The organism is Metapseudomonas boanensis (genome assembly GCF_018704125.1).
In the GTDB taxonomy this organism is placed as follows: domain Bacteria; phylum Pseudomonadota; class Gammaproteobacteria; order Pseudomonadales; family Pseudomonadaceae; genus Metapseudomonas; species Metapseudomonas boanensis.
Window position 1 is genome coordinate 229,100 of sequence record NZ_JAGTIS010000006.1, and the last position, 55,934, is coordinate 285,033.

The window sequence follows — 55,934 nt, forward strand, 5'->3', positions numbered from 1 at the left end:
CTGGATGGGATTCGATGCGGACTTCAGTCGCAAGCTCGGTAGTCGGGGCTGGGTCGGCATGGCATTGCCGAAGCAGTATGGCGGCAGCGAGGCCGGACCCTTCTCGCGCTACGTGGTCATCGAGGAGCTGCTTGCCGTGGGTGCGCCGGTGTCGGCGCACTGGATCGCCGACCGGCAGAGTGGGCCGCTGATCAACCGCTTCGGCAGTGCCGCGCAGAAAGACCGCTATCTGCCGCCGATCTGCCGTGGCGAAAGCTACTTCTGCATTGGCATGAGCGAGCCGAACTCCGGCTCCGACCTGGCGTCGATCAAGACCACTGCCCGGCGCAACGAGGCCGGCTGGCTGCTCAATGGGCAGAAGGTGTGGACCACCAACGCCCAGCACTCGCATTTCATGATCGCCCTGGTGCGTACTGGCGAAAAGCAGGCGGCCCGCCATGAGGGCATGTCGCAGTTCATCGTCGACCTCAGCCTGCCGGGGATCAGCATCCGCCCGATCCGCGACTTGGCCGGCGGCGAGCATTTCAACGAAGTGTTCTTCGACAATGTCCAGCTCGACGCGGACGCGCTGATCGGTACCGAGGGCAAGGGCTGGGAGCAGGTGACCGCCGAGTTGGCTTTCGAGCGCAGCGGTCCGGAGCGTTTCCTGAGCTGCATGGCGTTGCTGAAAACACTTGTCGACGCGTTGGGCAGTACCCCGGACGCCCTGCAACGCCGCGAAATCGGCCGCCTCACGGCGAAGCTGGTGACTCTGCGCAACATGTCGCTGGCGGTCACCGCGCAATTGGCCGCCGGCGAGCACCCTACTTGGGCCGCTTCCTGCGTCAAGGACCTGGGCAACCTGTTCGAGCAGGAGATTCCCGAGGTCGCTCAATTGCTGGTCGAGGCCGAGCCGCGCCTGAGTGGCGGCAGCGAGCATGCCCGGGTCCTGGCCTATCTGATGCAGATGGCGCCGTCCTTCTCACTGCGCGGAGGCACCCGCGAAATCCTGCGCGGCATCATCGCGCGCGGTCTGGGGTTGCGATAATCATGCGAGAACTATTCGAATCGACCATCGAGCGTCTGCTCGGCGACCTGGCCACGCCGGAATACGTGCTCGGCTGTGAAGGCGGCGTGTGGCCTGCCGAACTCTGGACCGCCGTGGAGGAGTCCGGGTTTACTCTGGCCGGTGTGCCGGAGCTCCTGGGGGGCGCCGAGGCGGGTTGGGCCGACCTCCATGTGCTGGTCCGCGCCGCCGGACGTTTTGCCGCGCCAATACCCTTGGGCGAGGCGCTGCTGGCCAACTGGCTGCTCGGCCAGGCCGGCCTCAAGGGGCAGAGCGGCGTCCTCAGCTTTGCCGCGGATGCCCGGCTCGATCTGTGTGATGGCAAGGTGGACGGTGCAGTGCATGACGTGCCCTGGGGCCGGCATGCCGAAGCCGTGGTGGCCATTGCCGACGATGCCGGCACGCCTTGCGTAGTGCTGCTTGCCCGCGCCGAGGCAGCCGAACAGAGTCTGGGCCTGAACGTGGCCGGCGAGCCGCGCGACGGCCTGCGCTTCAGGACGGCCCCGGTGCTCGCCAGTGCGCCCTTGCCGCCAGGAATCCCTGCTGATGTCCTGCTGCTGGGTGGTGCGTTGCTGCGCTCCGCACAGATCGCCGGCGCCTCGCGGGCGCTGCTGGAGATGACTTCCACATACGCCGGCGAGCGCTCCCAGTTCGGTCGCCCGATCGGCGCCTTTCAGGCCATCCAGCAGCAACTCGCGGTGTTCGCCGAGCAGGCGGCCGCTGCCGGCATCGCCGCGGAGGCGGCTTTCGTCGAGTCGGACACGGCGCTGGCCGCTCTCACCATCGCCGCTGCCAAGGTCAGCACCGCAGAGGCGGCCAGTAGCGCTGCCGGCATCGCCCATTCGGTACATGGCGCCATAGGCTTCACCCAGGAATATTCGCTGCACCTGCTATCGCGGCGCCTGTGGGCCTGGCGCAGCGAGTTCGGCTCGGCCAGTCTGTGGAGCCAGCGTATTGGCCAACTGGTCTGTGCCAGTGGTGGCGAAGGCTACTGGCCGTTGCTCACCGAGCATGCGAAACAACCTCTACCAGGACTCGAGGGGCATACGCTATGAATCCCTTTCTGCAGATCGAGCGGGATGGCGGCATCGTCACCGTGCGCATGAACCATCCGGAAACCCGTAACGCGCTGACCTCGCCGGAGCAGATCCAGGAGTTCGTCGACCTTTGCGCTGAACTGCGCAGGGACCGCTCGGCACGGGTCATGGTGCTGACCGGCAACGGCAGCGCTTTCTGCGCCGGTGGTAATGTCAAGGATATGCGTAGCCGCGAGGGGATCTTCGCCGGCTCACCCTTTGAGTTGCGCAATACCTATCGCGACGGCATCCAGCGTATCCCGCTGGCGTTGTATGAGCTGGACATCCCGGTGATCGCCGCGGTCAACGGTCCGGCGATTGGCGCCGGCTTGGATCTGGCCTGCATGTGCGACATCCGCCTGGCTTCCAGTTCGGCGCTGTTCGCCGAAAGCTTCGTGCGCCTGGGCATAGTTCCTGGCGATGGTGGCGCCTGGCTGCTGCCGCGCATCATTGGCATCCCCAAGGCCAGCCTGATGGCTTTCACCGGTGACACCATCAACGCCGCCAAGGCGCTGGAGTGGGGGCTGGTGGAGCAGGTTTGCACCCATGAAACCCTGCAGGCCGAAGCGCACTCCCTGGCTCAGCGTATCGCCAGCAACCCAGGCCATGCCCTACGCCTGTGCAAACGCCTGCTGCGTGAAGGCCAGCACATGCGCCTCGATTCTCTGCTGGAGCTGTCTGCCGCCTACCAGTCCCTGGCCCATCACACGGAAGATCACCAGGAGGCGGTCGCTGCCTTCATGGACAAGCGCAAGCCGGGTTATCTGGATCGTTGAGAAACCGACTGAATTGGAGTAAGTGCAATGCGTGGCGTTTTCCGTGAAGACCACAATATGTTCCGCGAGCTGGCACGACGTTTCGTCGACCGTGAGATCGTGCCCCACCTGCATGAATGGGAAAAGAACGGCATCGTGCCCAAGGACGTCTGGCTGAAGGCCGGCGAGCTTGGCTTGCTGTGCTCCACAGTGCCGGAGGAATATGGCGGTTCCGGTGGCGATTTCGGCCACTCCGCAGTGATGATCGAGGAACTGGCGCGGGCCAATGCCACCGCCGTGGGTTTCACCACCCACTCGGAGATCGTTGCGCCCTACATTGTCGCCTATGGCTCCGAGGAGCAGAAGCAGAAGTGGCTGCCGCGCATGGTCAGCGGCGAGCTGATCGGCGTGATCGCCATGAGCGAGCCGGGCATCGGCAGCGACTTGCGCTCGATGCGCACCCTGGCGCGCCGCGATGGCGAAGATTACATCGTTTCCGGGCAGAAGACCTTCATCACCAATGGCGGCAACGCCGGGTTGATGGTGACCGCCACCAAGCTCGATCCAGCGGCCAAGGAGCTGACGCTGATCTGCATCGAAGAGGAGCGAAAGGGTTTCTCCAAGGGGCGTCTGTTGGAGAAGATCGGTCTCAAGGGCCAGGACACCGCAGAGCTGTTCTTCGACGAGGTGCGTGTGCCGGCCAGTAACCGCCTGGGCGAGGAGGGGCAGGGCTTCAAGTACCTGACTCACCAGTTGGCCTGGGAGCGCCTGATCATCGCTATCCGTGCGGCGCAGTCGATCCATACCCTGCTCGAGGAAACCATTGAGTACACCCGCGAACGCAAGGTGTTCGGCAAGCCGGTGCTGGACTTCCAGAACACCCGCTTCAAGCTGGCCGAGGCCAAGGCGCAGGCAACCATGCTGCGAGTGTTCGTCGACGATTGCCTGGCCAAGGTGATGCGTGGCGAACTGCCGGCGGATGTCGCCGCCATGGCCAAGCTGCTCGGCTCGGAGATGCAGGGCAAGTTACTCGACGAGTTCCTCCAGTTGCACGGCGGCTACGGTTTCATGAGCGAGTACAAGATCAGTCGGGCTTGGGTCGATGCTCGTGTCGCACGTATCTATGGAGGTACGTCTGAAATCATGAAGGAGATCATTGGCCGTAACCTTTGAGCAAACAGGCTCCCATTGTCGAAGAACCGCAGTTGAAGGGTGGGGACACACATGTGGTCAATCTTCCGTGACGTCTTGCTACTGCTGTTTGGGCTGGCTTCCTTGTCCAGCGCATTTGCGCAGATCGACGAAGACTATGCGCAAGAAACTGAACGCGCGACTCGGCTCCTGAACAAGGCCGTTGCCTTGTACAGAATCAAAGGGCCGGCCGCATTGGCTGACTTCAGTCGCCAAGGCGGGTTCGTCGACGGTGAGATGTATGTCTATGTCGTGGATACCAATGGGGTGATGTTGGCCAGCGGAGGGCCTTCGGTCATTTTGGTTGGGCGGAACGTCAGCAGCGTTCTCGACGGTGAGTTAGATAGGGCCTTCAAGGAAGCCCTGTCTGTTCCGGAGGATGGGAAGGTGCGTAGTGCCGAGTATCGCTGGCTGAACTGGAACGATGGCAAGACGGAGCGCAAGAGGGTGTTCTATCAGCGCGTCGGCGAGCAAATATTCGCTGCGGGTTACTACATGCCTCGTTCCAGTAAGTCCGCGGCAGTCGACCTTCTTGGGCGTGCCAGCGCGGCGATCGCTGCCGACGCACAGAAAACCATCGAGCGTATCAATGCCTTGGATGCTGATTTCATCCGCGACGATCTCTATGTATTTGTCGTTGATCTGGATACGCAGAAGTTCAGTGCCCATGGCTTCAACTTGCGCCTTGTGGGTACTGATTTCCGCGCTCTGCAGTCTGCCGACGAGCAGCCTATTGGCATACAGATGCTGGACGTACTGAAGAGCAACGAGGTGGGCGAGGTTGTCTACACATGGCGTAATCCCGCGAACGGCCGCATCGAACAGAAGAGCACACTGCTACGCAAGGTAGGCAAGTACGCCGTTGCGGTTGGGTACTATCTGGGTCCGTCGACTTAAGGGGTTCCCAGGGCCGGCGTTTGGCCAATCTGCGCCTGTCTTGCTGATGGCGTGATTGCGACGGGGTGAGCCTCTGATGATCCTTCTGCTTCCCATTTTTGCCGCGTTGATTTGGGCGGGAAGCACTGTAGTCAACCGCCTTGCCGTTGGCTCCATTGTAAGCGTCCGGTCAACACACCTTTCATGATTACAGCAGGCCAGACTCATGATTGATCGCGAACCGCCAGCTGGGCGCGCTCCAGCGCAGGGCGCATTTTAATCCCATATTGTTGCGGCAGTATCAGCCTAACAACTACTCAGCGCAGAAGGATTCATCGGTCAGATGCAAATCGCTCGTACTGTTTCTTGCTTGAGAGCAGCAATTGCAGATCTTCGTCGCACAGGTGGTCGTGTGGTTTTGGTACCTACCATGGGTGCACTGCATGACGGCCACTTGGCATTGGTAAACGCGGCCGCCATGCGAGCAGAGCACGTTGTTGTGTCTATTTTTGTAAACCCCCGTCAGTTTGGTCCCAATGAGGATTATGCGGACTACCCACGCCAGGAACAGACCGATTTAAGGCTGCTTGAAGACGCTGGTGTTAGCTTGGTTTGGGCACCGAGTGTCGAAACGATGTACCCGGCGGGTTACGCAACCAGCGTTTCAGTATCAGGCGTTACTCGCGACTTAGACGGTGCCACAAGACCGGGGCATTTTGAGGGAGTCGCAACCGTAGTACTTAAGCTCTTCAACCAGGTTCGTCCGGATGTGGCGATTTTTGGAGAAAAAGACTTCCAGCAACTCGCAATGGTTCGACGCTTGGCCCATGACCTGGACACAGGCGTTGAAGTCGTAGGTTGCCCAACTGATCGCGCGGAGGATGGGCTAGCGCTTTCTTCACGCAACGCCTATCTCAGCCCCGATCAACGCATTAACGCAGCGACAATTCCCAGAGTCTTAGGTGCTGCGGCCGAGTCACTTAGGATGGGAGAACCCGTCTCCCAAACTCTTCTCACAGCCAAGAGTCGGTTGGAACAGGCTGGTTTCTCTCCAATTGACTATCTAGACCTTCGTGATGCAGCCACCCTCGAGCCAGTTGATATTCTGCTATCTCCTGCCCGCCTCATGGTTGCGGCGTGGCTAGGTACCACTCGCCTGATCGACAATATGGCGGTTTGAGCGAAATCGTTTACCCCGAAAACTTGTGTTTCTGCGCGGAATTTGCGCGAACGCCCACCTAAGGGTCGCTGTAGGGATGGCAGTTACCTGCCACCCCCTGGACGTAGGCGTCTGCCACTTGGCGGCGGGTGGATTTTGATTGGAGTCGCGGTTGTGCAAGGAGCGCCCAAGACCACTCCGAACGGTGATCGAGCAGAGTTGGTGATTCAGCGCCTCGATGCTTAAGGAAGCGTGGCCCACGACATCGCGGGCCGCAGCTTTTACTGGTCGGAATCAGATTGCGCCAGGTACATCAAGTTTGAGCAGTTGGATGGCATTGCCGCTGCGAATCTTCTCCCGGTCTTCATCGGACAGATCCAGGTTCGCGGTGAGATCGCCATGCGCATAGGCACCCCCGAAGTTTGTCCCATAGACCAGACGGTCCACTCCGACCACTTCGACTACGCCGCGGCGTAAGCCGGGCGCATGTACATCGAGATCAAAGTAGAAGTTCGGCAGGTACTCCATCAACGGCCTTTGGTTGCGCGCGTCCGGCGCCATGGCGTTGTTCAACTCGCATAGCCGGCCGAGCTGGAATACCGCCATGCCTCCGGCATGAGTGATGTAAGCCTTGAGGTTGGGGAATGCGTCCAGCGCACCGCCGCAGATCAGGTACCAGAAAAACAGCGTTTCGTCGACGCAGTCGCCAATGATCGACGTGGTCTCGAACTTGTCGTCGGTGTGCTTCTCGCCCCAGTAAATGGACTGGTTGAAGCCGTGCACCATGACCGGCACGTCCAGTTGCTCGATCTTCTCCCAGACCGGGAACAGGCGTTCGTCATGGGTCTCGATGCCGTTGAAGTTAGTGCCGCCGACGCAGACGCCCTTGGCGCCCAGTTGGGTAACGGCGCGTTCAATTTCCCGCACCGCCGCATCCGGCTCGGCCAAGTTGGCATGGCACCAGAAGTCGAAGTGCTGTGGGTCCTGGCGGCAATAGGCGGACATCTCGTCATTGCAGATGCGCGCGTACTCGGTTCCGAATTCTCCGGCCCAGTACATGAAAGCATGCGAGGGCGCGGAAACCACCAGCTTGTCCACGCCGCGCTCGGCCATCAGCCGGCGACGGCTTTCGTGGGTCATACGTGCCAGCAAGTTGGCCTCGGCTTCAGCGTCGTTCCGTGCCTTGGACGGCTGCTTGGTGCCCAGGGAGAAGTGCCCGACGGTGAAGCCGGTGGTTTTCATGAACGGGCCCCAGAACTCATGGCGATTCAGCATTCCCTTCGTCACAAGGTGGGCATGGATATCGATCAGCACGGCGTACTCCTCAGGGTGGGTTGCAAGGCGGTGGCGTCGACTTCGCGCCAGATTCTTGTGAATACTATTTGAACATAAATAAAAAATTTGTTCATATGCTTCGAATGCACCTGCCATTGCGATGTGGGTGACGGCAGGTTGCGTAGTCCACCGAACCAGGAGAACAACAATGAACAAGACATGGTTCGTCACGGGGGCTTCCCGTGGCATCGGCGCAGAAATCGCCAAGGCGGCGCTGGAGGCCGGAGCCAACGTAGTGGCGACGGGGCGCGATCTCGCTCAACTCGAGGTGCTGTATGCGCGCTACGGAGACCGTGTGCTGCCGCTGCAACTAGACGTGACTGATGAAGGCCAAGCTGCTGCGGTGGTTGAGGAGGCGGTGCGGCATTTCGGACGTGTCGATGTGGTGGTGAACAACGCCGGCTATGGTCAATTGGGACCATTCGAGGAGAACGACGCTGAGGCGGCCGAGCGGCAGTTCGCAACCAACGTCTTCGGCATTTTTCACGTGTGCCGCGCTGTGTTGCCTGTGATGCGTCGGCAGCGGGCCGGGCACATCTTCAATGTCTCGTCGATCGCCGGCCTGGCTGGCATGGGCGGCGCCGCGTTGTACTGCTCGGCGAAGTTTGCAGTGGAGGGCTTCTCCGAAGCGCTCGTGCAGGAAGTGGCGCAGTTCGGCATCCGCGTCACTATCGTCGAGCCGGGGGCGTTTCGCACCGATTTCCTCGATGGCACCTCGGCTGTCCTGGGCGGAAAGGGTCTGGAGGACTACGCCGAGTTCAGCAGGAAGATCAGGGCTTCGTCGGAGACCAATAACCATAGGCAGAAAGGCGACCCGGCCAAGCTGGGAGCTGTTCTGGTGCGGTTGGCTGCCGAAGAAAGTCCGCCATTGCGCTATCTGGCAGGTTCCGACGCCCTGCAGGTGGTGACAGGAAAGCTTGCGGCGGTGGCTAGGGAGATTGAACAGTGGCGCGATTGGTCGGTATTGACCGATGGGGATTTCAGCTGATGCCCAGAGTAGCTCGACGATACTCTCTTCAAGTCTGAGTAGGGACTTGAGTCGTCGCTCGCGGGATAGGTACCGACAAAGCTGGTGAAGGATGAGCGTCTTGAAACGCGACAATAACGATAAAAGCCGTTTGCTGAACTACTTGCTGATACTGATGCTGCTGGCTTGCGCCAGGGGCGAGGCGCTGGGGGCCCCGGACCGCCAAGCGCTTCAGGAGATGCGCACGATGGCGACGATGGCGACGGCCAACGTGCTGCTCTACTACAACCTCAACGGCATGCCCTACGAGACCGAGAACCTCGAGGCCTTCACCCAAAACTTGAAACGGCTGCGCGAGTTGTCCGAGCAAGCCGACGATGCCTCGCTCTCCGAACAAGTTCGCCGGCTCGATGATGCGGTTGCCCACCTCAAGAACTTGCCGCAGAGCGTCGCAGACTTGCGTTCGGTGTGGCCCGCCTACGCACGCTGGTTGCCGGGCCTCATAGAGGCACATGTTCACCTGGAAAAATCGCTATCCGAACGCTACGGCGCTGCGCCCGAGGTGGCGCAGGCGCAAAGCGGGCTGCATGTGCTCAGCCACGATATCGGACGGATGCTGCTGTCATACCAGATGGCCTCCTTCCCTAACTTCGGGGGCGATATCTGGATTCTCGACGAGCAGGCGCTCACCGCACTGGATACTGACATCGAGCGACGCTTCGCCGAACTGGCCGAGCGCGACGGTGGCATTGCGGAGGCGCTGAAGGCTCCACTCCGGGACTATCGTTTCGTGCGCCGGCGCCTGCTTGAACCGGCCGGAAACTGGGCACCAAATGCAGTGGCGCTGTACCTGGCGAAAACCCTACGCACCCTCGATGGCGAGGGGAGACGCCTGGGAAGTAGCTCGCCTGGATAAGATGAGCCATCTGCCAGTAAGTTGATTGCGCGCCCTTTAGGCCGGCCGCATCCATCAAATGGGCGCAAGGATTCGCAGTCAAAAGCGGAGGTCGGCGTCGTTATTTGGATGTGCGCGCAATGAGGTCGGCGATGTGCTGGGCTGACAGTTCCGGGTACTGGTGTTGCAGGCTATCCCCGATGGTGGATATAAAACGAACGGCGCGTTGAGAAGCTGGCCAATTAGCGGGAACCAGTTCTGGACGGCAGTGCTGGTGTCGTTATCGCCACTGATGACCATCGACGTGCACGTCTGGGCCAGCCTGATGCGGCGTCCCGACTTATCCCGGCCAAAGGCTTCGGCCGCCCTAAGGTGCTAGTGTCCTTAATAGTGGCAGCAAGCGAACCACATACCAATGAAAAAGGGCCGGTGAGCGTTGCTCACCGGCCCTTTTTCTTACTCCTTTCTACCCCAACTCCTTTGGGGCTAATGGCCTTGCCCTGTTACTACAGCCGCCCGTGGATGGCTGTCGCCGCTGCCTCCCCAGGCAGCGGCTGTGCACCGCCTCGGTGCATTCGTTTCAACATTCAGTGAAAAAGTTTCAGTGTTTGTTGAAAAACTACGCGACCCCAAATCAATCCCAGCTCAGCGCACCGCCAGTCTGGTACTCAATGACACGGGTCTCGAAGAAGTTCTTTTCCTTCTTCAGGTCCATGATTTCGGACATCCACGGGAACGGGTTGGTGGTGCCCGGGTATTCCTCTTTCAGGCCGATCTGGGTCAGGCGGCGGTTGGCGATGAACTTGAGGTAGTCCTCCATCATTGCGGCGTTCATGCCCAGTACGCCGCGCGGCATGGTGTCGCGTGCGTATTCGATCTCGAGCTGGGTGCCCTGGAGGATCATCTGGGTAGCTTCGTCCTTCATCTGGGCATCCCACAGGTGCGGGTTTTCGATCTTGATCTGGTTGATCACGTCGATGCCAAAGTTCAGGTGCATGGATTCGTCGCGCAGGATGTATTGGAACTGCTCGGCGGTGCCGGTCATCTTGTTGCGACGGCCCATGGAGAGAATCTGGGTGAAGCCGCAGTAGAAGAAGATGCCTTCCAGTACGCAGTAGTAGGCGATGAGGTTACGCAGGAACTGGCGGTCAGTCTCCGGGGTGCCGGTGTTGAACTTCGGATCGGAGATCGAGCGGGTGTACTTGAGGCCCCAGGATGCCTTTTTAGCGACCGAGGGGATCTCATGGTACATGTTGAAAATTTCGCCCTCGTCCATGCCCAGCGATTCGATGCAGTACTGGTAGGCGTGGGTGTGGATCGCTTCTTCGAAGGCCTGGCGCAGGATGTACTGGCGGCACTCGGGGTTGGTGATCAGGCGGTAGACGGCCAGCACCAGGTTGTTGGCCACCAGGGAGTCGGCGGTGGAGAAGAAGCCGAGATTGCGCATGACGATGCGGCGCTCATCCTCGCTGAGACCGTCTTTGCTCTTCCACAGGGCAATGTCGGCGTTCATGTTCACTTCTTGCGGCATCCAGTGGTTGGCGCAGCCATCCAGGTACTTCTGCCAGGCCCAGTCGTACTTGAAGGGTACGAGCTGGTTGAGGTCGGCGCGGGCGTTGATCATTTGCTTGTCGCCAACCTGTACGCGCGCGGAGGCGCCTTCGAGGTCGTCCAGGCCTTCCTGGATGTCGAGGTCGTCCAGGGCCTTCTTGGCGCGGGCAACCGCATCGGAGTCGCTGGCGGAAACGGCGCGGGCGTCGCTGACGGAGCCGGCGGCTTCGTTGTCGAGCTTGTCGAGGTTGGCCCCTGCGGCGGCGGCAGTGGCGGCGTTAGCCGGTTTGGCGGCTACGGGTGCGCTGTCTTCTTTGTCGAATTCGTCCCAGCTCAGCATGGCGGTTGCTCTCCTGCTTGAGGGCCGGTCAGTTACCGGCCTGTATGGATATACAGTAAAAATCTTAGTTCGTTGCGCGGTGCATGCAAGGCAACGGTCCGCTCATGGCGGAGGGCGGGGCGATGGTTTGCCCTGGCCTGTGCCCGCCCGGTTTGTGAGCGGGGCTGTTGGATCGGTGGTGCTTGGAGCGTGCGCTCTGAAACGTCCCTCATCCGAGCGCGGCCCGCTCCCACACCCTCTCTCAGGGGGGGGGAGGGGAGGGAGCGGCCCCGTCGTGGGGCCGCTCCGGGGACCGCGTTATTGGCAGGCTTCGCAGTCCGGGTTGTCGATGGAGCAGGCTTGCGGGACCGGTGCCGGAGCGGCTTGCAGGCTTTCGTCGATTACCGAGGACACGGCGTTGAGCTTGCCGGTGTTGATGGTCGACTTCTCGGTGCTGGTGGCGGCCAGGGCACGGAGGTAGTAGGTGGTTTTCAGGCCACGGTACCAAGCCATGCGGTAGGTCACGTCCAGCTTCTTGCCCGAGGCGCCGGCAATGTAGAGGTTCAGGGACTGGGCCTGATCGATCCACTTCTGACGGCGGCTGGCGGCGTCGACGATCCACTTGGTTTCGACTTCGAAGGCGGTGGCGTACAGGTCTTTCAGGTCTTGCGGGATGCGCTCGATCTGCTGCACGGAGCCGTCGTAGTACTTCAGGTCGTTGACCATGACCGGGTCCCACAGGCCGCGGGCTTTCAGGTCGCGTACCAGGTAGGGGTTGATCACGGTGAACTCGCCGGAGAGGTTCGACTTCACGTAGAGGTTCTGGTAGGTCGGCTCGATGGACTGCGATACGCCGGTGATGTTGGCGATGGTCGCGGTCGGCGCGATGGCCATGATGTTCGAGTTACGAATACCTTTCTGTACGCGCTCGCGCACCGGCGCCCAATCCAGGCTTTCGCTCTGGTCGACTTCGATGTACTTCGCGCCACGGGCCTCGATCAGCAGCTTCTGCGAGTCGATCGGCAGGATGCCTTGGGACCACAGGGAGCCTTCGAAGGTCTGGTAGGCACCGCGCTCGTCAGCCAGGTCACAGGAGGCCTGGATGGCGAAGTAGCTGATGGCCTCCATGGACTTGTCGGCGAACTCGATGGCAGCGTCCGAGCCGTAGGCGATGTGCTGCAGGTACAGAGCGTCCTGGAAGCCCATGATGCCGAGGCCGACCGGGCGGTGCTTGAAGTTGGAATTCTGCGCCTGCGGAACCGAGTAGTAGTTGATGTCGATAACGTTATCGAGCATGCGAACTGCGGTTTTCACGGTGCGGCCGAGTTTCTCGACGTCCAGCTTGCCATCGACGATGTGGTTGACCAGGTTCACCGAACCCAGGTTGCAGACCGCGATCTCGTCCTTGTTGGTGTTCAGGGTGATCTCGGTGCACAGGTTCGAGCTGTGGACCACGCCCACGTGCTGTTGCGGGCTGCGCAGGTTGCACGGGTCCTTGAAGGTCAGCCACGGGTGGCCGGTCTCGAACAGCATGGAGAGCATCTTGCGCCACAGGTCTTTGGCCTGGACGACTTTGTGCAGCTTCAGCTTGCCGTACTGGGTCAGGGCTTCGTAGTACTCGTAGCGCTCCTCGAAGGCCTTGCCGTAGAGGTCGTGCAGGTCGGGGACGTCAGCCGGGGAGAAGAGGGTCCAGGTGCCGTCTTCGAATACGCGTTTCATGAACAGGTCCGGAATCCAGTTCGCGGTGTTCATGTCGTGGGTACGGCGGCGGTCGTCACCGGTGTTCTTGCGCAGCTCGAGGAATTCCTCGATGTCCAGGTGCCAGGTTTCCAGGTAGGCGCAGACGGCGCCTTTGCGCTTGCCACCCTGGTTCACGGCGACCGCGGTGTCGTTGACCACTTTCAGGAAGGGGACGACGCCCTGGGATTTGCCGTTGGTGCCCTTGATGTAGGAGCCCAGTGCGCGCACCGGAGTCCAGTCGTTGCCCAGGCCGCCGGCGAATTTCGACAGCATGGCGTTGTCGTGGATGGCGTTGTAGATGCCCGACAGGTCGTCTGGAACGGTGGTCAGGTAGCAGCTGGAGAGCTGTGGGCGCAGGGTGCCGGCGTTGAACAGGGTCGGGGTCGACGACATGTAGTCGAAGGACGACAGCAGGTTGTAGAACTCGATGGCGCGTTCTTCTTTCTGCGGCTCTTCGATGGCGAGGCCCATGGCGACGCGCATGAAGAAGACCTGCGGCAGTTCGAAGCGGATGCCGTCCTTGTGCAGGAAGTAGCGGTCGTACAGGGTCTGCAGGCCGAGATAGGTGAACTGCTGGTCACGCTCGTGGTTCAGCGCGCGGCCCAGTTTTTCCAGGTCGAAGGATTTCAGTTTCGGATCGAGCAGTTCGAACTCGACGCCTTTCTCGACGTACACGGCCAGGGCCTTGGCGTAGATGTCGGCCATTTCGTGGTGGGTGGCGCTGTCGACCACGCCGAGGAAGCTCAGGGCTTCGGCGCGCAGGGTGTCCATCAGCAGGCGGGCGGTGACGTAGGAGTAGTTCGGCTCACGCTCGACCAGGGTACGGGCAGTCATCACCAGGGCGGTGTTGACGTCCTTCTCGGCAACGCCGTCGTACAGGTTCTTCAGCGTTTCACGCTCGATCAGCGAGCCGTCGACTTCGGCCAGGGCTTCGCAGGCTTCGCTGATGATGGTGTTAAGGCGGCCCATGTCCAGCGGGATGCGGCTGCCGTCGGCACGGGTGATGCGGATGCTCGGGTGCGGCTGGGCCACATCGCTTTCGGCGCTGCGCTTGGCGCGTTCCTGGGCACGGGCATCGCGGTAGAGTACGTAGTCGCGGGCGACTTTCTGCTCACCGGCACGCATCAGGGCCAGTTCGACCTGGTCCTGGATTTCTTCGATGTGAATGGTGCCGCCCGAGGGCATGCGACGCTTGAAGGTCGCGGTGACCTGCTCGGTCAGGCGCGCGACGGTTTCATGGATACGCGAAGAAGCTGCGGCAGTACCGCCTTCCACGGCGAGGAACGCCTTGGTGATGGCAACGGTGATCTTGTCGTCGGTGTAGGCGACGACGGTGCCGTTGCGTTTGATCACGCGCAGCTGGCCGGGCGCAGTGGCTGCCAGATCCTGGTTGGATTCGGCGGCCTGCGGCGCTACAGCCTGCGGGTTCTCGCGAGTGGTGTCGGTCTGCATGGGGTTCTCCATGTTCTCAATTTATTGATGGGCGCCTGAGCTGCTCTTCATTTCCTTTCCGCAACGCAATACGCACGGCAAGGCGCCGGGCGCGAAAGTCGATGCTTCGAGGCTGTGAGGGGCGGGACTCAAGTGCCTCCCTGGCCCTACAAGTCAAACGTCTCGGTGTCAAACCACCGTGACAACACAATACCTAGTGGTGCGCACGTTCAGCGCGACACCTCATTCCAGCTCCCAGTCACGTTCTTTGTGTCCTGGGCCGGCACCGCTCGCCGGTGGCGGGTGGTGGGTCGATCAACGCTTGTGGCTCACCGGTGGTTGGGCTCTGAAAAAGCCTGTTGCGCTTGATTCTAATTGTGTCCGGTGGCCTGCCCTGACCCCAATATGTAGGGGCTGGGCTCGATGGGGGTACAAGATAATGCGCTATTGGGGGTATTGCAAGGCGACCCACAACATCTAGCCTGTGGATAAGTTGTGGGTGATTTGTGGGTGACTCTTGGGTAACAAGAGCTAAGCCCCGCTGGCTCTAGGCTCTGCCGTTCGTCGCCGCTAAATGGCGTATTTTTTCGGGGGGGCGACTCTGTAGAGCGCGTCGCAAGCTAACACAATATGTTGTGTTTTCATGCCGAGTTGGTCCGCGCTGTGCTAAACCATTGGCATTGCTACAATGCTGGCCATTTTCTATGGCCCGATGTCTGTTTGTGGGAGTGCGTGGTGGAGCAAGAAGCCTGGCGAATCCTCATTGTCGAAGACGATCAACGTCTGGCCGAGCTGACGAGGGAATACTTGGAAGGTAACGGCCTGGAGGTGTCGATCGAGTCCGATGGTGGCCTGGCCGTGGCGCGCATTCTCAAGGACCGCCCGGACCTGGTGGTCCTGGACCTGATGCTGCCGGGCGAGGATGGCCTGTCGATCTGTCGCAAGCTGCGCGGCCAGTACGACGGCCGCATCCTGATGCTCACCGCGCGTACCGACGATATGGATCAGGTGCTGGGTCTGGAACTGGGCGCCGATGACTATGTATGCAAGCCGGTGCGCCCGCGCGTGCTGCTGGCGCGCATCCGTGCGCTGTTGCGCCGCAGTGAGGCGGCAATCGAGCCACCCGCGCCCGAGAGCCTGCGACGGTTGGAATTCGGCCCGCTGGTTATCGATAACGCCATGCGTGAGGCCTGGTTGAGCGAGCGCAGCATTGAGCTGACCAGCGCCGAGTTCGACTTGCTCTGGCTGCTGGCGGTGAATGCCGGGCGCATTCTCTCCCGCGAGGAGATTTTCAATTCCCTGCGCGGAATCGAATACGACGGTCAGGACCGTTCAATCGACGTGCGCATTTCGCGCATTCGCCCGAAGATCGGGGACGACCCCATGCACCCGCGCCTGATCAAGACGGTGCGTAGCAAGGGCTACCTGTTTGTCCGGGAAGCCGCTGAAGGGTTGGTCTGAGGTGGCGAGAGTGCATGGTTTCTACCTTGTAGGTGCGAGCTTGTTTACGAAAAATCTCGCGTGGACCCTTTCGCGAGCAAGCTCGCTCCTACGGGCAGGGCTGCGATGAACTCGATCTTCCTGCGCATCTATGGCGGCATGTTGGTGGCTTTGGTGCTGGTCGCGCTGCTCGGCGTGTTCACCATTCACCAGGTCAACCAGGTACGCGCCGACCAGTACCGCGAGAGTCTGGCCCGCGGCACGTTTCGCCTCATGGCAGACAACCTGCAGCCGATGGATGAGGTGGAGCGGCGCCGGGCCGTGGTGCTCTGGGCGCGTTTGCTCGGCATCCCGCTGGAGCTCCTGCCGATGGAGCAGGCGCGCCTGGATAGCAGTGCCCGCGGACGTTTGAACCGTGGCCAGGTTCTGGTGCAGGAGACCGGCCCCCACGCGGCTCGGGTCTATAGCCTGCTCAGCGTTGCCGAAGGGGTGTTGCTGTCGGGCGAGGTGCAGCAGATCAGCGAACAGTTGGCGCGCGCTACGGTGTACCTGCTGATGGACGAACTGGTGCGCTTCCCGGTCAACGAGCAACCGCAGCGCCTGGCTTCATTGAAGGAGCGTAAGCAGTTCGGTTTCGACCTTCGCCTGATTCCGCTGAAGGAGGCTGACCTCGATGCTGACCAGCGCCGCCGCGTGGATGAAGGCGATACGGTGATGGCCCTGGGCAAGGACGGCGACTCGATCCGGGTCTTCGCCGGAATGGTGGATACGCCCTGGGTTCTGGAGATGGGTCCGATATACCAGATGAACCCCTATCCGCCTCAGTTGCTGGTGTTGATCGGCGCGCTGGGGTTGACGCTGATCGGCCTGACGGTCTATTTCCTGGTGCGGCAGCTGGAGCACCGCCTGATGACGGTGGAGAGCACAGCCACGAGCATTGCCCAAGGCAAGCTGGATGCTCGTGTGCCAGCCCGCGGCGCTGATTCGGTAGGACGCCTCGCCGCTGCCTTCAATGGCATGGCCGAGCAGTTGCAGCGGCTGGTGTCGGTCCAGCGCGAGTTGGTGCGCGCAGTGTCCCACGAATTGCGCACCCCCGTGGCGCGGTTGCGCTTCGGATTGGAAATGATTGCCGATGCCGAGACCGAAGAGGCCCGGCGCAAGTACATGGATGGCATGGACGGTGACATCCAAGAACTCGACAAGTTGGTCGACGAGATGCTCACCTACGCGCGCCTGGAGCAGGGTACGCCAGCCCTGCACTTCCAGCGCGTGGACCTGGACGCGCTGTTCGATCAGGTGATCGCCGAGCTCTCGCCCTTGCGTGCCACCGTGCATGTCGAACGCGGGCTGTGCCTGAACGTGGATGCCGAGGGGGCCTGGGTGGAAGCGGAACCCCGCTATCTGCACCGGGCCCTGCAGAACCTCGTGAGCAACGCCATGCGCCACGCCGAGGCACGGGTGACGCTGAACTACCAGATCGGCCACCGGCGCTGCCGTATCGATGTCGAGGACGACGGTCCCGGCGTGCCTGAGAGCCAGTGGGAGCGAATCTTCACGCCCTTCATGCGCCTGGACGACAGCCGCACCCGCGCTTCTGGCGGGCATGGCTTGGGGCTTTCCATCGTCAGGCGGATCATCTATTGGCACGCCGGTCGCGCACAGGTTGGTCACAGTGATGCACTGGGCGGCGCGCGCTTCAGCCTTGTCTGGCCAAGGCGGCAATCCGAAGCGGAAACCTTGTAGGGAGCATCTTGTTGGTCTGCCTGGCGAGTGAATTCGCGCGGCGCCGTTGGCGCTGGCTGATGGGTCTCGCGCTGCTCAATGAAGCCCACCCTGAATGGCTGGCTGCATTCACTGTAGGAGCGAGCTTGCTCGCGAAGGCGCGCGTGCCGATTTCTTCGCGAGCAAGAACTCGGTGTCCCCCCTCACTTCTACATGGTTCTCTTCTGCCCACCGGCGTGCCTGGCCTTAAGCCTTACGCCGGAATCGCCACCAGGCTCAGCAGCCTTTCCTGGAAATAGCAGAAGTTCCCGCCAAGCTCGCGGCCTGCATGCCATTCTCTGGAGAGATCCAGCAGCAGGCGAAGACGTGCGCGGCCATTTGAGTCGACGTTCAGCAGCTCCGCATCCTGAAAGTAGAAGCGTTGGCCAACCAGCGGGTAGAGCGCCTTGAACAGGCTTTCCTTGATCGAGAAGGTGAGGGTGATCCGCTCGGCGTATTGACTTGGGTCGAGGCTACCCAGACGGTTTAGCTCGGCTGGCGTGAGGATTTCCTTGGCCAGGCGTTGGGCGCGGCTTGCGGGCAGCAGGGTTTCAAGGTCGAGGCCCAGGCCGCGCCAGTGTGTATGGCTGGCTACCAGTGCCGAGGCCAGGCCGTGGCTGTGGCTGATCGAACCGCAAATGCCTTCGGGCCAGATGGGCGCCCTGTCTTCATGCAATCCGGGCACGTTGGGAATGCCGGTGAGGGTCTGCAGGGCCTCGCGAGCGCAGAGGCGGCCGGCCAGGAATTCGGTCTGCCGCTTGGCTACGGAACGCTGAATGCTCGAAGGCGCTGCAATGGCGGTAAGGGCGAAGTCGTTCGGTGTAAGCCGCGAGGGATCAAATTGGCACGAGCGCATGACGATACCCGGCAGCGCATCATTGAATGGCCAGGCGGGTTCGATAGCACTGCAGCAGGCGGGATGGTTCGAGGTCATGGCGGCATTTTGCATGGCCCGTTGGCAATCGACCAGCCAGGTAAGCAGTTACATATGTTTGCAAATGGCCAACAAAGCGAAACGGATTGCCGGGCAGTCTTTTGCAAAACTGCAGGTGCGTTTCTTCTGGAACGCAGGTGAGGTTGTAGTTTGGAATCCTGGCGAATGCCGATTCCGGACATTTTCTCTGAATTGAGTGCGGGAGCCCGATTGGGCTCCCGTTTTTTTTTGCTCGCATCAACGTGCGACCCGTAGGTTGACGCAGAGCGCAGCGAAGCCCGGCTGCCGCGTAGTCGGCTAATTCGACCAGACGGCGTGCTAGGCTTGCAACGCGGTTCACTGGGGCCGTTTGTGTGAGCTCAGCAATGGCGTCGAATGCTTCAGATACCCATCTCACCCGAGGTTCCGCCGCGTATCGGCGCGCGACGCTGGCGTTGTTCTGCGCCGGTTTCGCCACTTTCGCCTTGCTCTATTGTGTGCAGCCACTCCTGCCTTTGCTGGCTGCGCATTTCCGTGTTTCCGCAGCCAGCAGTAGTCTGGTTTTGTCCCTCAGCACCCTGAGCCTTGCCCTGTGCCTGCTGTTGGCCGGCGCGCTCAGCGAGAGTTGGGGGCGAAAAGCGGTCATGGCGGCGGCGCTGGGGCTGGCCAGCCTGCTTGGCATTGCGTGTGCGCTGGTGGATTCCTGGCAGGTGCTGCTTATTCTGCGGACACTGCTGGGGTTGGCTCTGAGCGGGCTTCCGGCGCTGGCGATGGCGTATGTCGGTGAGGAGTTCGATCCCGATTCTTTGCCGGCGGCCATGGGGCTCTATATAAGCGGAACCGCGCTCGGTGGTCTGCTCGGCCGTTTGCTGGCCGGCCTGCTCAGTGACCTGGGCGGTTGGCCGCTGGCTCTTGGCGGAATCGGCCTGCTGGGATTGCTGGCCCTGGGATTGTTCCTCTGGTGGCTGCCCCCGTCGCGGCATTTCAAAGCACATCCGTTGTCGCTGTCGGGCTTGTTGGGCAATTTCTCCGGGCATCTGGCCAACCCTGAGCTGCGTGGCCTGTTTCTCATGGCATTCCTGCTGATGGGCGGCTTCGTGGCGCTGTTCAACTACATTGGTTTCCGCTTGGCGGCGCCACCATTCGGGCTGTCGAACAGTCTGATTGGTTTGTTGTTCCTGGTTTACCTGGTGGGCATCTTCAGTGCCGGTTGGAGCGGACGGCTGGTTCCGCGACTCGGGGCGCGGCGAGTCGTGCAAGGTGGTGTGGGCACCATCGTCATTGGTGCTGGCCTGTGCGCCCTGCCGTTGCTGGTGACCTCGGTAGTCGGGCTCGCATTGGTGACACTGGGCTTTTTTGCTGCTCATGCCGTGGCAAGCGGCCAGGTGGGGCAGCGTGCAAAGGAAGCCAAGGCGCAGGCTTCGGCGCTGTACCTCTGCGCCTATTACCTGGGCTCGAGCCTGGTCGGCTATGCCGGCGGCTACGTATGGGAACATGCCGGCTGGCTGCCACTGCTGGCCGTGCTGGTTTCGTTGTTCCTGCTGGCCGGGTGGCGTGCGCGTAAACTTTGAAGGAGTGGGCCGGTTGTTCAGGGAAGGTTCAGGTGCGGTTCAGTAATCAGCTGGCAAGCTATTCCCCACTCTCGCCGTCACCGTTGCCTGGAGGGCATCCAGATGTATGAAGTCCTGTTCGGACATGGCCTTTGGGCCTGTCGACCTCCTGTTGGAGTCCTCTCTTTGGGGGCTTGCCGATGAAGTTGCTGGTTGTTGAGGACGAGGCGCTGTTGCGCCACCATCTCTTCACTCGTCTGGGCGAGCATGACCATGTGGTGGATGCTGTTGCCGATGCCGAGGAAGCGCTGTACCGGGTTGCTGAGTTCAGCCATGATCTGGCCATCATCGATCTCGGCCTGCCGGGCATGAGTGGCCTGGAGCTGATCCGACAGTTGCGTAGCCAGGGAAAGAGCTTTCCGATCCTGATCCTGACGGCCCGTGGCAACTGGCAGGACAAGGTCGAGGGGCTGGCGGCCGGTGCTGACGATTACGTGGTCAAGCCGTTCCAGTTCGAAGAGCTGGAGGCTCGGCTGAACGCCTTGCTGCGGCGCTCATCGGGTTTCACCCAGCCCACGATCGAGGCGGGCCCGCTGCTGCTGGATCTCAATCGAAAGCAGGCGCAGATCGACGGCGAGGCGCTGCAACTGACTGCCTTCGAGTACCGCATTCTCGAGTACCTTATGCGCCATCATCAGCAGGTCGTGGCCAAGGAGCGCCTGATGGAGCAGCTCTATCCAGATGACGAAGAACGTGACCCGAACGTGATCGAGGTGCTGGTCGGACGCTTGCGCCGCAAGCTTGAAGGCAACGGTGGTTTCAAACCGATCGAGACGGTTCGCGGCTTGGGTTACCTGTTTACCGAGCGGTGCCGATGAGCGTGAAAGTACTGGTGACGCACTGTTTACGAGGTGTGGCCAACTCCCTGCGGCTGCGTTTGATGCTGGGGGCAGCCGCGATTTCGGTGTTGTTCATGCTAGCGCTGCTACCCGCCTTGCGCGGGGCATTCGTCATTGCGTTAGAGGAATCCATCCATATGCGCCTGGAGTCCGATGCCAGCGCGCTGATCGCAAGTGCATACATCACTGATGGCCGACTGGATATGCCTGACGATCTGCCGTCCTCGGAGTACGACGACCTCGATGCCAGCCAACTGGCTTACATCTATGACGGCGAAGGCAAGCTGGTCTGGTGGTCCCGGTCATCAGAGAACGAGAGCGTCCCTTACCGGCCGCAACTCGGTCGGCATGATCATGAACTCATGCAGTTGAAGGACGTCAATGGGCGGGAGTTTTTCGCTCACCAGATGGAGGTCGATCAGCTACGTGGCCAGAAGGTTTCCTTCTATGTCGTTTCCATGCAGCCGGCCAGTGACTACCAGGGTTTGTACGACGATTTCATCGAGCAGCTATACATCTGGCTGAGTGGTGCCGCGGTGGTGCTGCTGGCCCTGCTTTGGTTCGGCCTGACCTGGGGTTTTCGCAGCCTGCGCGGGCTCAGCTCCGAGCTGGATGAGGTCGAGGCCGGGAGTCGCGATAGCCTGAGTGAAAAGCACCCGCGAGAGTTGCTACGCCTGACTCGCTCGCTGAACCGTCTGTTGGATGGCGAACGCCGCCAACGCGAGCGCTACCGCCATTCCCTGGATGACCTGGCCCACAGTCTGAAAACCCCACTGTCAGTCCTGCAGGGTGTCAGCGAGGTGCTGGCCGACAAGTCCGGCGAGGGTGAGCAGGCGCGGGTGCTGCAGAACCAGGTCGAGCGGATGAGCCAGCAGATCGGCTATCAGTTGCAGCGTGCAAGCTTGCGCAAGAGTGGCCTGGTGCGCCACCGCGTACGCCTGGCGCCCTTGATCGATACCCTCTGCGATGCTCTGGACAAGGTCTACCGCGACAAGCGCGTTCAGATCGAACGCAAGTTTGATCCGGGGCTGATGGTTCCGATGGAGCAGGGGGCGTTGCTGGAAATGCTTGGCAACCTGCTGGAGAACGCCTATCGACTTTGCCTGAGGCATATCCGCATCAGCGCCGACGTGCGAGACGGATTCTGCGAGGTGCGTGTGGCAGACGATGGCCCCGGGGTGCCGGCCAATCAGCGTGCCCGCATCCTCAAACGTGGCGAGCGGCTGGACAGCCAGCACCCAGGGCAGGGTATTGGCACGGCGGTAGTGAAGGACATTGTCGAGAGCTACGAGGGCGAGCTGTTCCTCGAAGATTCGGACCTGGGTGGCGCCGATTTTCGGATTCGTTTTCCACTGCTTTGATCCGGAAGTCCGGTGGGGAGTGAATTCTCCCCTACAGGTCAGATAAGTCTCTGCGGTCAGCTTTTCTGCGCCCGATAGGCGCCTGGCGTCAGTCCGGTCCACTTCTTGAAGGCCCGGTGAAAGGCCGAGGGCTCGGAAAAGCCGAGTTGCTCGGCGATATCCTGGATCGACAGTTCGTCCCGACCGAGATGGTAGATGGCCAGGTCACGGCGCAGGTGGTCTTTCAGCTCCTGAAAGCTCGGTCCTTCTTCACGCAGGTGGCGACGCAAGGTCTGTGGGCTCATGTGCAATTGCTGCGCCACCGTTTCCAGGTCTGGCCAGTTGCGGCAGTCGCGGCCGAGCAGGCGGCGGATCTGGCTGGTCAGGCTGTCGCCGCCATCCGGGCGGGCCAGCAGATCTGCGGGCGAGTGTTCGAGGAAGTGCTTGAGGGTGCGTTCGTCTTGCAGCAGCGGCATTGCCAGGTAGCGCGCCTGGAACACCAGGCTGGTGCGTTCCGCCCCAAAGCACCGGGTGGTTGGGAAGAGCAGTTCGTACTCGCCGGCGTGGGACGGTTCAGCGTAGGAGAAGGTGGCTTCTGTCAGGCGGATACGCTGGCCTATGAGCCAGCTTGCCAGGCGATGCCAGATGACCAGCAGGCTTTCTACCAGGAAATGGTCCGGGTCCCAGAGCGCCGAGTCGTCCACGGACAGTCGTGCCAGGTCGCCTACGCGCTCCAGCCGGATGCCCGGCCCATCGGGGAAAAGACTGTAGAAGAGGGTGCCTCGATTGAGCGCCTTGTCCAGAGTCCGGCAGTGGATGATCGCGTGGCACATCATGGCGAAGGTGCCGCGCTTGCTGCGCTGCTGGCCAACGCCCATGTATTCGTCGTCCAGGGCTGCCCAGAGCACCTGCATCAACCGACTGAACTGCTCCGGCGCGACCCGTGCCCGGGGTTCCATGAGCAGTGCAGGCTGGATGCCGGCAGAGCGCAGCAGTAGTTCGCAGTCAAGGCCGTGGCGTTTCGGCCCTCTGAGGGCGGCGCGGACGAAATGGCTGGCGATGGTGCGCTCGCGCATCGATGACTTCCTGGGGCGGGAGAGGGGCGATGGTAGGTCGCCTGCTCGGGCGGCGACAAGGGCGAAAGTGGCGGATTTCCCCCTGGGGCGCAGGCGGAAACCCGCCATTCGGTTGGATTGGTGTTTTGTTTGTGCTCTATCAAGGCATTGATTTATAAGGGTTTTATATTTTTTTAGGATTGGCACAGGGCTTGCGATAGGGAAATCGCCGTCCATTCGACTGGACCGCACAACAACAAAGTCTCCCAGCCAGGGAGATGTGTCGAACATGGTGACGCCGGGGTGTACGGAACACGCTTGGTGCCACACGAAAGGAACACTGCCATGTCCCGCCAACCGTTCTACAAGAGCTTGTATGTCCAGGTCATCGTTGCCATTGCTGTCGGCATCCTCCTGGGCCATTTCTATCCGGAAACCGGCGTCGCGCTGAAGCCCCTGGGCGACGGCTTCGTCAAGCTGATCAAGATGGCCATCGCGCCCATCATCTTCTGTACCGTGGTCAGCGGCATCGCCGGTATGCAGGACATGAAGGCAGTAGGCAAGACCGGCGGCTATGCGCTGCTGTATTTCGAGATCGTTTCTACCGTTGCGCTGCTCATCGGCCTGGTGGTGGTGAACGTTGTGCAGCCGGGCGTTGGCATGCACGTCGATCCGAGCACCCTGGATACGAAGGGCATCGCTGCCTTCGCCGCTGCCGGCGAGCAGCAGAGCACCGTGGCTTTCCTGCTCAATGTGATTCCGAGCACTGTCGTCGGCGCCTTCGCCAATGGTGACATCCTCCAGGTGCTGTTCTTCTCCGTGATCTTCGCCTTCGCCCTGCAGCGCATGGGTGACTACGGCAAGCCGATTCTGGAGTTCATCGACCGTATCGCTCATGTCATGTTCGGCATCATCAACATGATCATGAAGGTCGCCCCCATCGGTGCTTTCGGCGCCATGGCCTTCACTATCGGCCAGTACGGTGTGGGCTCGTTGGTGCAACTCGGCCAACTGATGCTGTGCTTCTACATCACCTGCGTGTTCTTCATCCTGGTGGTCCTGGGTGGCATCGCCCGCGCCCATGGTTTCAGCGTCCTGCGCTTCATCAAGTACATCCGCGAAGAACTGCTGATCGTGCTGGGCACCTCGTCCTCCGAATCGGCTCTGCCGCGCATGCTGAAAAAGATGGAGAAGCTGGGTGCGAACAAGTCCGTAGTCGGTCTGGTAATCCCCACTGGCTACTCGTTCAACCTCGACGGCACGTCCATCTACCTGACCATGGCTGCGGTGTTCATCGCCCAGGCCACTGACACGCCGATGGATATCACTCACCAGATCACCCTGCTGCTGGTGCTGCTGGTGGCCTCCAAGGGCGCTGCTGGCGTGACCGGATCCGGGTTCATCGTGTTGGCCGCCACCCTGTCCGCCGTTGGCCATCTGCCGGTTGCTGGCCTGGCATTGATCCTCGGTATCGACCGTTTCATGTCCGAAGCCCGTGCCCTGACCAACCTGATCGGCAATGGCGTGGCCACCATCGTCGTCGCCAAGTGGTGCAAGCAGCTCGATGAAACCATCCTGCAGAGCGAACTGGCCAGCGGCGGCAAGGTCGCCGAGCCGAGCGCCGCCCCGCAGACGGCTGCCTGATCGGCTAAAGAAACAGCGTTCTCCTCCTGGTGGGGAGGCATTTCAAGCCCGGCGTTGTGCCGGGCTTTTTTGTGGATCAACGGTAAGCGTAAAACCCTCTCCCCCGGCGCCTCTCCACTCCGGGGAGAGGGGCTGATCGATTGCGTCAATTCGCTCTGAGCGCTTGCGTCATTGAGAGCGTTGGCGGCTGGCGCCTAACCTGCGGCACGACTTCAGCCCAGAGAGCTCCCTATGCAGCGCATTCATTTCGAGACCGAACACAACATGTTCCGCGAGTCCTTCCGCAGCTTTCTGCAGAAAGAGGTGGTGCCGCATCAGGAGGCCTGGGAGGCCGCCGGCGTGGTCGACCGCAATGTGTGGAAAAAGGCGGGGGAGATGGGGTTTCTCCTGCCATGGGCTGATGAGGAGTATGGCGGCGCCGGACTGAAGGACTTCCGCTACGAGCAGATCATGGCGGAGGAGCTGGCCTACATCAACGAGCCGGGCTTCATGATCCCTCTGCATTCGGCGCTCTGTGGTCCTTACATTGCCGAGTACGGCAATGCCGAGCAGAAAGCGCGGTTCCTGCCGGGGATCATTCGCGGCGAAACCATTCTCGCGGTGGCCATGACCGAGCCGAGCGCCGGCTCCGACCTTGCCGGCATGCGAACCACGGCCGTCGACAAGGGCGACCATTACCTGCTCAACGGCTCCAAGGTATTCATCTCCAATGGCCTGCTGGCCGATGTGGTGATCGTTGCTGCCAAGACCGATCCGGCGAACAAGCACGCGATGGGACTGTTTCTGGTCGAGCGTGACATGGAGGGCTTCGAGCGTGGACGTAACCTCAAGAAACTCGGCATGAAGAGCCAGGACACCGCCGAGCTGTTCTTCAACAACGTTAGGGTGCCCAAGGAAAACCTGCTGGGCGATGCCAAGGCAGGCTTCTTCTATCTGATGAACATGCTCGCCCAGGAGCGTCTGACCAACGCTTGCGGTGCGGTGGCCGGAGCCGAGGCGGCGTTGCTCACCACCATCGACTATGTGAAGGAGCGCAAGGCGTTCGACCGGACCGTGGCGAGTTTCCAGAATACCCGTTTCAAGCTGGCCGAGATGCGAACCCAGATCGACGTTGCGCAGGTGTTCACCGACCGCTGCGTGATGGATCACAACTTGATGAAGCTGACGCCGGAAGTGGCGGCCGAGGCCAAGCTCTTCACCACCGAGCTGCTGTGCAAGGTGGTCGACGAAGGTGTGCAATTGCACGGCGGCTGGGGCTACATGTGGGAGTACCCGATCTGCAAGATGTATGCGAATGCGCGCATCCAGCGCATCTTCGCCGGCACCTCGGAAATCATGAAAGAGATCATCAGTCGTGGGATGAAGATCTAAGTCAGGCGAGCTCTCCGCATGGCGCACCCAACGATCTAACTTTCGCCTACCGTAGCCCGGACATCAGTCCGGGGTTCCCCGCGTACCAGGGAGGTAACAGTCATGTCCAACGCACAAGGCGCCATAGACGCCTGGGCCCAGCTGGCCACCGGCCGTACCCGCGAGCTCATTCCCGAAGCGGTGCGCCTGTTCGAGAAATCCGGCACCACGGCGCTGCTCGACAAGGGCCTCAGCCCCGAGGAAACCGTGGCCGAGATGGACAAGGCTGGCATCAACAAGCTGATGATCAGCGCCTGGTGCCGGCCCGAACGCTGGGTCAGCAGTAATGACGAGGTGGCTGAATACACCCGCGCCTATCCTGGGCGATTCGTCGGCGTTGCCGCGGTTGATATGAGCCGGCCCATGGCCGCCGTGCACGAGTTGGAGCGCGCTGTTACCGAGCTGGGCTGCAAAGCCCTGCGCGTGGTGCCATGGCTTTGGAAGCTGCCGCCAAACCACCGTCTCTATTACCCGCTCTACGTAAAGTGCATCGAGCTGGACATCCCGTTCTGCACCCAGGTCGGTCACACTGGCCCGTTGATGCCCTCGGAAACCGGTCGCCCAGTGCCCTACCTCGATGAGGTGGCACTGGATTTCCCCGAGCTGCGCGTCGTCGCCGGGCACATCGGCCATCCCTGGACCGACGAGATGATCGGCGTCGCCTGGAAGCACGACAACGTTTATATCGACACCTCGGCCTACCTGCCGCGCTATTACCCGCAGGCCTTGCTGCAGTACATGCAGAGCTATGGTCAGGACAAGGTACTGTTTGGCAGCAACTTCCCCCAGCTTTCGCTTTCGCGCTGTATGGAACAGGTAGCCGAACTGGAGTTGTCGGAGGAGGTGCGGAACAAGTTTCTCCACGGCAATGCGCGCCGAGTGTTCAAACTGTGAAGGGCCAATGCCCTGTCCCATGAATCCAGGAGTCGCCATGAAAGGCCCGCTTTCCTCACTGAAGATCCTTGATTTCTCAACCCTGCTGCCGGGGCCGTTCGCTTCGTTGCTGCTCGCCGACATGGGCGCCGAGGTGTTGCGTGTGGAGTCGCCCAGCCGCATGGATCTGGTGCGCGCGCTGCCGCCTCATGACGGCGGGACGTCCACCAGCCACGCTTATCTCAATCGTAACAAGCGCAGCATCGCGCTGGACCTCAAGCGGCCCGAGGCGGTGGAGGTGGTCAAGCAGCTGGTGCGTGAATACGACATCGTGCTGGAGCAGTTCCGGCCTGGGGTCATGGACAAGCTGGGCCTCGGCTATGAAGCGCTCAAAGCGGTGAATCCCAGGCTGATCTATGTCTCCATCACTGGCTACGGCCAGACGGGGCCTTACCGCGACCGCGCAGGCCACGACATCAACTACCTGGCCATCTCCGGCATCGCCAGCTACACCGGGCGTCGCGACGGCGGTCCGTTGCCATTGGGCGTGCAGCTCGCGGACATTGCCGGAGGCTCGCTGCATGGGGTGATGGGTTTGCTGGCCGCGGTGATCCAGCGCCAGGCAACGGGGGAGGGGCAGCAGGTGGACGTGAGCATGACTGACTGCGCCTTCAGCCTGCACGCGATGGCCGGCGCCGGCTATCTGGGCGCGGGGGTGGAGCCGGGTATGGAGAGTCAGGTGCTTAACGGCGGTAGCTTCTATGACTATTACCGCACCCGCGATGGCCGCTGGATCTCAGTCGGCAGCCTGGAGCCGCAGTTCATGCAGTCATTTTGCGCCGCAATTGGCCGTCCTGAACTGGCTGCACGGGGCCTGTCTCCCAAGCCGGAAGATCAGCGTGAACTGAAGCGCGCCATCGAAGTCGAGTTCGAGAAGCGCGATTTCGCCGATTGGTGCGAGGTATTCGCCACCCTTGATGCCTGCGTCGAGCCTATGTTGCCGCTGTCCGAAGCTGTCGAGCACCCGCAGATCAAGGCACGCGGCCTTGTGGTGGAAGTCCCTCGCGAAGGCCTGCCCGCGCAGAAGCAGATCGCCTGCCCGATCAAGTTCTCCTCCGGCCTGCCAGAGCCACGCCATGCTGGCGGGGCGGTCGGCTCCCATACCGCCCAAGTGCTGGCGGAACTGGGTTACTCGGCCGAGCAGGTCGCGGCGCTGAAGGCCGCTCAGGTAACGGGATAAGGGTTAGCCAAGGAGCGCTTTGCACTCCCAAGGCCCCGACTATTCCTGTCGCTGCTCCCCACTGAATACCAGGGTCACCCGGCAACGTCGGCAGTAGTAGCGTCGTCCTTGTGCCACCAATGCGTGGCGCTGAGGGGAGAAGGGAAAATCGTTATCCGGGCAGGCGCAGCGGTAGAGATAGCGGGTGGTCTTGCGTCGCTTCACCTCATACGTATGGCAGCGATTGGGCGGCAGCTCGTAGACGCCGCGCATGATCAGCTGCCACTCCTCGCCATGCGGCTGGATACGGGGACCAAACAGCTGGTGCGCGATGAGGTGTGCGACTTCGTGGGCCACGGTCTGCTTGAGGAAGTCGTCCTGGTTCTCGCGGTAGAGCTGCGGGTTGAAGCGCAGTTTGTTCTCGTGGAGATGGGCGACACCGGCCTTCTGCCCCCGAAGTTTGAAACTCACCTCGGGGCGGGGGAAGGCGCGCTTGAAGAAGGCTTCGGCCTGCTGGTAGCAGGCCTCGACGCGGGCGTGTATCTGCTCGGGCATAGTGAAACTCCAGTGGGCTGCGATTATGCCGCAAAGCCCGCGCTAGCCGGATGCGATGACGCCGAGCGGTCGGGTGCCCAATGAAAAAGGCCGCCCGAGGGCGGCCTCTGTGCTTGCTACTCCTGTCAGCTGGTGTAAACCGGGCCCAGACCAAAGCCCCAGAGGATCACGGCTGCGGCGATCATCGCTACCAGTACCACCAGGCCCACTGCCAGCACGGAGCTGGAGAACAGGAAGCCTTCATCCTTGGGAATGTTCATGAATGTGGGAATGCCCACATAAAGCAGGTACACCGTGTAGCAGATCGCCAAAGTGCCGACTGTCGCGCCCAGCCACAGGTGCGGATAGAGCGCAGCCAGGCCGCCAATGAACAGCGGGGTGGCACAGTAGGCGGCGAAGACGATGCATTCGGTCACGCTTGGATTGGCGTCGTAGGTGCGAGCCATCCAGTGGATGAATCCGCCCATGACTGCCACGCCGGCCAGCATCGCCAGGTAGGAAAGTATGGACATCTGCAATGCGCTGGCCTGCGTGAGCATGACGGGATCGCCCTTGCCCAGCACCCAGCCCACCTGGGTCGTGCCGATGAATGCGGAAATTACGGGAATTGCAGCAAGGATCAGGACGTGGGTGAGGTACATGTGGCTGATGCTTTCGTCTTCGCCACGAATCTCCTGCCACTCCTGATCGGGATGAGTGAAGAGCCCCCAAACGTGGTGGATCATGCTGAACACCTCCTCATTATTATGAGGTCGCCCCCCAGCGAAGCGCCGGTGACGCGTAGCCAGCGCCGAACGGTGCTCGGCCGACCTATGCGACCTTATGTCGCAGTATAGGCAGCAGTTTCGTGCCAAGGGGGCGGGGTTTTTAGAGCGAATCGAAGATTAAAGTTCAGTTGTAATAGCGTTGAAGTATTTCCATCGCCTTGTTGATCGACTGCAGGCGCGAGGTGCTGCCACCCCTGTCTGGATGGTGCACGCTCACCAATTGGCGGTACCGCTGTTTGATCAGGGCGAGGTTGAGCGGCTGGCTGCTGTCGTGCAGCCCGAAGAGTTCGAGTGCGGCGCTCTTTTCTTCGCTGCCCTGCATGCGGGTCCAGAAACTGGCGAGGAGTTTCTCCACGTCCTCTTCGGTGGTGTCCCGCAGATTGGCCAAGTCCAGATAATAGTCACGCAAGGAGTCGAGCTCGCTGATGGCGGCGCTGCCAGCCTTATAAGGCATGAGCTGGACGCAAAGCGGGCTGATGGCCAGGTGGGCGCTGCGGTCGGCGTGCAGTTGGTCGCGCAGCAGGTAGAGTGCGTTGAACACCAGGAAGTGGGTGCGAAACAGCACCAGCTTGTCAGTGAGTTCGAGGTGGGGAATGTGCGTGGAGTGGCGCGTCTTGAGGCGCTGGATCAACTCGTATTCGCTCAGGCCGAGCGGGGCCTCGCGTAGCAGCTCGTGGAGCTGTTCGCTGAGGTCCTGGGCGGGGTCGAGGTCGGTGGTCATCGCCGGAGCCTAGCACAGGGCGATGATGGGGCTGGGGCGAAGCGCACTTTGTGCGTAAAATAGCCAGCTTTTCGCATCTCTCCCCGGATTTCAAAGCACCATGGGCACCCTTTCGGTCAATCAGAACAAACTGCAGAAACGTATTCGTCGCCTGGCCGGCGAAGCCATCGCCGACTTCAACATGATCGAGGACGGCGACAAGGTGATGGTCTGCCTGTCCGGTGGCAAGGACAGCTACACCATGCTCGACGTGCTGCTGTACTTGCAGAAGGTGGCGCCGATCAAGTTCGAGCTCGTCGCGGTGAACATGGACCAGAAGCAGCCCGGTTTTCCCGAACACGTGCTGCCGGCCTACCTGGAGTCCATCGGTGTGCCGTATCACATCATCGAGAAGGACACCTACTCGGTGGTGAAGGAGAAAATCCCGGAGGGCAAGACCACCTGCTCGCTGTGCTCGCGCCTGCGTCGTGGCACTCTTTATACGTTCGCCGACGAAATCGGTGCGACCAAGATGGCCCTTGGGCACCACCGCGACGACATTCTGGAAACCTTCTTCCTTAATATGTTCTACGGCGGCACCCTCAAGGCCATGCCGCCGAAACTGCGTGCAGACGATGGCCGCAACGTGGTGATCCGCCCGCTGGCCTACTGCAACGAGGCGGATATCGAGGCCTACTCCAACCTCAAGGAGTTCCCGATCATCCCGTGCAACCTGTGCGGATCGCAGGAAAACCTCCAGCGCCAAGTGGTCAAGGAAATGCTCCAGGACTGGGAGCGCAAATCGCCGGGCCGTACCGAAATCATGTTCCGTGCCCTGCAGAACGTCGTGCCTTCGCAGTTGGCCGACCGCAACCTGTTCGACTTCACCAACCTGCGTATCGACGAAAACGCCGCGCCGCGTACGCTGGACGTCGTCAACATCTGACCCAGGCCTTTGTAGGAGCGAGCAAGCTCGCGAGCAAGCTCGCTCCAATGAGCAACGGGTCGTGCCGGATCGCAAGGACAACGCATGCGCGATTATCGTTGGTTGCACGAGTACTGCCTGAACCGATTCGGTTCGGCTAAGGCGCTGGAGGCACGGCTGCCGCAGCCGCGCACGGATGCCGAGCTGCGTCAGCTGCCTGACGACCGCTACCTGTCGCTGATCGCGCTGCGTGTATTTCGTGCCGGCCTCAAGCACAGCCTGGTGGACGCCAAGTGGCCGGCGTTCGAAGAGGTGTTCTTCGGCTTCGATCCGGAGAAAGTGGTGCTGATGGGTGCCGAGCATCTTGAGCGGCTGATGCAGGATGCCCGACTTATCCGCCATCTCGGCAAGCTCAAGAGTGTGCCGCGCAATGCCCAGTTCGTCCTCGACGTGGAGCGGGAGAAGGGCAGTTTCGGCGCGCTGATCGCCGATTGGCCGGTGACCGATATCGTTGGGCTCTGGAAGTACCTGGCTAAACACGGCCACCAGTTGGGCGGTCTGTCTGCGCCGCGTTTCCTTCGCATGGTGGGTAAGGATACCTTCATCCCCACCGACGACATGGTCGCCGCCCTCAAGGCCCAGGACGTCATCGACAAGGCACCCACCAGCCAGAAGGACCTGGCCCAGGTCCAGGCCGCTTTCAAGCAGTGGCATGCGGAAAGCGGTCGGCCCTTGTGCCAGCTTTCGGTGATGCTGGCGCATACGGTCAATCACTAGCATTTCGAGTAGCGGTGGGGGAGTGACGATGGAGAGTGAACTGCTGCGCGTCGCCAAGGTGCTGAAGCAGGCCCGGCGCATCCTGATCATCACTGGCGCCGGCCTCTCCGCGGATTCGGGCCTGCCAACCTACCGTGGCCTGGGTGGTCTCTACAACGGCATGACGGAGGAGGGGCTACCCATCGAGTCGGCCTTGTCCGGCCCCATGCTGCAACGCAATCCGGCGCTCTGCTGGAAGTACCTCGCCCAATTGGGGCGCGCTTGCCTGAGCGCTCGCCCCAATGCCGGGCATGAGGCCATTGCCGAGCTGCAGCGAATCAAGCCCGAGTGCTGGGTGCTGACGCAGAATATCGACGGTTACCACCGGCAGGCGGGGTCGCCGCCGGAGCGCCTGATCGAGATCCATGGCGAGATTTCGCCGCTGTATTGCCAGTCCTGTGGCGCGGAAAGCGTCGAACTGTCGCAGCATCTGGCAGGAGAATTGCCTCCCAGATGCAATGAATGTGGTGGTATCCTCCGTCCGCCCGTGGTGCTGTTCGAGGAATCGCTCCCAGAGCAAGCCATCGATACGCTCTACGCCGAGCTGCGCAAGGGATTCGATGCGGTGATCTCGGTGGGGACCACGGCGAGCTTTCCCTACATCATCGAACCGGTTGTCCGCACCCGCCAGGCAGGCGGTTTCACCGTGGAAATCAACCCGTCCAGTACCGATCTGACCCCAATCGTCGATGTGCATCTCAAGGGGAAGGCCTTAGATGTTCTGCAGGGACTGATAAGTCACATTTCTGGCGATTAAATTTGCAAATCAAGTTGATAGAGGGCATAGTCGCGCCTTCTTTATCAACATCACCGACACGGTCGTGCCCATGCTGAATCGCTTCGCACCCCTCGTGCCCCTTACCTTCGCTCTGTTCCTCGCTGCTTGTGCAGGCCATGTACAGCAGCCGCAGCCGCAACAGCCCATTGCTGACGGCGCCCCGGATTCCCTGCTCAACGAGCCCTCCGCCCGCGACCTCGCGGACTTGACCGATGATCAGCCGTACCAGATGCCGTCCCTGTCTGATGGCCTGCTCGAACGTGGTTTCGAACTGGTGGGTACGCCTTATCGTTTCGGTGGCCGCTCGCTGAAGACTGGTTTTGACTGCAGTGGCTTCGTTGGTTACCTGTTCAAGGAAGAGGCCGGCATCCAGCTGCCGCGTTCCACCCGTGAAATGATCAACCTGAATGCCCCGGTGATCGCCCGCAACGAGCTGCAGCCCGGCGACATCGTGTTCTTCAACAACCGTGGCCGCGGCCGCGTCAGCCATGCCGGCATCTATATCGGCGATGATCAGTTCATTCATTCTTCCAGCAGCCGCAGCGGCGGCGTGCGCGTCGACAGCCTCGATGACCGCTACTGGAAAGCCAGCTACATAGAAGCCAAGCGCGTCCTGGCGATGAATACTCCGGCGCATCATCCTCTGCACCGTTGATCCTGTCCCATGCCGATGCCGCCCCCAGGGGCGGCATCGTCGTTTTCGGCCCCTGCATAACTTTCCTGACGGTAATGCAGCTTTTGCTTGCAATATCATTGTGAGATCAGCAAATTAGCGAGTATTCCTCAAGTCAGGACTGACTTGCCATGCGCGCACTGGATCGCTTCGTCATTCTTGCCCTGGCCTCGCTGCTCGCTGCCTGTGCGAGCAAAGCGCCGCCTCCGCCGCAACCCGTCATCACTGCTTCAGTCCAGCAGTTCTCGCCCGTAGCCGAGGACGTGCTGTTTCGTGCCCTGGGCCTGGTCGGCACGCCGTATCGCTGGGGCGGTAATACGCCGGACAGCGGCTTCGATTGCAGCGGACTGATCGGTTTTGTCTATCGCGATGCTGCTGGCATCAGCCTGCCGCGCTCCACTCGCGAGATGATCGTGATGCGTGGGCCCAATGTCGGCATCTCCGCACTGCAGACGGGTGACCTGGTGTTCTTCGCCACCAATGGCGGTGGCCAAGTCAGTCATGCGGGCATCTATGTCGGTGAAGGCCGTTTCGTGCATGCGCCGTCCAGTGGCGGAACGGTGCGTCTGGACAGCCTGTCCAACAGCTACTGGCAAAGAAGCTACCTGAACGCCAAGCGCGTATTGTTTGATCCGAGCCTCGCCCGTACGCCCTGAGAATTCCCATGACCAACCGCACACTGAACCTCGACGACGCCCTCTACGGCTACCTGCTCGATGTGTCGCTGCGGGAAACACCGTTACTCGCTCGCCTTCGTGCGGAAACCGCCGCCATGCCCATGGCGCGTTGGCAGATCGCGCCGGAGCAGGGGCAGTTCATGGCCTTGCTGGTCAAGCTGACCGGTGCCCGGCGGTTGCTCGAAGTCGGCACCTTCACCGGCTACAGCGCCCTGTGCATGGCGGCTGAGCTGCCCGAAGGAGGGAGCATCCTCTGCTGCGACCTGCCGGGCGATTACAACGCCATTGCTCGCCGTTACTGGCAGGAGGCCGGGCTGGCTGATCGTGTTGACCTGCGCCTGGCGCCGGCCCTGGAAACCCTGGCGAACCTGGAGGAGGGTAGCTTCGACCTGATCTTCATCGACGCCGACAAGGCCAACTACCCGGCCTATCTGGAGCAAGCCCTGCGGCTGGTACGGAAGGGCGGCCTGATCCTCTTCGATAACGTGCTCTGGAGTGGTCGTGTGTTGGAGGCTGAGCCGGACAGTGCCGACACGCGGGCGATTCAGGCCTTGAACCGTGCGTTGAAAGACGATGTGCGCGTCGACCTGTCGCTCGTTCCCATCGGTGATGGGCTGACCCTCTGCCGCAAACGCTGACTTCCCCTCTCCCGGCTACGGGGGAGGTACCTGACGACCATGCCAGAACCCATACGCCTGCCACCCCAACCGGATGCCTGCGAACTCTGCGGGCGCGCTGCAGCGTTGACTCGTCACCACCTGATTCCCAAGGCCCTGCACGACAAACCGTACGTGCAAAAGCGCTTCGACAAGGGTGAGCGCATCACCGCGACGCTCTGGGTCTGCCGGCCCTGCCACAATCAGATCCACCGACTGTTCAGCGAGAAGGAGCTGGCCCTGACCTACAACAGCCGTGAAGCCCTGCTCGGTGATGCGCGCCTGCGCACCTTCGTCGAGTGGCTGGCGAGCAAGCCGGCAGGCTTCACACCAAGGCACTGAGCATGTGCTCGACGTTTGACGCTCGCCAGCCAACCCTCTAACCTTCGCGGCTTGCCTCAGGTGCCCTTTGTTCCGAAAGGGTGAAACAGGGAAGCCGGTCCATTCTTCGAAGAATCCGGCGCTGCCCCCGCAACGGTAGGCGAGTCAAGGTCCGCATCCACAGCCACTGTGCGCAGCATGGGAAGGCGCGGCCCGGGAGCCATGGCCCCACTCGCAAGCCCGGAGACCGGCCTGGTGCAAGCAGGGCATGGCGGAGTGCGCTTCGCATGCAATACCCATAGATGTCGCGCGGGTGGCACGACGGAGATCCAGACCTTGATTCGCAAGCCTTCCTTCAGGCCGGCGGCCTTTGCGCTGCTTGGCAGTTCCTGTATTTCCCCTTTCCTGGCGGCTGAGCCGCTGACCCTCGACGAGCAGGTGATTACCGCCACTCGAAGTGAGCAGCCGGTGCGCGCCAGCTTGGCTCCGACCACCGTGATCGAGCGCGAAGAGATCGAGCGCACTCAGGCCCGTTCGGTGCCCGAACTGCTGAAAAAGGTCCCCGGCGTCTCGGTGAGCAACAACGGTGGCCCCGGCAAGAACACCACGGTTTTCTTGCGTGGCAGTGAGTCCGATCATGTGCTGGTGCTGATCGATGGCATCAAGGTGGGGTCCGTCAGCGCCGGCCTTACGGCCTTCCAGGACCTCCCGGTTGAACTGATCGAGCGCATCGAAGTGGTTCGAGGGCCGCGTTCCAGCCTGTACGGCTCCGAAGCCATCGGTGGTGTGATCCAGATCTTTACCCGCAAAGGCGACAAGCAGGGTCTCAAGCCCTGGTTCTCCGCCGGTTACGGCACCCATGACAACCGCGAAGGCGGCGCTGGATTGTCGGGTGGCGATGGCAAGGGCTGGTTCAGTCTTGGCGTCAGCAGCCAGGACACCGACGGCATCAACTCCCGCCGGCAGGGAAGTGCCTACTACGAAACGGATGCCGACGGCTACCGCAACCATTCCGGCTCCCTGCGCGCCGGTTACCAGTTCGACAACGGCCTGGAGCTGGACGGCACCCTGATGCAGGCCCGTGGCCATAACGACTATGACGATATCGACACCTCCGGCTTCCTGCACCCTGCTGGTGGGCACAATGCCAACGCCGATAACCGCCAGGAACTGGCGGGTGGCCGAGCGCGCTTCAGCCCTCTAGATCCCTGGAAAGTGACGCTCCAGGCCGGGCGTAGCGAGGACAAGGCAAAGAGTTGGGTTGACGGCGCATTCGACGCACGTTTCGACTCTCAGCGCGACAGTGCATCCTGGCTCAACGACCTGACTCTCGCCGAGGGTCATGTGCTGACCCTGGGCTATGACTGGCAGCAGGACGAGGTCAGCAGTTCGACGGTCTTCGACAAGGACGCCCGCATCAATGAGGGCTGGTTCGCCCAGTACATCGGCGAAGCCGGTCGACAGGACTGGCAGCTCAGCCTGCGTCGTGACGACAACGAGCAATTCGGTAACCACGACACCGGCAGCGCCGCCTGGGGCTATGCACTCACCGATGAGCTGCGCTTCAGCCTGAGCTACGGCACAGCCTTCAAGGCGCCAAGCTTCAACGAGCTGTATTTCCCTGGCTACGGCAACCCGGGCCTCGATGCGGAGACCTCGGAGAGCTTCGAGGTCGGCCTCAGTGGCATGCATGACTGGGGCCATTGGTCCGTCAATGCGTTCCGCACGAATGTAGATGACCTTATTGCCTTTGACTCGACCATCGGCGTGTGGGGCGGCCCGAACAACATCGGCAAGGCGCGCATCGATGGCCTGGAGTTGGTGCTGGGCAGCCAGTGGTTGGGTTGGGACTGGAATGCCAACGCCAGCTTCCTGGATGGCGAGAATCGTGGCGATGATGCCAATCGTGGCAACGAGTTGCCCCGGCGTGCGCGGCAGGTCTTCAACCTCGACGTTGACCGTCGGTTCGGCCAGATAGGGCTCGGGGCGACGGTGCATGCCGAAGGGCGCCGTTATGACGACCTGGCCAACACCGAGCGTATGGCTGGCTACGCCACCCTGGACCTGCGCGGCGAATACTGGTTGACCGAGGAGTGGCGCTTGCAGGCCCGCGTCACCAACCTGTTCGATGCGGACTACGAAACAGCCCTGGACTATAACGAGCCGGGGCAGGCGGTTTTCTTCAGCGTGCGCTACCAGGCGCTCTAATCCCGAAATCAAAAGGCGAAACCATGACTGAATCCGCTGAACGCGATGCCCGCCATCGCTCGCGCATGCAACGCAAGAAGGCGCTGATCGACGAGAAGATTGCCCAAGCCCAGGACGAGTATGGCCTGCTGCTGGTGCACACCGGCAACGGCAAGGGCAAGAGCAGCTCAGCCTTCGGCATGGTTGCCCGTGCCTTGGGCCACGGCATCAAGGTAGGCGTGGTGCAGTTCATCAAGGGCGGCATGTCCACGGGCGAGGAAGCCTTCTTCCGCCGCTTTCCGGAGGAAGTGAGCTACCACGTGATGGGGGAGGGCTACACCTGGGACACCCAGGACCGCCAGCGCGACATCGAGAAGGCCCAGCAGGCTTGGGCCGTGGCGCGCTCCTTGCTGGACGACCCGCAGATCGGCCTGCTGGTGCTGGACGAACTGAACATCGCCCTCAAGCATGGCTATCTTGAGCTCGATGCGGTACTCAAGGACATCGAGTCCCGCCCGGAGCACCAGCACGTCGTCGCCACCGGTCGTGGCGCCCCGCAGGAACTGATCGACGCAGCGGATACCGTTACCGAGATGAGTCTGGTGAAGCACGCCTTCAAGTCCGGGGTGAAAGCCCAGAAAGGAGTGGAGTTCTGATGGACGCTGCTTTTGTTCTTGCCTCCTCTCTCTTCGGGGAGAGGGCTGGGGATAGGGTGGCAAGAACGGCAGGAGACGGTATTCGTGTCTGACCCGGGATCCCACACCCCCGTCCCTCTTCCGAAGGGAGAGGAGAGACAAACTCTAGCCGAGCATCGGCGCTGCCCCGCGCTGCTGATTGCCGCGCCGGCCTCCGGCCAGGGCAAGACCACCGTCACCGCGGCCCTGGCGCGCCTGCATGCCCGACAGGGCAAGCGCGTGCGGGTGTTCAAATGCGGGCCGGACTTCCTCGATCCAATGATCCTCGCCCGTGCCTCTGGCGCACCGGTCTACCAGCTCGACCTGTGGATGGTGGGCGAGGCGGAAAGCCGCCGGCTGCTCTGGGAGGCGGCGGGTGAGGCCGACCTGATCCTGATCGAAGGCGTAATGGGGCTGTTCGACGGCTCGCCTTCGGCCGCCGACCTGGCGCGGCGCTTCGCTGTGCCGGTGATGGCGGTCATCAATGGAGCCGCCATGGCCCAGACCTTTGGTGCCCTGGCCGTGGGCCTGGCGACCTATCAGCCGGACCTGCCGTTTTCCGGTGTACTGGGTAACCGCGTTGGTAGCCAGCGCCACAGTGACCTGATCCGCGACAGCCTGCCGGAGTGGATCCGCTGGTACGGCTCGCTGCCGCGCAGTGCTGATGTCGAGCTGCCGAGCCGGCATCTGGGCCTGGTGCAGGCCGAGGAGCTGGCAGACCTGGACGCGCGGCTGGATGCGGCCGCCGATGCGCTGGCGGCGTCAGCCTCCGTGGAGTTGCCACCTGCCGTCGAGTTCGCCGCGCCGCAAGGCGACGCGCTGGACCAGTGGCTGGGCGGGGTGCGAATCGGCGTAGCTCGTGACACCTCCTTTGCCTTCCTCTACCAGGCCAATCTCGACCTCTTGCAGCGCATGGGTGCCGAGCTGGTGTTCTTCTCCCCCTTGGCCGATACGCAGCTGCCGGACGTGAACAGTCTTTACCTGCCTGGAGGCTACCCCGAGCTGCACTTACCGCAGCTGGCCAGCAACCGGGCCATGGCCGAGGCCATCCGCGCCCACCACGCGGCGGGAAAACCGATCCTCGCCGAGTGCGGCGGCATGCTTTATCTGTTGGACGCCCTGACTGAAGTCGAAGGCGAATCCGCCGAGTTGCTCGGCCTGCTGCCGGGGCAAGCGCGCATGCAGAAGCGCCTGGCAGCCCTGGCGTTGCAGGAAGCGGCCTTGCCGGAGGGGAATCTGCGCGGTCATACCTTCCACCACTCACTGCTGGAAACCACGCTGGAGCCGCTCGTTCGTGGCCTGTGCCCGAACGACAAGCCAGTGGCCGAATCGGTGTTCCGCATCGGCCGTCTGACGGCCTCCTACATCCACTTCTACCTGCCGTCTAACCCTCGGGCGGCTGCGGAGCTGTTCCGACCATGAGCGACCAAGGCTTCAGCCTCGAGGAGCGTGCGGCGGTCTACCGCGCCATTGCCGAGCGCCGTGACATGCGCCATTTCAGCGGTGGCAAGGTGGCGCCTGAGCTACTTGCCCGTGTGCTGGAAGCTGCGCACCAGGCGCCGAGCGTTGGGCTGATGCAGCCCTGGCGCTTTATCCGCATCAGTAGCCTGGAGTTGCGCGGGCACATCCATCACCTGGTGGAGGCGGAGCGGGTACGCACTGCCGAGGCACTGGGCGAGCGCTCGGATGAGTTCATGCGGCTGAAGGTCGAGGGCATTCGCGACTGTGCGGAACTGCTGGTGGCTGCACTGATGGATGGCCGCGAGGCCCACGTGTTTGGCCGCCGTACTCTGCCGGAAATGGACTTGGCGTCGCTTTCCTGCGCGATCCAGAACCTCTGGCTGGCGGCCCGTGCCGAAGGTCTGGGCATGGGCTGGGTTTCACTGTTCGAGCCGCAGGCGCTGGCCGAGTTGCTGGGCATGCCGGAGGGCAGCAAGCCGGTTGCGGTGCTCTGCCTGGGACCGGTGACCGAGTTCTACCCGGCGCCCATGCTGGCGTTGGAGGGCTGGGCGCAGCCGCGCTCTTTGGGTGAGTTGGTATTCGACAATCAGTGGGGGCACCGCGAATGAGCATCGGATTGCTGAGCCTGGGGGCTGTGGCGCTGGACGCCCTGCTCGGTGAACCACGGCGTTGGCACCCGCTGGTAGCCTTCGGCAAGCTGGCCAATCGCCTTGAGCATCGCTTCAACACGGGTGGACGTGGCTGGCGCAGCCACGGCGTCACCGCCTGGGGGTTGGCGGTGCTGCCGCTGACGATCGCCGTCTGGGTGCTTTCGGAGCTGCCCCATATCGGCTGGCTGGTCGGCGTGATCGCGCTGTATGCGGCCATCGGTCTGCGCAGCCTCAACGAACATGCCGAGCCGGTGGCCAATGCCTTGCAGGCCGGCGATCTGGATGAGGCGCGGCGACGGGTCGGCTATATGGTCAGCCGCGAAACCCGTGAGCTGGATGATCCGGCCGTGGCCCGTGCGGCCACCGAGTCCGTGCTGGAGAATGGCAGCGATGCGGTGTTCGCCGCATTGTTCTGGTTTGCTGTCGCCGGGGCGCCGGGCGTCGTCCTGTATCGCCTCAGCAATACCCTGGACGCCATGTGGGGCTACCGCAACGAGCGCTTTGAGCGCTTCGGCTGGGCTGCAGCACGCATCGACGACGTCCTCAACTACATTCCCGCGCGTCTGGTGGCGCTGACCTATGCACTGCTCGGCAAGACTCGTCTGGCGCTGCGCTGCTGGCGGCAGCAGGCACCGCTGTGGGACAGCCCCAACGCCGGGCCGGTGATGGCCGCTGGCGCCGGCGCACTGGGTGTGGCCCTGGGCGGACCGGCGATCTACCACGGTGAACTGCACGAGCGACCGAGGCTGGGCGAAGGCCCGGTTGCCTGTGCGGACGATATTGGTCGGGCCATGGACCTGGTGCGCCAGGGCGTGCTGCTCTGGCTGGCCGTGCTGATCCTGGGAGGCTGGCTCCTTGCTTGAACATGGCGGACGGCTGCGCGTCGCTGCGCAGCGCTATGGCATAGCCGAGGGCGATTGGCTCGACCTCTCCACCGGCATTGCCCCTTATAGTTGGCCCTTGCCGAGCGTTCCGATCTCGGCCTGGGCGCGGCTTCCCGAGTTGGACGACGGACTCGAAGAAGCTGCGCGCCAGTACTACGGCACTGACCAGCTGTTGGCGGTGGCCGGCTCCCAGGCCGCGATCCAGGCGCTGCCGCGCTTGCGTGAGCGCTGCCGGGTCGGCGTCCTTTCGCCGTGTTACGCCGAGCATTCCGCTGCCTGGCGCCGCGAAGGCCATGAGCTGGTGGAGATCGATGCGGATACCGCCGAGCGTGAGCTGGACCGTTTCGACGTGGTGCTGGTGGTCAACCCGACCAACCCGACCGGCCTGCTCCTTTCGCCGGAGCGGCTGCTGGCCTGGCATGCTCGGCTGGCGCAGCGGGGCGGTTGGCTGCTGGTGGATGAAGCTTTCATCGATTGCACGCCGGAGCAGAGCCTTGCGGGTCATTGCCCGCGGCCCGGCCTGCTGGTGTTGCGCTCCTTCGGCAAGTTTTTCGGCATGGCCGGCATTCGCCTCGGTTTTGTGCTGGCCGAGCCGCGTCTGCTGGATACATTGAATGAATGGCTGGGCCCCTGGACCATCAGTGGCCCGGCGCGGGCGGTCGCCAAGGCTATTCTGCTCGATCAGCCCGGCCGGGCGCTCCAGCGTCAGCGCCTGCTGCAGGACGGCCAGCGCCTGGAGGGCCTGCTGCGCGATTGTGGTCTGCCACCCACGGGAGGTTCGGCGCTGTTCCAGTGGCTCGCCCGCAATGATGCGCCAATCCTGCATGACTTCCTCGCCCGGCGCGGCATTCTCACTCGTTTGTTCGAGCACCCGGCCAGCCTGCGGCTTGGCCTGCCGCCGGACGCAACCTCCTGGGCTCGCTTGCAGCGAGCCCTGACCGAATACATCAGGGAGCGCCCATGACGACCTTGATGGTGCAAGGCACCACCTCCGATGCCGGTAAAAGCACCCTGGTGACGGCCCTGTGCCGTTGGCTGAAGCGCCAGGGCGTTGCCGTGGCGCCTTTCAAGCCACAGAACATGGCGCTGAACAGCGCGGTAACCACCGATGGCGGCGAAATCGGCCGCGCCCAGGCAGTCCAGGCGCAGGCCGCGGGCCTGGCGCCACACACCGATATGAACCCGGTGCTGCTCAAGCCGAACACCGACGTCGGCGCCCAGGTAATCATCCATGGCCGCGCGGTGACCAGCATGAACGCCGCCGCGTACCACGACTACAAACGGGTGGCGATGCAAGCAGTGCTGGAGTCCCACCAACGCCTCGTCGACAGCTATCAGGTGGTGATGGTCGAAGGCGCAGGGTCGCCGGCCGAAATCAACCTGCGCGCCAACGACATCGCCAACATGGGGTTTGCCGAGGCGGTGGACTGCCCGGTGATCCTGATCGCCGACATCGATCGCGGCGGCGTCTTCGCCCATCTGGTGGGGACCCTGGAGCTGCTCTCCGAAAGCGAGCAGGCGCGGGTCCAAGGCTTCGTGATCAACCGTTTTCGCGGCGATATCGCCTTGCTCCAGCCGGGCCTTGACTGGCTGGAGAAGCGCACCGGCAAACCGGTCCTGGGCGTGCTGCCCTACCTCACCGACTTCCATTTGGAGGCCGAGGACGCCATCGACCTGCGCCAGTCCGCCAAGGCGGACGACCTGCTGCGGGTGGCGGTGCCGGTGCTGCCACGCATCAGCAACCACACTGATTTCGACCCGCTGCGCCTGCATCCGCAGGTGCAGCTGATCTTCGTCGCGCCCGGCCAACCGATCCCGCCGGCCGACCTGATCATCCTGCCCGGCTCCAAGAGCGTACGCGCTGACCTCGCCCGGCTGCGTGAGCATGGCTGGGACACGGCGTTGCAGCGCCACCTGCGCTATGGCGGCAAGGTGCTGGGCATTTGCGGCGGCTACCAGATGCTCGGCCGCAGCATTACCGACCCGCATGGCCTGGAAGGACCCGCGGGGGAAAGCGAAGCCCTTGGCCTGCTGGAAATCGACACCGTACTGGCGCCTGAGAAACAACTGCGCAACGTCAGCGGCTGTCTGCGCCTGGAAGATGCGCTGGTGCGCGGGTACGAAATCCATGCCGGAGTCAGCTCCGGCGAAGGTCTGGCCAATCCTGCCGTGACACTGGATGACGGCCGGCTGGACGGTGCCCGCAGTGCCGACGGCCAAGTCATGGGCACCTACCTGCACGGGCTGTTCGAGTCCACCGCAGCCTGCTCTGCCATCCTGCGCTGGGCCGGCTTGCAGACAGTGCAGAAGGTCGACTACCACGCCCTGCGCGAGCGTGATATCGAGCGCCTGGCCGACCAGGTAGAAACGCTCCTGGATACGGGGAAATTGCGCGAACTCTGCGGCCTCTCGGCCCTGAGTCGAGGAGAAGCCGAATGCGCGAATTGATTTTGGGCGGGGCCCGCTCCGGCAAGAGCCGCCTAGCCGAAAAGCTCGCCGCGGAAAGTGGCTTGAAGGTGATCTACATCGCCACCAGCCAGCCTCTGGACGCCGAGATGAACGCGCGGGTGGCACACCACCGCGCCCGCCGTCCCGATCATTGGGGGCTGGTGGAGGAACCCGTCGAACTGGCACGGGTGTTACGCGATTACGCCGCGCCTGACACCTGCCTGTTGGTGGATTGCCTGACGCTTTGGCTGACCAATCTGCTGATGCTGGACGACCTGGCACGCCTGGACGCAGAGCGCGAAGCGTTGCTGGGTTGCATCGGCGAACTGCCTGGCCGGGTGCTGCTGGTCAGCAATGAAACCGGGTTGGGGGTCGTCCCCCTCGGTGAACTGACCCGTCGGTATGTCGATCAAGCCGGCTGGTTGCACCAGTCCCTGGCCGAGCGTTGTGAGCGCGTGACCTTCACCGTCGCCGGCCTCCCCATGTTGCTGAAGGGAGCGAATTGATGAGTCTTCAATGGTGGCAGTCCCCTTGCCAACCCCTGGACATGGTGGCCCGCGCCAGGGCGCAGGCCCGCCAGGACCAGTTGACCAAACCATGCGGTGCCCTGGGTCAGTTGGAAGACGTGGCCATCACCCTGGCAACCCTGCAGGGGTGCGAACGACCGCAGATCCTTCGGCCCTGGTTCGCAGTCTTTGCCGGCGACCATGGTGTGGTGCAAGAGGGCGTGTCCGCTTATCCGCAGGCAGTTACCGGCGAGATGCTGCGCAACTTCGTGCGGGGTGGCGCGGCCATCAGCGTCCTGGCGCGCAGCCTGGGCGCCACCCTGGAATTGGTGGACCTGGGCACGGCGTTACCGCTGGAGCCCTTGGCCGGTGTGTTGCATCTGCAAGTCGGGGCGGGCACGGCGAACTTCGCCCGAGAGCCAGCGATGACTGCCGCGCAATGCCTGATTGCCCTGGAGGCGGGGCGCTCCAGCGTGGAGCGTGCCCTGGCCGCCGAGGCCGATCTGTATGTCGGTGGTGAGATGGGGATCGGCAACACGACCACTGCCAGCGCACTGGCTTCTGCGCTGCTTGACCTGCCCGTCGCAAGGCTGGCGGGTCCCGGCACTGGGTTGGACGATAGTGGCGTAGCACGCAAGATGGCGGTGATCGAACGCGCCCTGGCGCTGCACGTGGCGGAATGCAACAGCCCGGAAGAAACCCTGCGCCGGCTTGGCGGGTTTGAGGTGGCGGCATTGACCGGAGCTTATCTCGCCTGTGCCCAGCGCGGGTTGCCGGCGCTGGTCGATGGCTTCATTTGCAGCGTGGCGGCCCTGTGCGCGGTGCGCCTGAATCCGGCCTGCCGCGACTGGTTGCTGTTCTCCCATCGATCTGCGGAGCCGGGGCATGCTGCCGTGCTTGCCGAGTTGCAAGCCGAGCCCTTGCTCGACCTCGGCCTGCGTCTGGGCGAGGGCAGCGGCGCGGCGGTTGCCCTGCCATTGCTGCGCCTGGCCTGCGAGCTGCACGATGGCATGGCCACCTTCGCCGAGGCGGCGGTTTCGGACCGGCCGGCATGAGGCTCGACCTCTTGCGCCACGGCGAAACCGAGCTGGGCGGTGGCTTTCGCGGCAGCCTGGATGATGCGCTGACTGAAACCGGATGGGCGCAGATGCATGCCGGCATCGAAGGTGGCGGGCCCTGGGATCTGGTAGTCAGTTCGCCATTGCAGCGCTGTGCGGCCTTCGCCCATGACCTGACGCATCGCCATGCTCTGCCGCTGCAGTTGGAACCGGACCTGCGGGAACTGCATTTCGGCCTCTGGGAGGGCCGTAGCGCCGCCCAGCTGATGGAGGACCACGCCGAAGCGCTGGGCCAGTTCTGGAATGATCCTTACAGCTTCACGCCGCCCGAGGGGGAACCGTTGTTGCAGTTTGAGGCGCGGGTGCTGGCTGCCGCCGAACGCTTGTTGCCGCGTTTTATCGGCCAGCGCGTGTTGCTGGTCACCCACGGCGGGGTGATCCGCATGCTGGTGGCCCGCGCCCGCCAATTGCCCCGTGCGCAGCTGATGCAGGTGGAGGTGCCGCATGGCGCCTTGTTCCGCTTGCAATTCGATGAGGCTGGCGGACTGCGGGAACAGCCATGACGCCGTTGCTGATCGCCCTGCAATTTCTCACCCGCTTGCCGGTTCGCCTATCCGGAATGCCGGCACCGCCCCAGCTGGGGCAGTCGCTGCTCTGGTATCCCCTCGTGGGGTTGCTGGTGGGCGCGATGCTGCTTGGCTTGGCTGAGTTGCTGGGCGGGCGTTTGCCGTTGTTGCAGGCGGCCCTGCTGTTGGCGCTTTGGGTTGGTATCAGTGGAGGGCTGCACCTGGACGGCCTGGCCGATACGGCTGACGCCTGGGTGGGCGGATACGGCGACCGCGAACGCACCCTGGCGATCATGAAGGACCCGCGTAGCGGGCCCATTGCCGTGGTGGTGCTAGTGGTAGTGCTGTTGCTGAAGTTCGCGGCTCTGGTGGCGCTGCTCGGGTCCGGCCATCTTGCCCCCTTGCTGCTGGCGCCTTGGCTGGCGCGAGGGCTGCTACCGCTGCTGTTCCTGTCTACGTCTTATGTGCGGGCGGGCGGCTTGGGTGAGGCGCTGGCCTCGCATCTGCCGCGCCGGGTGCTGCCTTGGGTGTTGGTCGTCAACGGCGCGGCGGTGCTGCTGTTTGGATGGATGGGGCTGCTGGCGCTGGGGATTTCGCTGTTGGCGTTTGCCTGGTTGCGTTGGCGGTTCGTACAGCGCCTGGGTGGTACGACGGGAGATACGGCGGGGGCGATGGTGGAGTTGGTTGAGGTTTCTGTTTTGGTGGGCATGGCCCTTGCCCTCTCGCCTGGCCCCTCTCCTTGAAGAGGAGAGAGGAGCCAGGCGAGAGGGCTGTGGTCAGTCAGGAAACGCCTCTTTCGCCGCTTTCCAGATGCTGGCCACCATCGAGTTCCACGATCAGCATCCGTTCCTGGCAGATGAAATCGACTTTATAGCGCGCCATCGGCTTCTGCCGGCGGAACCTCAATCCCTGCAATAGCTTTGCGCGCAAATGCTGCCAGAGCTTCTGCTCCGCATCCGTCTGCTGCGACCTCAACTGCCTGGCCAACTGAAGTCTCTCCATGACCCTTCCTTCGATTCCTGGAAAAGCCCGATCATGGTGCCCAGTCCGGTTCGGAATGCTCCTGGCGCATGCTCGAATACGCTGATTGAGACCATGCCACCCGTCACCCGACACAACTTCCCGTTGACCCGAAACCGACTGCGGGTATATACACGCACTCATGTTGCCGACCCAATGCCTCTGCACAAAACTGCGCCGTGCCACACGCAATGTGAATCGGCTCTATGACGAAGCCCTTGCCAGCATTGGGCTCAATGCCGCCCAGTATTCGCTGTTGAAGAACCTCTCGCGCCTCGATCAGCCAAGCATCACCAGCCTGGCTGAAGCCATGGGCCTGGACCGGAGCACGCTAGGGCGAAACCTGAGGGTGCTGGAGGCTAAGGGGCTGGTGCTGCTCGAAGGCGGGGAGGACCAGCGCAATCGCCTGGTGTCCCTGACCGTAACGGGTCGCGATGTCCTGACTCAGGCATTGGTGGCTTGGGAGCATGTGCAAGCGCAGTTGGCACAGCGGATCGGGGCGGAAAAGCGTACGGCGCTGATGGCGCTGCTGGATGATCTGGAACATCTCGACTGATTATTTCGCGATAAAGCGGGTATCTACCCGTAAAGGAACCTCTTATGACTTCGGTATGGCGTACCAGTGGATGGATTCTTCTTGGCGCATCGATGATCCTGGCGCTATCGCTGGGTATCCGGCACGGCTTCGGTCTGTTCCTGGCGCCAATGAGTGCGGAGTTTGGCTGGGGGCGTGAAGTGTTCGCCTTCGCCATTGCCCTGCAGAACCTGATCTGGGGGCTGGCGCAGCCCTTTACCGGGGCGCTGGCGGACCGCTTCGGCGCCTCCAGGACCGTCGTGGTTGGCGGCGTGCTCTATGCCGTTGGCCTGGTGTTGATGGGCTTCTCGGACTCCGCCTTGTCGCTCTCGCTGAGCGCCGGCCTGTTGATCGGCATCGGTCTGTCAGGGACCTCCTTTTCGGTGATTCTCGGCGTGGTGGGCCGCGCGGTGCCGATGGAGAAGCGCAGCATGGCGATGGGTATCGCCAGTGCAGCGGGTTCTTTCGGCCAGTTCGCCATGCTGCCGGGCACCCTGGGGCTGATTGGCTGGCTGGGCTGGTCTTCGGCCCTGCTGGCGCTGGGCTTGCTGGTGGCGTTGATCGTTCCGCTGGTCGGGCTGCTCAAGGACAATCCGCTGCCACCCCAGGCCCACGAGCAGACCCTGGGCCAGGCATTGCGCGAGGCGACTGCGCATCCCGGTTTCTGGCTGCTGGCGCTGGGCTTCTTCGTCTGTGGCTTCCAGGTAGTGTTCATCGGCGTGCATCTGCCGGCCTATCTGGTGGACCAGCATCTGCCTGCCCAGGTCGGTACCACGGTGCTGGCGTTGGTGGGGCTGTTCAACGTGTTCGGAACTTATATCGCCGGTTGGCTGGGTGGACGTTTTTCCAAACCCAAGCTGCTGACTGTGCTGTATCTGCTGCGCGGCGTGGTAATTGTCGCCTTCGTCTATTCGCCTCTCAGCATCTGGAGTGCATACGCCTTCGGCATGGCCATGGGGCTGCTCTGGCTTTCCACTGTGCCGCTGACCAATGGCACCGTGGCAACGTTGTTCGGTGTCCGTAACCTGTCCATGCTTGGTGGTATCGTGTTCCTCTTCCACCAGTTGGGCGCCTTCCTCGGCGGTTGGCTGGGCGGTTACCTTTATGACCAAACGGGTAGTTACCAGCTGGTATGGCAAATATCCATCTTTCTCAGCCTGATGGCCGCCGTTCTGAACTGGCCGGTACGCGAGCAGCCGGTGGCCCGGTTGCAGACGGCCGGAGCCGTATGAACCGGAACCTGGCCTGGACCCTGGGCGCGGGGTTGTTCGCCCTGATGCTGGCACTCGGTTGGTGGGGCTGGCAGCAGGGCGGCCTGGCTCTATTGCAACTGGGTATGAGCCTTTGCTGAAGCCCTGATTGTCGTCTGACTGTGCCAGGGGTAGCGTAAGCGGATCGATCGAACAGGAGTTCAGCATGAGAGCATTGCCAGTGTTATCCCTGGCCTTGGCGCTATTCGGGGGGCAGGCCCTGGCCGCCGAATGTCCGAGCTTGCTGCAACATCAGTTGCCGCAATTGCGCTCGAAGGAAACCATCGACCTGTGCCAGCGCTTTGCGGGCAAGCCATTGCTGATCGTCAATACTGCCAGCCACTGCGGCTTCACGCCGCAGTTCAAGGGGCTGGAAGCGCTCTACAAGCGCTACAAGGAGCAGGGCTTGGAGGTGCTCGGCGTGCCTTCTGACGACTTCAAGCAGGAGGCCGCTGACACCGCTGAAACCGCCAAGGTCTGCTACGTGAACTATGGCGTGACCTTTGCCATGACCCAGCCGCAGCATGTCACCGGCGACGAAGCGATACCGCTCTACAAGGAGCTGATCAGCCAGTCCGGACAGTCGCCGCGCTGGAACTTCTACAAGTACGTGGTGGATCGCCAAGGCAAGGTGATTGCCCACTTCTCCAGCCTGACCAAGCCGGATGATCCAGACCTGATCGAGGCCGTTGAACAGGCCTTGGCCAGCAAGCCCTGACAACGAAATAAAAAATAGCCCGGAGCAGTCCGTAATGCTGTTCACATAAGAAAAAACGCCGCTTTTCCTTCAGCAGGAGGGCGGCGTTTTTGGTTTACACCATCACGAAGTTGTTTCTGTTGGGCAGGTATCTCTCCTACGGGGCCTTCAGCTTGGTAGCCCGGATGAAATCGGGGAAAAGTCCAACCGCTGCACCTGGATTCATCCGGGCTGCGAGGTGGCAGACTGCTCCGAAGGCCGATCACGCCCCTCCTCATATGCGCTGCCGCCAATGCCTAAGTGAACAGCAGTACGGAGCCGTCCGGGCTTTTTGTGGGTGATGCCTCGAATCAGAAACGAAAGGTCACCTGGGCGCCCAGGCCGTGGGCGCTGTTCTTGAAGGTGGAGCTGTAGCGCAGTTTGCCCGGGCTGGCCTGGTTGATGTCGGCGTCGTCCTCCTTCAGGTAGGAATAGGCGACGTCGACGGTCACATCGTCGCTTGGGCTCCAGGCGGCACCCAGGCTGAAGATCTTGCGATCGTCGGTGGGAATGCGCGGCGAACGGAACTCGTTTCGAGTCGGTGACTGGTCGATTGCGAGGCCCGCACGCAAGGTCCATTGCGGGTTCAGCTTGTACGCTGTGCCCACGGCGTAGGCCCAGGTGTCACGCCATTCCTGTTCTTCGGTAATGGTGCCGAGGGCCGGGGCCAGCAGGCCGCGCAAGCCTTCGTTCTCAACCTTGATCTCTTTCAGGCGGCTCCAGCGGGTCCAGGTGCTGCCGGCATAGAGGGTCCACGCGTCATTGAGTTCGTGGGTCATCGAGAAGTCGACCGACTCTGGCGTCTCCAGGTCCAGCGAAGCATCGTACTTGCCAGCCGAGCTGCCGAGCACTGGACCGCTACCGGAGACGGTGGTGTCCCCCTGGAGCGTGTAGTCCACTTTGGAGTGGTAGGTCAGTCCGAAGCGAGTTTTCTCGTCCAGCTCGAACAGCACTCCGGCATTGAAGCCGAGCGCGGTGTCATCGCCCTTGACCTTCACCTTGCCGTCGTTGCGACCGGGGGACAGCGGGTTGAGGACCGAGGAGGTCAGTTCGCCATCAATGCGGTTGATGGTGGGGCCAAAGCCGACTGACAGTTGATCGTTGATGCGGTAGCTGATGGTCGGCTGCAGGGTGATCACGCGGACTTCGCTGCGGTCGCCGTAGTAGCGGCCTGCGTAGCCGGTTTCGTAGTCGGTGATCAGGCCGAACGGCACGTACATGCCAAGGCCGAAGCTCCATTTGTCATCCAGCGGTTTGACGTAATAACCCATGGGCGCCGCCACAGCCGGCACCATATCGCCGTCGTTGCTGCCACCGAGGGTGCTGCGGGCATCGTCGATATCGGTGCGGGCATAGATCATTGCTGCACCGGCGCTGATCTGTTCGCGCTTGAGACGGGACATGCCGGCCGGGTTACCGAATACCGTGGTGGCGTCATCAGCCGAGGAGGAGCGGCCTGCGAAGGCTGTGCCCATGCCGCTCACACTCTGCTCGTTGATGGCGAATCCAGAGGCCAGGCTGTAGCTGGAGGCGGCCCCGATCGCGAGGGTGAGGCCGGTTTTGAGGGCGCGATTGATCACGGTTAACTCCTGAGCGGTGTCGCGAAAGGGGCGGCACGCTAACAGGATTCGCACGCCCTTTCCAGCTCGGAGTTTGTAGCCAAACTACGCAATAATGTTGGATTGTAGGACAAAAACGTAGTTATCGTCTTCGATCGTGTATTTCGCCAGAGTGAATGCTTTTCTGACTGATCGGTCAGTGAACGATTTCACGCTACGCGGCTCAGCCCGCTGACATGATCCCGCCAGGCATCGAGGAACTCCCGGGGGCTTCCGTCCGGGCGAAATACCTGGCGCCAGACCATGGCCATGCCGATCAGGTCATCGGCGGCGGGCATGACCAGGATGCTCGACTCCACCAGCATCCAGGCAATGGCCGTGGCATAGCGGAGGTTGACCGTGAGCTCTAGGTGCGGTGCGGCGAGGAACGCGTGCTGGCTGGCCAGGCCGCGCACCTGGCTGGCCAGGTCGGGGTCGTGCGCCAAGTGCTGGTCCCAGAGGCATTGGTGGCGTTCATCGCTGATGCGATAAAGGCCACGGCCGAGTTTGTCGTCGAGTGCACTGCCGAGCGCCGACTGACAGGCAGCGGCGCCCAGTAGCAGGGCTTCGGCGGTAGGGGAGGGGCGGCGCAGGTAGAGGAGCGTCGGACGGATGACTAGTTCACAGAGGTCGCTGGCGGCAATTCCCATATAGCCCTCGCGGAGATTGCCGGCGGGACCGGGGCGTTTGGCAGCTTCTCATCGTTATCGTGAAGGCCCCGCCGGGAGCGGGGTTAGCCGCTCAATTTCAAGTCTAGTGCGATATGTCGGCTGTAAAGGACTGTTTTTAAACCGTTTAAGGCTTTTGGTTATTGTCTATATAGCTGGCTGTGCTTTACAGCTTGCGTCGCTGTTGTCGAGGCGAATTCATTCACATCCACAGGCAGGATTTGGATGCAAGCCTACTCGCCCGTGGTCATCGGCCGGGACGGATCGGTGATCCACTCACTCCAGGAGCCGGCATACAGGCGCGCCAGGGGGTAGCCGGCCAGGCTAAGGGCGAAGAGGTTGTGGCAGGCGGTTACGCCAGAGCCACAGTAGGCCACGAGATCGTTAGCCGGGCGCTCTCCAAGCAGGGCAGCGAAGCGTCGCTTGAGCTGCGCGGCGGGCAGGAACCGGCCGTCTGTGCCCAGGTTGTCGGTGAAGGCGGCGCATTGCGCTCCTGGGATATGCCCGGCCACCGGGTCGATGGGTTCGACTTCGCCCTTGAAGCGTGGCAGTGCGCGGGCGTCCAGCAAGGTCAGGTCGCTTTGGCCAAGCAGGCTTTGCAGGCCTTGTGCGTCCACCAGCAGGCTGGCATCCGGTTCTCCTTGGAAGTCGCCTGCTTTGATGGTCGGCGGCACGGCAGTCAGCGACAGACCGGCATCACGCCAGGCCTTCAGTCCCCCATCGAGGAGGAATACCCCGTCCCGTTTGCCCAACCAGGCCAGCAGCCACCAGGCGCGGGCGGCGAAGGCGCCAGGGCCATCGTCATACAGGACGATGTTGCTGTCGGCGCTAACGCCCCAGGCGCGCAGCTTCTCGACGAGTTCTGTGGCGGCGGGCAGGGGATGTCGGCCGGTTACTCCCTTGTTTACCGGACCGGAGAGATCGTGCTCCAGGTCAGCAAAGAGCGCGCCGGGGACGTGGCTCTCGGCGTAGCTGCGCTGGCCATAGGCGGGGTCTTCGAGTGCGAAACGGCAGTCGAGGACGACCAGGCCGGGTTCATGCAGGCGGGCGTTGAGCTGTTCAGGGCTGATGAGTTGCGCGAGCGACATGGTGTGTTCCTTGTCGGGAAGTTGACCGTAACCAACATCATAGGGAGGTGCGCAGCGTAAGTCGCGTTGCTGCGCATGCTCTTACCCGCGGGATTGCTCAGTCGCGCGCTGCACGCAGGCGCTGAAAACCGGCTTCGAGGTCGGCAATGAGGTCGTCGGGATGTTCCAGGCCGACGTGCAGTCGCACTAGTGGGCCTTCTGCATTCCAGGTGGTGGCGGTGCGATGCGAACTCGGTCGGGTGAGCAGGATCAGGCTTTCGAAGCCGCCCCAGCTGAAGCCCATGCCGAACAATTGCATGTCATTCAGCATGGCGCGAATGGCGGATTCGGTGATGGGTTTGAACACCACACCGAACAGGCCACAAGCGCCGGTGAAGTCGCGCTTCCAGATGTCGTGGCCCGGAGCGCCAGGTAGCGCTGGGTAAAGCAGACGCTCCACCTCCGGCTGAGCGGATAGCCACTCGGCCACGGCATGGGCGTTGCGCTGGTGGCGTTCCAGGCGCGTCGACAGGGTGCGCAGGCCGCGAAGTGCCAGGTAGGCGTCATCGGCGCTGACCGAAAGGCCCAGTTGCTTGTAGAAGCCACGGATACGCGGGTAGAGCGCCTCGGTGGTCATGATCACGCCCATCAACACGTCGGAATGGCCGACGATGTACTTGGTGGCCGCGTGGATCGAAATGTCGACGCCGTGCTTGAAGGATGGGAAATGCGCGGGAGTGCCCCAGGTGTTGTCGAGCATGACCAGTGCTCCACGAGCGTGAGCCGCGTCAGCAATAGCCGGTATATCCTGAACCTCGAAGGTCAAGGAGCCGGGAGATTCGACGAAGACCACGCGGGTATTGGGTCGGATCAGGTCGGCGATGCCGGCGCCGATCAGCGGGTCGTAGTAGGTGGTTTCTATGCCGAAGCGCTTCAGGGTTTCGTCGCAGAAGGCTCGCGTCGGGTCATAGACCGAATCGGTCATCAGTAGGTGGTCGCCTGGTTGCAGCGTTGCCAGCAGGGCGGTGGTCAGCGCGCTCAGGCCGCTGGGCGTGAGCATGGCGCCATAGGCGCCCTCCAGCTGGCAGAGCGCCTGCTCCAGTGAGCGGGTTGTGGGGTTGCCGTGACGGCCGTAGGTATTGAGCGTGCCGTGTTGTGCGTGCAGCGTTTCGACGGTGGGGAACAGCAGCGTGGAGGCACGGTAGACCGGGGTGTTGACGGTGCCGCCGATCTGGCCCCGCTCGCGGCCCTCATGGGCCAGCAGCGTTTCAATATGAAGTTTCCGGTCGTCCACTTGGGTGTTCCTCATGCCTGCAAAGTCTTGATTCGAGCGCTTTGTGGCGGGTTGTACGCAGGCGCTCTGATAGGGCAAACCTTACGCAAGTATCGTGAGAAAAAGTTTGCGTTCATAGCAGGAGTAAGGCGAGCCAATAGAAAAATATCCTACGGGACTGATATCTAGAGGAAATATTTTCCTGCACGCCTGTCTTGCACTGATCGAATAGCCTGATCGGCGATGGAGGGGCGTCATGCAGCGTCGTCAGCTCTGGCTCAGGTGACCCATCGGCAGGGCCGTGGTGTGCTTGATCACTTCCATGGAGAAGCCGGCGCTGACATCCGACAGGTCCGCGACGCGAATCAGCCGTTTGTAGACAGCGTCGTAGCCCTTGATGTCGGGGACGACGATCTTCAGCAGATAGTCGATGTCGCCGCTCATGCGGTAGATCTCGACGATCTCGGGTATCGCGCGCGTGCCCTCGACGAACTGCCGGGTCCAGTCATCGCTGTGGCGGCTGGTGCGAATGGTGACGAAGACTGTGACGCCCAGTTGCAGCTGTTCGGGGTCGCAGAGCACCACCTGCTTATGGATAACGCCTGTTTCGCGCAGCCGCTGCAGGCGACGCCAGCACGGTGTGGGGGAAAGGTTCACGGCCTCCGCGAGGTCGGCGAGGGAGATCGATGCGTCCTGCTGCAGGAGGCTCAGTATCTGCAGGTCTTTCTTGTCCATGGCGCGGGTCCGTGCTGGTCGCTGCGGGCGGGGCTAATCGATGATTCCCGACATCATAAGGACCGGCGCGATCGAAGTCGCGTGGACCTGTAAGACCTCTAGGAGCGGGCCTGCTCGCGAATACGCTAGCGCAGGGCTCTTTGCGAGCAGGCCCGCTCCTACGATAGGTCTCAATGAATCTTCAGCCGCCCGATCCGGTCGTTGTCCAGGCTGCCCATATAGAGGTAATCGCCCACGGGTTTGGCTGAGGTGATCATGCGTAGGTGGCTGCCGCTGGCGTCGTGGAGGCTCTGGGTGATCTGCCCGTTCTCATCGATGGCCAGCACCAGGCCGTAGGTAACCGGCTTGGGCCAGAACATGCGCGGAAGCTTGGCGAGCTGGGCTTTCAGCCACGGCTGGGTGTGCAGGAAGTCGGCGTCGGCCTTGCGTGGCGAGGGCAGGGCGACCCAGAAGGTGCCCTGGCGGTCACCCTGCAGGTTGTCCGGAAGGCCCGGCAGGTTGTCGATGAACACGTCCTGGGTGCCCGCCTTCTCGCCGCTCAGCCAAAAGCGGGTGATTCGGTAGCGGTAGGTCTCGTTGACCAGTACGAAGTCTTCCTTGGCCGACAGCGCCACACCGTTGGCAAAGTAGAGGTTCTTGAGCAGGACTTCGGTCTTGCCAGTCGCCGGATCGAAGCGCAGCAGGCGGCCGTGCGGCCGGGCTTCGAGTAGGTCGAGCAGGTAGTCCGGCTGCTGGAACTTGCTGGAGGCGTCGGTGAAGTAGATGCGACCGTCGCGGGCGATATCCAGGTCATTGGTGAAGCGGAATGGCACGCCGTCGGCTTCGGTGGCCAGGACCTGGGTTTTCCCGCTCTGGGCAAGGCGCAGGAGGCCTTTGTATGCATCTGCAACGATCAGGTTGCCTGCGGCATCGAAGTCCATGCCCAGCGGGCGTCCGCCGGTTTCGACGAAGGTTTCCGGAGTGCCGTCGGCGGTGATGCGCACGATCCGCCCGTCGTGCAGGCTGGCATAGGTGCGGCCCTGGGCGTCGACGGCGGTATCTTCCGGTCCGTGGATCTGCCCCTTGGCCAGTAGGTCGGCCTTCATCAAGGTGTCGTTGGGCTCTAGAGGGCCGGTCATCAGTGGCGCTTGAGGTGCCTGCCAGGCCAGCGGGTCGATGGGGCTGGGGGTGACGGCGAGGTAGATCGCCAGGGCGGCGGCGAGGAGGCCGATCAGGCCCAGAAGCTTCTTCATGGCATTCCCTTTAATGGATCTTGTCGGACAAGGCG

At 62.3% G+C, this 55,934-nt stretch carries 54 protein-coding genes and 1 riboswitch (1 of these 55 cut by a window edge); of the genes, 39 read left to right on the forward strand and 15 right to left on the reverse strand.

Features of this window, described 5'->3' with window-relative positions; all coding sequences use genetic code 11:
• The 6 genes from J7302_RS13655 to panC form a co-directional block, all read left to right on the forward strand.
• Positions 1–1,027: the 3' portion of an acyl-CoA dehydrogenase family protein gene (locus tag J7302_RS13655; RefSeq protein ID WP_003454764.1), read on the forward strand. It extends 122 nt beyond the left edge of the window; only the last 1,027 of its 1,149 coding nucleotides appear in the window; the start codon falls outside the window, past its left edge; the stop codon is at positions 1,025–1,027.
• 2 nt (positions 1,028–1,029) lie between these two features.
• A complete protein-coding gene (locus J7302_RS13660) occupies positions 1,030–2,100 on the forward strand; it encodes an acyl-CoA dehydrogenase family protein (protein WP_003454766.1) in 1,071 nt (356 codons plus the stop codon).
• Positions 2,097–2,897, forward strand: coding sequence for a crotonase/enoyl-CoA hydratase family protein (locus tag J7302_RS13665; protein WP_003454768.1), 801 nt, complete (start codon positions 2,097–2,099; stop codon positions 2,895–2,897). Before J7302_RS13660 ends, J7302_RS13665 begins: the two co-directional genes overlap by 4 nt.
• A 27-nt stretch (positions 2,898–2,924) precedes the next feature.
• Positions 2,925–4,049, forward strand: coding sequence for an acyl-CoA dehydrogenase family protein (locus J7302_RS13670; protein WP_003454770.1), 1,125 nt, complete (start codon positions 2,925–2,927; stop codon positions 4,047–4,049).
• A 51-nt stretch (positions 4,050–4,100) separates the two neighbouring features.
• Positions 4,101–4,964 (forward strand): cache domain-containing protein, encoded by an 864-nt coding sequence (locus J7302_RS13675; RefSeq protein ID WP_003454773.1) that lies wholly within the window; start codon positions 4,101–4,103, stop codon positions 4,962–4,964.
• Positions 4,965–5,286: 322 nt separating this feature from the next.
• Positions 5,287–6,123, forward strand: coding sequence for a pantoate--beta-alanine ligase (panC, locus tag J7302_RS13680; protein WP_081608113.1), 837 nt, complete (start codon positions 5,287–5,289; stop codon positions 6,121–6,123).
• 273 nt (positions 6,124–6,396) lie between these two features.
• Here panC and J7302_RS13685 read toward each other — a convergent pair whose 3' ends face one another.
• Positions 6,397–7,416, reverse strand: a complete 1,020-nt coding sequence (locus J7302_RS13685; protein ID WP_036993588.1) for an amidohydrolase family protein — start codon at positions 7,414–7,416, stop codon at positions 6,397–6,399.
• A gap of 169 nt (positions 7,417–7,585) precedes the next feature.
• On the opposite strand from J7302_RS13685, the gene J7302_RS13690 reads away from it, so the two are divergent.
• Together J7302_RS13690 and J7302_RS13695 are read left to right on the forward strand one after the other, a co-directional pair.
• The gene (locus J7302_RS13690) at positions 7,586–8,425 is read left to right on the forward strand and encodes an oxidoreductase (RefSeq protein ID WP_003454779.1); all 840 of its coding nucleotides are present in this window, start codon (positions 7,586–7,588) and stop codon (positions 8,423–8,425) included.
• A 91-nt stretch (positions 8,426–8,516) separates the two neighbouring features.
• Complete coding sequence (locus J7302_RS13695; RefSeq protein ID WP_100244210.1) at positions 8,517–9,320, forward strand: hypothetical protein; 804 nt, start codon at positions 8,517–8,519, stop codon at positions 9,318–9,320.
• Between the two features lie 613 nt (positions 9,321–9,933).
• On the opposite strand, the gene J7302_RS13700 is transcribed toward J7302_RS13695, so the two are convergent.
• Entirely contained in the window at positions 9,934–11,190 is a 1,257-nt protein-coding gene (locus J7302_RS13700) for a ribonucleotide-diphosphate reductase subunit beta (RefSeq protein ID WP_215375228.1), read from the reverse strand.
• A gap of 297 nt (positions 11,191–11,487) precedes the next feature.
• Positions 11,488–14,361, reverse strand: coding sequence for a ribonucleoside-diphosphate reductase subunit alpha (locus tag J7302_RS13705; RefSeq protein WP_215375231.1), 2,874 nt, complete (start codon positions 14,359–14,361; stop codon positions 11,488–11,490).
• A gap of 714 nt (positions 14,362–15,075) precedes the next feature.
• On the opposite strand from J7302_RS13705, the gene J7302_RS13710 reads away from it, so the two are divergent.
• Together J7302_RS13710 and J7302_RS13715 are read left to right on the forward strand one after the other, a co-directional pair.
• The gene (locus J7302_RS13710) at positions 15,076–15,801 is read left to right on the forward strand and encodes a response regulator (RefSeq protein WP_215375234.1); all 726 of its coding nucleotides are present in this window, start codon (positions 15,076–15,078) and stop codon (positions 15,799–15,801) included.
• A 105-nt stretch (positions 15,802–15,906) separates the two neighbouring features.
• Complete coding sequence (locus J7302_RS13715; protein WP_215375238.1) at positions 15,907–17,523, forward strand: ATP-binding protein; 1,617 nt, start codon at positions 15,907–15,909, stop codon at positions 17,521–17,523.
• Between the two features lie 232 nt (positions 17,524–17,755).
• Here the strand turns inward: J7302_RS13715 and J7302_RS13720 are convergent, their stop codons facing one another.
• Entirely contained in the window at positions 17,756–18,475 is a 720-nt protein-coding gene (locus tag J7302_RS13720) for a 4'-phosphopantetheinyl transferase family protein (protein ID WP_215375241.1), read from the reverse strand.
• A gap of 365 nt (positions 18,476–18,840) precedes the next feature.
• On the opposite strand from J7302_RS13720, the gene J7302_RS13725 reads away from it, so the two are divergent.
• The 3 genes from J7302_RS13725 (at position 18,841) to J7302_RS13735 (ending at position 22,264) form a co-directional block, all read left to right on the forward strand.
• A complete protein-coding gene (locus J7302_RS13725) occupies positions 18,841–20,025 on the forward strand; it encodes an MFS transporter (RefSeq protein ID WP_215375244.1) in 1,185 nt (394 codons plus the stop codon).
• A gap of 179 nt (positions 20,026–20,204) precedes the next feature.
• The gene (locus J7302_RS13730; RefSeq protein ID WP_215375248.1) at positions 20,205–20,882 is read left to right on the forward strand and encodes a response regulator; all 678 of its coding nucleotides are present in this window, start codon (positions 20,205–20,207) and stop codon (positions 20,880–20,882) included.
• Positions 20,883–20,917: 35 nt separating this feature from the next.
• Positions 20,918–22,264: an ATP-binding protein gene (locus tag J7302_RS13735; protein WP_215375477.1), complete on the forward strand. Its 1,347-nt coding sequence runs from the start codon at positions 20,918–20,920 to the stop codon at positions 22,262–22,264.
• Between the two features lie 56 nt (positions 22,265–22,320).
• On the opposite strand, the gene J7302_RS13740 is transcribed toward J7302_RS13735, so the two are convergent.
• Positions 22,321–23,319, reverse strand: a complete 999-nt coding sequence (locus J7302_RS13740; protein WP_215375250.1) for an AraC family transcriptional regulator — start codon at positions 23,317–23,319, stop codon at positions 22,321–22,323.
• Between the two features lie 324 nt (positions 23,320–23,643).
• On the opposite strand from J7302_RS13740, the gene J7302_RS13745 reads away from it, so the two are divergent.
• The 4 genes from J7302_RS13745 to J7302_RS13760 all read left to right on the forward strand — a co-directional run bounded on the left by J7302_RS13745 (position 23,644) and on the right by J7302_RS13760 (position 28,465).
• A complete protein-coding gene (locus J7302_RS13745; RefSeq protein WP_215375253.1) occupies positions 23,644–24,942 on the forward strand; it encodes a dicarboxylate/amino acid:cation symporter in 1,299 nt (432 codons plus the stop codon).
• Positions 24,943–25,173: 231 nt separating this feature from the next.
• Complete coding sequence (locus tag J7302_RS13750) at positions 25,174–26,313, forward strand: acyl-CoA dehydrogenase family protein (protein WP_215375257.1); 1,140 nt, start codon at positions 25,174–25,176, stop codon at positions 26,311–26,313.
• 102 nt (positions 26,314–26,415) lie between these two features.
• Entirely contained in the window at positions 26,416–27,246 is an 831-nt protein-coding gene (locus tag J7302_RS13755; protein ID WP_215375260.1) for an amidohydrolase family protein, read from the forward strand.
• Between the two features lie 37 nt (positions 27,247–27,283).
• Positions 27,284–28,465, forward strand: a complete 1,182-nt coding sequence (locus tag J7302_RS13760; protein WP_215375264.1) for a CaiB/BaiF CoA transferase family protein — start codon at positions 27,284–27,286, stop codon at positions 28,463–28,465.
• Positions 28,466–28,504: 39 nt separating this feature from the next.
• On the opposite strand, the gene J7302_RS13765 is transcribed toward J7302_RS13760, so the two are convergent.
• From J7302_RS13765 to J7302_RS13775, 3 genes are all read right to left on the reverse strand, one after another.
• Entirely contained in the window at positions 28,505–28,999 is a 495-nt protein-coding gene (locus tag J7302_RS13765) for a SprT family zinc-dependent metalloprotease (protein ID WP_215375267.1), read from the reverse strand.
• A 125-nt stretch (positions 29,000–29,124) separates the two neighbouring features.
• On the reverse strand, positions 29,125–29,724 hold the full coding sequence (locus J7302_RS13770; RefSeq protein ID WP_215375270.1) for a Yip1 family protein: 600 nt from the start codon (positions 29,722–29,724) through the stop codon (positions 29,125–29,127).
• A 166-nt stretch (positions 29,725–29,890) separates the two neighbouring features.
• Positions 29,891–30,487, reverse strand: coding sequence for a DNA-J related domain-containing protein (locus J7302_RS13775; RefSeq protein ID WP_215375273.1), 597 nt, complete (start codon positions 30,485–30,487; stop codon positions 29,891–29,893).
• Between the two features lie 100 nt (positions 30,488–30,587).
• On the opposite strand from J7302_RS13775, the gene ttcA reads away from it, so the two are divergent.
• From ttcA to J7302_RS13865, 18 genes are all read left to right on the forward strand, one after another.
• On the forward strand, positions 30,588–31,412 hold the full coding sequence (gene ttcA / locus J7302_RS13780) for a tRNA 2-thiocytidine(32) synthetase TtcA (RefSeq protein WP_215375277.1): 825 nt from the start codon (positions 30,588–30,590) through the stop codon (positions 31,410–31,412).
• Positions 31,413–31,496: 84 nt separating this feature from the next.
• Positions 31,497–32,168 carry a DNA-3-methyladenine glycosylase I gene (locus J7302_RS13785; protein WP_215375280.1) on the forward strand — a complete coding sequence of 224 codons (672 nt, stop codon included), beginning with the start codon at positions 31,497–31,499 and terminating at the stop codon, positions 32,166–32,168.
• A 28-nt stretch (positions 32,169–32,196) separates the two neighbouring features.
• On the forward strand, positions 32,197–32,964 hold the full coding sequence (locus J7302_RS13790; protein WP_215375317.1) for an NAD-dependent deacylase: 768 nt from the start codon (positions 32,197–32,199) through the stop codon (positions 32,962–32,964).
• A gap of 70 nt (positions 32,965–33,034) precedes the next feature.
• Complete coding sequence (locus tag J7302_RS13795; protein ID WP_215375321.1) at positions 33,035–33,640, forward strand: C40 family peptidase; 606 nt, start codon at positions 33,035–33,037, stop codon at positions 33,638–33,640.
• Positions 33,641–33,789: 149 nt separating this feature from the next.
• Positions 33,790–34,314 carry a C40 family peptidase gene (locus tag J7302_RS13800; protein ID WP_215375325.1) on the forward strand — a complete coding sequence of 175 codons (525 nt, stop codon included), beginning with the start codon at positions 33,790–33,792 and terminating at the stop codon, positions 34,312–34,314.
• Positions 34,315–34,322: 8 nt separating this feature from the next.
• Positions 34,323–34,973, forward strand: a complete 651-nt coding sequence (locus J7302_RS13805; RefSeq protein WP_215375329.1) for an O-methyltransferase — start codon at positions 34,323–34,325, stop codon at positions 34,971–34,973.
• A gap of 39 nt (positions 34,974–35,012) precedes the next feature.
• Entirely contained in the window at positions 35,013–35,333 is a 321-nt protein-coding gene (locus tag J7302_RS13810) for a hypothetical protein (RefSeq protein ID WP_215375332.1), read from the forward strand.
• 41 nt (positions 35,334–35,374) lie between these two features.
• Positions 35,375–35,582, forward strand: a riboswitch (cobalamin riboswitch).
• Positions 35,583–35,648: 66 nt separating this feature from the next.
• Positions 35,649–37,520, forward strand: coding sequence for a TonB-dependent vitamin B12 receptor (gene btuB / locus J7302_RS13815; protein ID WP_215375335.1), 1,872 nt, complete (start codon positions 35,649–35,651; stop codon positions 37,518–37,520).
• Positions 37,521–37,543: 23 nt separating this feature from the next.
• Positions 37,544–38,155, forward strand: a complete 612-nt coding sequence (gene cobO, locus J7302_RS13820; protein WP_215375338.1) for a cob(I)yrinic acid a,c-diamide adenosyltransferase — start codon at positions 37,544–37,546, stop codon at positions 38,153–38,155.
• Between the two features lie 171 nt (positions 38,156–38,326).
• The gene (locus tag J7302_RS13825) at positions 38,327–39,595 is read left to right on the forward strand and encodes a cobyrinate a,c-diamide synthase (RefSeq protein WP_251702071.1); all 1,269 of its coding nucleotides are present in this window, start codon (positions 38,327–38,329) and stop codon (positions 39,593–39,595) included.
• Positions 39,592–40,242: a 5,6-dimethylbenzimidazole synthase gene (bluB, locus tag J7302_RS13830; protein ID WP_215375344.1), complete on the forward strand. Its 651-nt coding sequence runs from the start codon at positions 39,592–39,594 to the stop codon at positions 40,240–40,242. The genes J7302_RS13825 and bluB overlap by 4 nt, the downstream gene beginning before the upstream one ends.
• On the forward strand, positions 40,239–41,147 hold the full coding sequence (gene cbiB / locus J7302_RS13835) for an adenosylcobinamide-phosphate synthase CbiB (protein ID WP_215375347.1): 909 nt from the start codon (positions 40,239–40,241) through the stop codon (positions 41,145–41,147). Before bluB ends, cbiB begins: the two co-directional genes overlap by 4 nt.
• The gene (gene cobD / locus J7302_RS13840; protein ID WP_215375350.1) at positions 41,140–42,132 is read left to right on the forward strand and encodes a threonine-phosphate decarboxylase CobD; all 993 of its coding nucleotides are present in this window, start codon (positions 41,140–41,142) and stop codon (positions 42,130–42,132) included. The genes cbiB and cobD overlap by 8 nt, the downstream gene beginning before the upstream one ends.
• Positions 42,129–43,616, forward strand: a complete 1,488-nt coding sequence (locus tag J7302_RS13845; RefSeq protein ID WP_215375353.1) for a cobyric acid synthase — start codon at positions 42,129–42,131, stop codon at positions 43,614–43,616. The genes cobD and J7302_RS13845 overlap by 4 nt, the downstream gene beginning before the upstream one ends.
• Complete coding sequence (gene cobU / locus J7302_RS13850) at positions 43,604–44,122, forward strand: bifunctional adenosylcobinamide kinase/adenosylcobinamide-phosphate guanylyltransferase (protein WP_215375356.1); 519 nt, start codon at positions 43,604–43,606, stop codon at positions 44,120–44,122. Before J7302_RS13845 ends, cobU begins: the two co-directional genes overlap by 13 nt.
• A complete protein-coding gene (gene cobT, locus J7302_RS13855) occupies positions 44,122–45,177 on the forward strand; it encodes a nicotinate-nucleotide--dimethylbenzimidazole phosphoribosyltransferase (protein WP_215375360.1) in 1,056 nt (351 codons plus the stop codon). The genes cobU and cobT overlap by 1 nt, the downstream gene beginning before the upstream one ends.
• Complete coding sequence (gene cobC / locus J7302_RS13860) at positions 45,174–45,743, forward strand: alpha-ribazole phosphatase family protein (protein ID WP_215375363.1); 570 nt, start codon at positions 45,174–45,176, stop codon at positions 45,741–45,743. Before cobT ends, cobC begins: the two co-directional genes overlap by 4 nt.
• Positions 45,740–46,489 (forward strand): adenosylcobinamide-GDP ribazoletransferase, encoded by a 750-nt coding sequence (locus J7302_RS13865; protein ID WP_215375368.1) that lies wholly within the window; start codon positions 45,740–45,742, stop codon positions 46,487–46,489. The genes cobC and J7302_RS13865 overlap by 4 nt, the downstream gene beginning before the upstream one ends.
• 37 nt (positions 46,490–46,526) lie before the next feature.
• Here J7302_RS13865 and J7302_RS13870 read toward each other — a convergent pair whose 3' ends face one another.
• Entirely contained in the window at positions 46,527–46,748 is a 222-nt protein-coding gene (locus J7302_RS13870) for an endonuclease domain-containing protein (RefSeq protein WP_215375371.1), read from the reverse strand.
• Positions 46,749–46,908: 160 nt separating this feature from the next.
• Here J7302_RS13870 and J7302_RS13875 point away from each other — a divergent pair, with 160 nt between their 5' ends.
• The 4 genes from J7302_RS13875 to J7302_RS13885 all read left to right on the forward strand — a co-directional run bounded on the left by J7302_RS13875 (position 46,909) and on the right by J7302_RS13885 (position 49,308).
• Positions 46,909–47,322, forward strand: a complete 414-nt coding sequence (locus tag J7302_RS13875) for a MarR family winged helix-turn-helix transcriptional regulator (RefSeq protein WP_215375374.1) — start codon at positions 46,909–46,911, stop codon at positions 47,320–47,322.
• Between the two features lie 44 nt (positions 47,323–47,366).
• Positions 47,367–48,572: an MFS transporter gene (locus J7302_RS13880; RefSeq protein WP_215375378.1), complete on the forward strand. Its 1,206-nt coding sequence runs from the start codon at positions 47,367–47,369 to the stop codon at positions 48,570–48,572.
• The gene (locus J7302_RS26850) at positions 48,569–48,691 is read left to right on the forward strand and encodes a hypothetical protein (protein WP_285899544.1); all 123 of its coding nucleotides are present in this window, start codon (positions 48,569–48,571) and stop codon (positions 48,689–48,691) included. Before J7302_RS13880 ends, J7302_RS26850 begins: the two co-directional genes overlap by 4 nt.
• Positions 48,692–48,756: 65 nt before the next feature.
• Positions 48,757–49,308, forward strand: coding sequence for a glutathione peroxidase (locus J7302_RS13885; protein WP_215375381.1), 552 nt, complete (start codon positions 48,757–48,759; stop codon positions 49,306–49,308).
• A 329-nt stretch (positions 49,309–49,637) separates the two neighbouring features.
• On the opposite strand, the gene J7302_RS13890 is transcribed toward J7302_RS13885, so the two are convergent.
• From J7302_RS13890 to J7302_RS13915, 6 genes are all read right to left on the reverse strand, one after another.
• Positions 49,638–50,903, reverse strand: a complete 1,266-nt coding sequence (locus J7302_RS13890) for an OmpP1/FadL family transporter (RefSeq protein WP_215375482.1) — start codon at positions 50,901–50,903, stop codon at positions 49,638–49,640.
• Between the two features lie 191 nt (positions 50,904–51,094).
• Positions 51,095–51,574: a hypothetical protein gene (locus J7302_RS13895; RefSeq protein ID WP_215375385.1), complete on the reverse strand. Its 480-nt coding sequence runs from the start codon at positions 51,572–51,574 to the stop codon at positions 51,095–51,097.
• A gap of 251 nt (positions 51,575–51,825) precedes the next feature.
• Positions 51,826–52,680 carry a sulfurtransferase gene (locus tag J7302_RS13900; RefSeq protein ID WP_215375388.1) on the reverse strand — a complete coding sequence of 285 codons (855 nt, stop codon included), beginning with the start codon at positions 52,678–52,680 and terminating at the stop codon, positions 51,826–51,828.
• A 97-nt stretch (positions 52,681–52,777) separates the two neighbouring features.
• Positions 52,778–53,968, reverse strand: a complete 1,191-nt coding sequence (gene metC, locus J7302_RS13905; RefSeq protein ID WP_215375391.1) for a cystathionine beta-lyase — start codon at positions 53,966–53,968, stop codon at positions 52,778–52,780.
• Positions 53,969–54,199: 231 nt separating this feature from the next.
• Positions 54,200–54,667, reverse strand: coding sequence for an Lrp/AsnC family transcriptional regulator (locus J7302_RS13910; RefSeq protein ID WP_215375394.1), 468 nt, complete (start codon positions 54,665–54,667; stop codon positions 54,200–54,202).
• Between the two features lie 170 nt (positions 54,668–54,837).
• Positions 54,838–55,899 (reverse strand): SMP-30/gluconolactonase/LRE family protein, encoded by a 1,062-nt coding sequence (locus J7302_RS13915; RefSeq protein WP_215375396.1) that lies wholly within the window; start codon positions 55,897–55,899, stop codon positions 54,838–54,840.
• Positions 55,900–55,934: the final 35 nt, after the last annotated feature.

Bases quoted from the DNA above. Each gene is read 5' to 3' on its own strand.
- bluB (WP_215375344.1), top strand. From the start codon at position 39,592: ATGAGCGACCAAGGCTTCAGCCTCGAGGAGCGTGCGGCGGTCTACCGC.
- J7302_RS13665 (WP_003454768.1), top strand. From the start codon at position 2,097: ATGAATCCCTTTCTGCAGATCGAGCGGGATGGCGGCATCGTCACCGTG.
- cobO (WP_215375338.1), top strand. From the start codon at position 37,544: ATGACTGAATCCGCTGAACGCGATGCCCGCCATCGCTCGCGCATGCAA.
- J7302_RS13770 (WP_215375270.1), bottom strand. From the start codon at position 29,724: ATGATCCACCACGTTTGGGGGCTCTTCACTCATCCCGATCAGGAGTGG.
- J7302_RS13765 (WP_215375267.1), bottom strand. From the start codon at position 28,999: ATGCCCGAGCAGATACACGCCCGCGTCGAGGCCTGCTACCAGCAGGCC.
- J7302_RS13785 (WP_215375280.1), top strand. From the start codon at position 31,497: ATGCGCGATTATCGTTGGTTGCACGAGTACTGCCTGAACCGATTCGGT.
- J7302_RS13900 (WP_215375388.1), bottom strand. From the start codon at position 52,680: ATGTCGCTCGCGCAACTCATCAGCCCTGAACAGCTCAACGCCCGCCTG.
- J7302_RS13705 (WP_215375231.1), bottom strand. From the start codon at position 14,361: ATGCAGACCGACACCACTCGCGAGAACCCGCAGGCTGTAGCGCCGCAG.
- cobC (WP_215375363.1), top strand. From the start codon at position 45,174: ATGAGGCTCGACCTCTTGCGCCACGGCGAAACCGAGCTGGGCGGTGGC.
- panC (WP_081608113.1), top strand. From the start codon at position 5,287: ATGCAAATCGCTCGTACTGTTTCTTGCTTGAGAGCAGCAATTGCAGAT.
- J7302_RS13740 (WP_215375250.1), bottom strand. From the start codon at position 23,319: ATGCGCGAGCGCACCATCGCCAGCCATTTCGTCCGCGCCGCCCTCAGA.
- J7302_RS13795 (WP_215375321.1), top strand. From the start codon at position 33,035: ATGCTGAATCGCTTCGCACCCCTCGTGCCCCTTACCTTCGCTCTGTTC.
- cobU (WP_215375356.1), top strand. From the start codon at position 43,604: ATGCGCGAATTGATTTTGGGCGGGGCCCGCTCCGGCAAGAGCCGCCTA.
- J7302_RS13880 (WP_215375378.1), top strand. From the start codon at position 47,367: ATGACTTCGGTATGGCGTACCAGTGGATGGATTCTTCTTGGCGCATCG.
- J7302_RS13790 (WP_215375317.1), top strand. From the start codon at position 32,197: ATGGAGAGTGAACTGCTGCGCGTCGCCAAGGTGCTGAAGCAGGCCCGG.
- J7302_RS13865 (WP_215375368.1), top strand. From the start codon at position 45,740: ATGACGCCGTTGCTGATCGCCCTGCAATTTCTCACCCGCTTGCCGGTT.
- J7302_RS13915 (WP_215375396.1), bottom strand. From the start codon at position 55,899: ATGAAGAAGCTTCTGGGCCTGATCGGCCTCCTCGCCGCCGCCCTGGCG.
- J7302_RS13660 (WP_003454766.1), top strand. From the start codon at position 1,030: ATGCGAGAACTATTCGAATCGACCATCGAGCGTCTGCTCGGCGACCTG.
- J7302_RS13700 (WP_215375228.1), bottom strand. From the start codon at position 11,190: ATGCTGAGCTGGGACGAATTCGACAAAGAAGACAGCGCACCCGTAGCC.
- ttcA (WP_215375277.1), top strand. From the start codon at position 30,588: ATGGGCACCCTTTCGGTCAATCAGAACAAACTGCAGAAACGTATTCGT.
- J7302_RS13870 (WP_215375371.1), bottom strand. From the start codon at position 46,748: ATGGAGAGACTTCAGTTGGCCAGGCAGTTGAGGTCGCAGCAGACGGAT.
- J7302_RS13895 (WP_215375385.1), bottom strand. From the start codon at position 51,574: ATGGGAATTGCCGCCAGCGACCTCTGTGAACTAGTCATCCGTCCGACG.
- J7302_RS13885 (WP_215375381.1), top strand. From the start codon at position 48,757: ATGAGAGCATTGCCAGTGTTATCCCTGGCCTTGGCGCTATTCGGGGGG.
- J7302_RS13805 (WP_215375329.1), top strand. From the start codon at position 34,323: ATGACCAACCGCACACTGAACCTCGACGACGCCCTCTACGGCTACCTG.
- J7302_RS13690 (WP_003454779.1), top strand. From the start codon at position 7,586: ATGAACAAGACATGGTTCGTCACGGGGGCTTCCCGTGGCATCGGCGCA.
- J7302_RS13675 (WP_003454773.1), top strand. From the start codon at position 4,101: ATGTGGTCAATCTTCCGTGACGTCTTGCTACTGCTGTTTGGGCTGGCT.
- cobT (WP_215375360.1), top strand. From the start codon at position 44,122: ATGAGTCTTCAATGGTGGCAGTCCCCTTGCCAACCCCTGGACATGGTG.
- J7302_RS13910 (WP_215375394.1), bottom strand. From the start codon at position 54,667: ATGGACAAGAAAGACCTGCAGATACTGAGCCTCCTGCAGCAGGACGCA.
- J7302_RS13760 (WP_215375264.1), top strand. From the start codon at position 27,284: ATGAAAGGCCCGCTTTCCTCACTGAAGATCCTTGATTTCTCAACCCTG.
- metC (WP_215375391.1), bottom strand. From the start codon at position 53,968: ATGAGGAACACCCAAGTGGACGACCGGAAACTTCATATTGAAACGCTG.
- cbiB (WP_215375347.1), top strand. From the start codon at position 40,239: ATGAGCATCGGATTGCTGAGCCTGGGGGCTGTGGCGCTGGACGCCCTG.
- J7302_RS13725 (WP_215375244.1), top strand. From the start codon at position 18,841: ATGGCGTCGAATGCTTCAGATACCCATCTCACCCGAGGTTCCGCCGCG.
- J7302_RS13755 (WP_215375260.1), top strand. From the start codon at position 26,416: ATGTCCAACGCACAAGGCGCCATAGACGCCTGGGCCCAGCTGGCCACC.
- J7302_RS13845 (WP_215375353.1), top strand. From the start codon at position 42,129: ATGACGACCTTGATGGTGCAAGGCACCACCTCCGATGCCGGTAAAAGC.
- J7302_RS13775 (WP_215375273.1), bottom strand. From the start codon at position 30,487: ATGACCACCGACCTCGACCCCGCCCAGGACCTCAGCGAACAGCTCCAC.
- J7302_RS13695 (WP_100244210.1), top strand. From the start codon at position 8,517: ATGAGCGTCTTGAAACGCGACAATAACGATAAAAGCCGTTTGCTGAAC.
- J7302_RS13750 (WP_215375257.1), top strand. From the start codon at position 25,174: ATGCAGCGCATTCATTTCGAGACCGAACACAACATGTTCCGCGAGTCC.
- J7302_RS13670 (WP_003454770.1), top strand. From the start codon at position 2,925: ATGCGTGGCGTTTTCCGTGAAGACCACAATATGTTCCGCGAGCTGGCA.
- J7302_RS13720 (WP_215375241.1), bottom strand. From the start codon at position 18,475: ATGACCTCGAACCATCCCGCCTGCTGCAGTGCTATCGAACCCGCCTGG.
- J7302_RS13730 (WP_215375248.1), top strand. From the start codon at position 20,205: ATGAAGTTGCTGGTTGTTGAGGACGAGGCGCTGTTGCGCCACCATCTC.
- J7302_RS13800 (WP_215375325.1), top strand. From the start codon at position 33,790: ATGCGCGCACTGGATCGCTTCGTCATTCTTGCCCTGGCCTCGCTGCTC.
- J7302_RS13715 (WP_215375238.1), top strand. From the start codon at position 15,907: ATGAACTCGATCTTCCTGCGCATCTATGGCGGCATGTTGGTGGCTTTG.
- J7302_RS13875 (WP_215375374.1), top strand. From the start codon at position 46,909: ATGTTGCCGACCCAATGCCTCTGCACAAAACTGCGCCGTGCCACACGC.
- J7302_RS26850 (WP_285899544.1), top strand. From the start codon at position 48,569: ATGAACCGGAACCTGGCCTGGACCCTGGGCGCGGGGTTGTTCGCCCTG.
- J7302_RS13745 (WP_215375253.1), top strand. From the start codon at position 23,644: ATGTCCCGCCAACCGTTCTACAAGAGCTTGTATGTCCAGGTCATCGTT.
- J7302_RS13810 (WP_215375332.1), top strand. From the start codon at position 35,013: ATGCCAGAACCCATACGCCTGCCACCCCAACCGGATGCCTGCGAACTC.